Annotated in this window: 52 protein-coding genes (2 of these 52 running past the window's edge); 25 read left to right on the top strand and 27 right to left on the bottom strand. The window is 59.8% G+C overall.

The features are described 5' to 3' along the window. The 6 genes from alaS to KO492_RS02490 form a co-directional block, all read right to left on the bottom strand. A protein-coding gene (alaS, locus tag KO492_RS02515; RefSeq protein WP_216043518.1) for an alanine--tRNA ligase crosses the window boundary here: on the bottom strand, window positions 1–2190 show its 5' portion. Its footprint begins 462 nt before the window's first position; the window shows 2190 of its 2652 coding nt (coding positions 1–2190); it begins with the start codon at window positions 2188–2190; its stop codon lies off the left edge, out of view. A gap of 154 nt (window positions 2191–2344) precedes the next feature. Then, window positions 2345–3436 (bottom strand): recombinase RecA, encoded by a 1092-nt coding sequence (recA, locus tag KO492_RS02510; protein ID WP_289847561.1) that lies wholly within the window; start codon window positions 3434–3436, stop codon window positions 2345–2347. Window positions 3437–3657: 221 nt separating this feature from the next. Next, the gene (locus KO492_RS02505; RefSeq protein ID WP_216043517.1) at window positions 3658–5952 is read right to left on the bottom strand and encodes a hybrid sensor histidine kinase/response regulator; all 2295 of its coding nucleotides are present in this window, start codon (window positions 5950–5952) and stop codon (window positions 3658–3660) included. A 266-nt stretch (window positions 5953–6218) separates the two neighbouring features. Next, on the bottom strand, window positions 6219–7400 hold the full coding sequence (locus tag KO492_RS02500) for an RsmB/NOP family class I SAM-dependent RNA methyltransferase (protein WP_216043516.1): 1182 nt from the start codon (window positions 7398–7400) through the stop codon (window positions 6219–6221). A gap of 81 nt (window positions 7401–7481) precedes the next feature. Next, window positions 7482–8933, bottom strand: coding sequence for an IMP dehydrogenase (guaB, locus tag KO492_RS02495; protein ID WP_216043515.1), 1452 nt, complete (start codon window positions 8931–8933; stop codon window positions 7482–7484). A 184-nt stretch (window positions 8934–9117) separates the two neighbouring features. Further along, on the bottom strand, window positions 9118–10110 hold the full coding sequence (locus KO492_RS02490) for a tellurium resistance protein (RefSeq protein ID WP_252735183.1): 993 nt from the start codon (window positions 10108–10110) through the stop codon (window positions 9118–9120). A gap of 188 nt (window positions 10111–10298) precedes the next feature. Here KO492_RS02490 and KO492_RS02485 point away from each other — a divergent pair, with 188 nt between their 5' ends. Then, window positions 10299–11048 carry an NYN domain-containing protein gene (locus tag KO492_RS02485; protein WP_216043514.1) on the top strand — a complete coding sequence of 250 codons (750 nt, stop codon included), beginning with the start codon at window positions 10299–10301 and terminating at the stop codon, window positions 11046–11048. Window positions 11049–11116: 68 nt separating this feature from the next. On the opposite strand, the gene KO492_RS02480 is transcribed toward KO492_RS02485, so the two are convergent. From KO492_RS02480 to KO492_RS02460, 5 genes are all read right to left on the bottom strand, one after another. Beyond that, window positions 11117–12208, bottom strand: a complete 1092-nt coding sequence (locus KO492_RS02480; protein WP_216043513.1) for an ABC transporter ATP-binding protein — start codon at window positions 12206–12208, stop codon at window positions 11117–11119. Between the two features lie 21 nt (window positions 12209–12229). Beyond that, window positions 12230–13885 carry an alpha-glucosidase gene (locus tag KO492_RS02475; protein WP_216043512.1) on the bottom strand — a complete coding sequence of 552 codons (1656 nt, stop codon included), beginning with the start codon at window positions 13883–13885 and terminating at the stop codon, window positions 12230–12232. Window positions 13886–13900: 15 nt separating this feature from the next. Then, the gene (locus KO492_RS02470) at window positions 13901–15163 is read right to left on the bottom strand and encodes a carbohydrate ABC transporter permease (protein WP_216043511.1); all 1263 of its coding nucleotides are present in this window, start codon (window positions 15161–15163) and stop codon (window positions 13901–13903) included. A 12-nt stretch (window positions 15164–15175) separates the two neighbouring features. Then, window positions 15176–16177 (bottom strand): carbohydrate ABC transporter permease, encoded by a 1002-nt coding sequence (locus tag KO492_RS02465; protein WP_066606065.1) that lies wholly within the window; start codon window positions 16175–16177, stop codon window positions 15176–15178. A 154-nt stretch (window positions 16178–16331) separates the two neighbouring features. Then, the gene (locus tag KO492_RS02460; RefSeq protein ID WP_216043510.1) at window positions 16332–17600 is read right to left on the bottom strand and encodes an ABC transporter substrate-binding protein; all 1269 of its coding nucleotides are present in this window, start codon (window positions 17598–17600) and stop codon (window positions 16332–16334) included. Window positions 17601–17955: 355 nt separating this feature from the next. On the opposite strand from KO492_RS02460, the gene KO492_RS02455 reads away from it, so the two are divergent. From KO492_RS02455 to KO492_RS02390, 14 genes are all read left to right on the top strand, one after another. Continuing rightward, entirely contained in the window at window positions 17956–18987 is a 1032-nt protein-coding gene (locus KO492_RS02455) for a substrate-binding domain-containing protein (protein ID WP_216043509.1), read from the top strand. A 188-nt stretch (window positions 18988–19175) separates the two neighbouring features. Continuing rightward, on the top strand, window positions 19176–20525 hold the full coding sequence (locus KO492_RS02450; RefSeq protein ID WP_216043508.1) for a GH1 family beta-glucosidase: 1350 nt from the start codon (window positions 19176–19178) through the stop codon (window positions 20523–20525). A 4-nt stretch (window positions 20526–20529) separates the two neighbouring features. Further along, a complete protein-coding gene (locus KO492_RS02445; RefSeq protein WP_216043707.1) occupies window positions 20530–21504 on the top strand; it encodes a glucokinase in 975 nt (324 codons plus the stop codon). A 184-nt stretch (window positions 21505–21688) separates the two neighbouring features. Continuing rightward, entirely contained in the window at window positions 21689–21970 is a 282-nt protein-coding gene (locus KO492_RS02440; RefSeq protein WP_216043507.1) for an STAS domain-containing protein, read from the top strand. Then, on the top strand, window positions 21967–22332 hold the full coding sequence (locus tag KO492_RS02435) for a response regulator (protein WP_216043506.1): 366 nt from the start codon (window positions 21967–21969) through the stop codon (window positions 22330–22332). The genes KO492_RS02440 and KO492_RS02435 overlap by 4 nt, the downstream gene beginning before the upstream one ends. Before the next feature lie 10 nt (window positions 22333–22342). Next, on the top strand, window positions 22343–24661 hold the full coding sequence (locus KO492_RS02430) for a chemotaxis protein CheA (RefSeq protein WP_216043505.1): 2319 nt from the start codon (window positions 22343–22345) through the stop codon (window positions 24659–24661). A 4-nt stretch (window positions 24662–24665) separates the two neighbouring features. Continuing rightward, window positions 24666–25133: a chemotaxis protein CheW gene (locus KO492_RS02425; RefSeq protein ID WP_216043504.1), complete on the top strand. Its 468-nt coding sequence runs from the start codon at window positions 24666–24668 to the stop codon at window positions 25131–25133. Next, the gene (locus KO492_RS02420) at window positions 25130–26047 is read left to right on the top strand and encodes a CheR family methyltransferase (RefSeq protein ID WP_252735182.1); all 918 of its coding nucleotides are present in this window, start codon (window positions 25130–25132) and stop codon (window positions 26045–26047) included. The genes KO492_RS02425 and KO492_RS02420 overlap by 4 nt, the downstream gene beginning before the upstream one ends. Then, a complete protein-coding gene (locus KO492_RS02415; protein ID WP_066606049.1) occupies window positions 26047–26433 on the top strand; it encodes a response regulator in 387 nt (128 codons plus the stop codon). The genes KO492_RS02420 and KO492_RS02415 overlap by 1 nt, the downstream gene beginning before the upstream one ends. Further along, a complete protein-coding gene (locus KO492_RS02410) occupies window positions 26433–26834 on the top strand; it encodes a hypothetical protein (RefSeq protein WP_216043503.1) in 402 nt (133 codons plus the stop codon). The genes KO492_RS02415 and KO492_RS02410 overlap by 1 nt, the downstream gene beginning before the upstream one ends. Window positions 26835–27218: 384 nt before the next feature. Further along, a complete protein-coding gene (locus KO492_RS02405; RefSeq protein WP_216043502.1) occupies window positions 27219–28523 on the top strand; it encodes a M23 family metallopeptidase in 1305 nt (434 codons plus the stop codon). Further along, window positions 28513–29055 (top strand): bactofilin family protein, encoded by a 543-nt coding sequence (locus KO492_RS02400; protein WP_216043501.1) that lies wholly within the window; start codon window positions 28513–28515, stop codon window positions 29053–29055. The genes KO492_RS02405 and KO492_RS02400 overlap by 11 nt, the downstream gene beginning before the upstream one ends. A gap of 118 nt (window positions 29056–29173) precedes the next feature. Next, window positions 29174–29674, top strand: coding sequence for a hypothetical protein (locus tag KO492_RS02395; protein ID WP_216043500.1), 501 nt, complete (start codon window positions 29174–29176; stop codon window positions 29672–29674). Between the two features lie 60 nt (window positions 29675–29734). Continuing rightward, window positions 29735–30634, top strand: coding sequence for a DMT family transporter (locus KO492_RS02390; protein WP_216043499.1), 900 nt, complete (start codon window positions 29735–29737; stop codon window positions 30632–30634). Window positions 30635–30646: 12 nt separating this feature from the next. Here KO492_RS02390 and KO492_RS02385 read toward each other — a convergent pair whose 3' ends face one another. Together KO492_RS02385 and KO492_RS02380 are read right to left on the bottom strand one after the other, a co-directional pair. Continuing rightward, window positions 30647–31414: a DUF2189 domain-containing protein gene (locus KO492_RS02385; protein WP_216043498.1), complete on the bottom strand. Its 768-nt coding sequence runs from the start codon at window positions 31412–31414 to the stop codon at window positions 30647–30649. A gap of 118 nt (window positions 31415–31532) precedes the next feature. Further along, the gene (locus KO492_RS02380; protein WP_216043497.1) at window positions 31533–33083 is read right to left on the bottom strand and encodes a divergent polysaccharide deacetylase family protein; all 1551 of its coding nucleotides are present in this window, start codon (window positions 33081–33083) and stop codon (window positions 31533–31535) included. A gap of 275 nt (window positions 33084–33358) precedes the next feature. Between KO492_RS02380 and KO492_RS02375 the strand changes: the two genes are divergently transcribed. Next, the gene (locus tag KO492_RS02375) at window positions 33359–33946 is read left to right on the top strand and encodes an anthranilate synthase component II (protein WP_216043496.1); all 588 of its coding nucleotides are present in this window, start codon (window positions 33359–33361) and stop codon (window positions 33944–33946) included. Continuing rightward, on the top strand, window positions 33943–34959 hold the full coding sequence (gene trpD, locus KO492_RS02370; protein WP_216043495.1) for an anthranilate phosphoribosyltransferase: 1017 nt from the start codon (window positions 33943–33945) through the stop codon (window positions 34957–34959). The genes KO492_RS02375 and trpD overlap by 4 nt, the downstream gene beginning before the upstream one ends. Before the next feature lie 173 nt (window positions 34960–35132). Here the strand turns inward: trpD and KO492_RS02365 are convergent, their stop codons facing one another. The 6 genes from KO492_RS02365 to KO492_RS02340 form a co-directional block, all read right to left on the bottom strand. Beyond that, complete coding sequence (locus KO492_RS02365) at window positions 35133–36527, bottom strand: TRAP transporter large permease (RefSeq protein ID WP_066606026.1); 1395 nt, start codon at window positions 36525–36527, stop codon at window positions 35133–35135. Between the two features lie 5 nt (window positions 36528–36532). After that, window positions 36533–37222: a TRAP transporter small permease gene (locus KO492_RS02360; protein WP_216043494.1), complete on the bottom strand. Its 690-nt coding sequence runs from the start codon at window positions 37220–37222 to the stop codon at window positions 36533–36535. Between the two features lie 114 nt (window positions 37223–37336). Next, window positions 37337–38338 (bottom strand): DctP family TRAP transporter solute-binding subunit, encoded by a 1002-nt coding sequence (locus tag KO492_RS02355; RefSeq protein WP_216043493.1) that lies wholly within the window; start codon window positions 38336–38338, stop codon window positions 37337–37339. Between the two features lie 268 nt (window positions 38339–38606). Next, a complete protein-coding gene (locus tag KO492_RS02350; RefSeq protein ID WP_216043492.1) occupies window positions 38607–38951 on the bottom strand; it encodes a hypothetical protein in 345 nt (114 codons plus the stop codon). Between the two features lie 35 nt (window positions 38952–38986). Continuing rightward, window positions 38987–40216, bottom strand: coding sequence for a sigma-54-dependent transcriptional regulator (locus tag KO492_RS02345; RefSeq protein ID WP_216043491.1), 1230 nt, complete (start codon window positions 40214–40216; stop codon window positions 38987–38989). Beyond that, window positions 40203–41987: an ATP-binding protein gene (locus KO492_RS02340; RefSeq protein WP_216043490.1), complete on the bottom strand. Its 1785-nt coding sequence runs from the start codon at window positions 41985–41987 to the stop codon at window positions 40203–40205. The genes KO492_RS02345 and KO492_RS02340 overlap by 14 nt, the downstream gene beginning before the upstream one ends. Window positions 41988–42047: 60 nt before the next feature. Between KO492_RS02340 and KO492_RS02335 the strand changes: the two genes are divergently transcribed. The 6 genes from KO492_RS02335 to lexA all read left to right on the top strand — a co-directional run bounded on the left by KO492_RS02335 (window position 42048) and on the right by lexA (window position 47803). After that, window positions 42048–43238, top strand: a complete 1191-nt coding sequence (locus KO492_RS02335) for a cytochrome P450 (protein ID WP_216043489.1) — start codon at window positions 42048–42050, stop codon at window positions 43236–43238. A gap of 68 nt (window positions 43239–43306) precedes the next feature. Next, the gene (locus tag KO492_RS02330; RefSeq protein ID WP_216043488.1) at window positions 43307–44029 is read left to right on the top strand and encodes a haloacid dehalogenase type II; all 723 of its coding nucleotides are present in this window, start codon (window positions 43307–43309) and stop codon (window positions 44027–44029) included. Window positions 44030–44119: 90 nt separating this feature from the next. Next, entirely contained in the window at window positions 44120–44920 is an 801-nt protein-coding gene (gene trpC, locus KO492_RS02325; protein ID WP_216043487.1) for an indole-3-glycerol phosphate synthase TrpC, read from the top strand. A gap of 9 nt (window positions 44921–44929) precedes the next feature. Then, complete coding sequence (moaC, locus tag KO492_RS02320) at window positions 44930–45430, top strand: cyclic pyranopterin monophosphate synthase MoaC (protein WP_216043486.1); 501 nt, start codon at window positions 44930–44932, stop codon at window positions 45428–45430. Next, window positions 45431–46603, top strand: a complete 1173-nt coding sequence (locus KO492_RS02315) for a molybdopterin molybdotransferase MoeA (protein WP_216043485.1) — start codon at window positions 45431–45433, stop codon at window positions 46601–46603. Between the two features lie 477 nt (window positions 46604–47080). After that, a complete protein-coding gene (gene lexA / locus KO492_RS02310) occupies window positions 47081–47803 on the top strand; it encodes a transcriptional repressor LexA (RefSeq protein ID WP_216043484.1) in 723 nt (240 codons plus the stop codon). Window positions 47804–47874: 71 nt separating this feature from the next. On the opposite strand, the gene KO492_RS02305 is transcribed toward lexA, so the two are convergent. Next, entirely contained in the window at window positions 47875–50037 is a 2163-nt protein-coding gene (locus KO492_RS02305; RefSeq protein WP_216043483.1) for a ComEC/Rec2 family competence protein, read from the bottom strand. Between the two features lie 81 nt (window positions 50038–50118). Between KO492_RS02305 and gltX the strand changes: the two genes are divergently transcribed. Both gltX and gltA read left to right on the top strand, forming a co-directional pair. Beyond that, window positions 50119–51573, top strand: coding sequence for a glutamate--tRNA ligase (gene gltX, locus KO492_RS02300; RefSeq protein ID WP_216043482.1), 1455 nt, complete (start codon window positions 50119–50121; stop codon window positions 51571–51573). A gap of 292 nt (window positions 51574–51865) precedes the next feature. After that, window positions 51866–53164 (top strand): citrate synthase, encoded by a 1299-nt coding sequence (gltA, locus tag KO492_RS02295; protein ID WP_216043481.1) that lies wholly within the window; start codon window positions 51866–51868, stop codon window positions 53162–53164. 108 nt (window positions 53165–53272) lie between these two features. On the opposite strand, the gene KO492_RS02290 is transcribed toward gltA, so the two are convergent. The 7 genes from KO492_RS02290 to KO492_RS02260 all read right to left on the bottom strand — a co-directional run. Next, a complete protein-coding gene (locus KO492_RS02290) occupies window positions 53273–54049 on the bottom strand; it encodes an enoyl-CoA hydratase-related protein (protein ID WP_216043480.1) in 777 nt (258 codons plus the stop codon). Window positions 54050–54163: 114 nt separating this feature from the next. Continuing rightward, window positions 54164–54613 carry a cytochrome c-type biogenesis protein gene (locus tag KO492_RS02285; RefSeq protein ID WP_216043479.1) on the bottom strand — a complete coding sequence of 150 codons (450 nt, stop codon included), beginning with the start codon at window positions 54611–54613 and terminating at the stop codon, window positions 54164–54166. After that, complete coding sequence (locus tag KO492_RS02280) at window positions 54610–56592, bottom strand: heme lyase CcmF/NrfE family subunit (protein ID WP_216043478.1); 1983 nt, start codon at window positions 56590–56592, stop codon at window positions 54610–54612. The genes KO492_RS02285 and KO492_RS02280 overlap by 4 nt, the downstream gene beginning before the upstream one ends. A gap of 180 nt (window positions 56593–56772) precedes the next feature. Next, complete coding sequence (locus KO492_RS02275) at window positions 56773–57195, bottom strand: hypothetical protein (RefSeq protein WP_216043477.1); 423 nt, start codon at window positions 57193–57195, stop codon at window positions 56773–56775. After that, a complete protein-coding gene (locus tag KO492_RS02270) occupies window positions 57192–57329 on the bottom strand; it encodes a hypothetical protein (RefSeq protein ID WP_216043476.1) in 138 nt (45 codons plus the stop codon). The genes KO492_RS02275 and KO492_RS02270 overlap by 4 nt, the downstream gene beginning before the upstream one ends. After that, complete coding sequence (locus tag KO492_RS02265) at window positions 57326–57514, bottom strand: hypothetical protein (RefSeq protein WP_216043475.1); 189 nt, start codon at window positions 57512–57514, stop codon at window positions 57326–57328. The genes KO492_RS02270 and KO492_RS02265 overlap by 4 nt, the downstream gene beginning before the upstream one ends. Then, a protein-coding gene (locus KO492_RS02260; protein ID WP_216043474.1) for a holin family protein crosses the window boundary here: on the bottom strand, window positions 57504–57671 show its end. 432 nt of this gene lie beyond the right edge of the window; the window shows 168 of its 600 coding nt (coding positions 433–600); its start codon lies off the right edge, out of view — the gene reads right to left on this strand; the stop codon is at window positions 57504–57506. Before KO492_RS02260 ends, KO492_RS02265 begins: the two co-directional genes overlap by 11 nt.

The following is a 57671-nucleotide window of genomic DNA, read 5'->3' as shown; positions in this document are numbered from 1 at the left end:
GAGCAGAGCCGCGACCTCATGGCTGCGGTTGGCTTCCGCTTCGAGATGGTCCAGAGCCGCCTGCCCTGTCAGAGCCTCGATCCGGCGCACACCGGCGCTTGAGGCGCTGTCGCCCAGAATGACGCAAAGCCCGATATCGCCCGTGCGTTTCACATGGGTGCCGCCGCAAAGTTCGAGGGAATAGGTCTTCCCGTCCGCGCCCTTGCCAGTATCAGCCACGCCCATAGACACAACGCGCACCTCGTCGCCGTATTTCTCGCCAAAGAGCGCCTGTGCCCCGATCGCCCGTGCGTCATCCGGCGTCATAATGCGGGTTTCCACGGCGGAGTTCTGGCGGATAAACGTATTCACATCGCGCTCGACCTTGGCAATTTCGTCCGCTGTCAGACCCTTCGCATGCGAGAAGTCGAATCGCAGACGATCCGGCGCATTGAGAGAGCCGCGTTGGGCAACGTGATCACCCAAGGTTTGCCGCAGTGCTTCGTGCAAAAGGTGTGTGGCGGAGTGATTGGCCCGAATGGCGGAACGCCGCGTTTGATCGACTTCCAGCGCAGCCGGTTCGCCCACCTTGATCTCGCCGCTCTCGATGGTGGCAAAATGGATGAAGACGCCCGCAACTTTCTTTGTATCCGTCACCTTGGCGATGGATTTTTCGACGCGGATTACGCCTGTATCGCCGACCTGACCGCCGGATTCGGCATAGAACGGCGTTTGGTTGACCACGATCTGCACCGTGTCGCCCTCCTGAACCGCATCCACACGCGCCCCGTCTTTGACCAGAGCCACGATTTCTCCCTCGGCCTTTTCGGTATCGTAACCAAGGAACTCGCTGGTGCCTTTTTCTTCGGCAATGTCATACCAGACGGTTGCATCCGCCGTCTCACCGGAGCCGGCCCATGCCGCGCGCGCCTTGGCTTTTTGTTCGGCCATCGCCGTGTCAAACCCGTCGGTATCCACCTCGACGCCTTTTTCGCGCAAGGCATCCTGTGTCAGATCGAGCGGGAAACCGTAGGTGTCATAGAGTTTGAATGCCGCCTCGCCGGGGAGTTTCTCTCCGTCCGGCAGATCGGTCAGCTCGTCTTCCAGAAGTTTCAGCCCGCGGTCCAGCGTCTGGATGAAGCGGGTCTCTTCGAGTTTCAGCGTCTCTTCGATCATGGCCTGCCCAGTGCGCAGTTCCGGATAGGCATCCCCCATCTGGCGCACAAGTTCGGGCACAAGGCTGTGCATGATCGGGTCTTTGGCCCCCAGAAGGTGCGCGTGACGCATGGCGCGGCGCATAATGCGGCGCAGCACATACCCGCGACCTTCATTGGACGGCATGACACCGTCCGCGATCAAAAACGATGTGGAGCGCAGGTGATCCGCGATCACGCGGTGGTGCACGTTCTTGTCACCATAGGGATCAACAGAGGTCGCATGCGCCGAAGCCTCGATCAGCGATTTCATCAGATCGGTGTCATAGTTGTCGTGGCTGCCCTGCAAAAGCGCCGCGATCCGTTCCAGACCCATGCCGGTGTCGATGGACTGCATATCGAGATCGACCATCGAACCGTCGGCAAAGCGCTCGTTCTGCATGAACACGAGGTTCCAGATTTCGATGAAACGATCACCATCTTCCTCGGGCGAACCGGGAGGGCCGCCCCAGATATGGTCGCCGTGATCGTAGAAAATCTCGGTGCACGGACCGCAAGGCCCCGTGTCGCCCATCTGCCAGAAATTGTCGGAGGTGGCGATACGGATGATCCGCTCTTCCGGCACGCCGACCTTTTTCCAGATCTCGAACGCTTCGTCATCAGTGTGATAGACGGTGGTGTAGAGCTTGTCTTTCGGGATGTCGAAGTCGCGGGTGATCAATTCCCACGCAAACGGGATTGCTTCGTGTTTGAAATAATCTCCAAAAGAGAAATTCCCAAGCATCTCAAAGAACGTATGGTGACGCGCGGTGTAGCCCACATTGTCGAGATCGTTATGTTTGCCGCCCGCACGCACACATTTCTGCGCCGTGGTGGCGCGGGTGTAATCGCGTTTTTCGACGCCGGTGAAACAGTTTTTGAACTGCACCATACCGGAATTGGTGAACATCAGGGTCGGGTCATTGCGCGGCACAAGCGGCGAACTTGGCACGACCGTGTGACCGTTGCGTTCGAAATAGTTCAGAAAGGTGGAGCGGATGTCGTTCACGCTGGGCATGTTGGGCGCTTCCTTGCGGGATTTCTTGGCGTTCAGGGAGGTTTACCGCCCCTGCGCGGGCCTGTCCATAACCGAAAAAGGGCCAGCCCCTCAAATGGAACCGGCCCTTCTCTGATCTGGCGGTAAAATACCGGCAGGCAAGCTGTTCGTCGCCTTATTCGTCGTCGAGCAGATCGTCTTTTTCAAATTCGTCCCCGAGATCGAAATCCAGCCCGTGCGCGGCACGGATTTTATCCTCGATCTCCAGCGCGATCTGGGGGTTTTCCTTGAGGAAGCGTTTGGAGTTCTCACGCCCCTGCCCCATGCGTTCGTCTCCATAGGAGAACCACGCGCCGGATTTGTCCACAACGCCCGCTTTCACACCAAGGTCCAAAAGCTCGCCGGTTTTGGAGATGCCTTCGCCATACATGATGTCGAATTCCACCTGTTTGAACGGCGGGGCCACTTTGTTTTTCACAACTTTCACGCGGGTTTCGGAGCCAACCACCTCGTCACGATCCTTGATCGCGCCGATGCGGCGGATGTCGAGACGCACAGAGGAGTAGAATTTGAGCGCATTGCCGCCGGTCGTGGTTTCAGGAGACCCGAACATGACGCCGATTTTCATGCGAATCTGGTTGATGAAGATCACCGTGCATTTCGAGCGGGAAATCGAACCGGTAAGTTTACGCATCGCCTGCGACATCAGACGCGCCTGAACGCCGACCGAACTGTCGCCCATATCGCCTTCCAACTCGGATTTCGGCGTCAGCGCCGCCACCGAGTCGACCACGACAAGGCTCACCGCCCCCGAGCGCACCAGCGTATCGACGATTTCAAGCGCCTGCTCGCCCGTGTCCGGCTGGGAGATCAGCAATTCGTCAAGATCGACACCGAGCTTGCGGGCATAGATCGGGTCGAGCGCGTGTTCGGCGTCCACAAAGGCACAAACGCCGCCTTTTTTCTGTTCTTCGGCCACGCAATGCAGCGTCAAAGTGGTTTTCCCCGAAGATTCCGGTCCGTAGATCTCGATGATCCGGCCTTTCGGAATCCCGCCGATCCCCAGCGCAATGTCGAGACCGAGAGAGCCGGTCGATGTGGATTCGATCTCCTGCACCGGATTGTCGGCGCCAAGTTTCATGATCGAGCCCTTGCCGAATTGCCGTTCGATCTGCGCCAGTGCGCTATCGAGGGCCTTTTGCTTGTCGCCGTTCTGCTTGTCGTTTTTTGCCATCTGTTTCGCCGTATCTTTGGTCGCCGTTGCCATCTGTTCTGTCCCTTATTTCACACCCGCCGGAACGCGTCCATCACGCAGTTGGACGGTCTCTCAGACGCTGCCTGTGTTCGCCTCTTGTTCTCACCTTCCTTTATGAGCACAAAAAGAGAACATTTCAATGTAAATTTAACAAAACCACTTTGACACGATCCTGGTTAACGCTGTGTTGACGCAATCCGTCTTTTTTCAACCGTCAAAAAACAGGTGCAAATTCAGTCAAATTGCGCCTGCACCTTCGCGGTCAATTCGGACAGTGAAAACGGCTTGGCCAGAAAGCTCGAATTGGGAATTCGGGCCTGCTGCGCCGTAAAATGGTCCTCGGCATAGCCTGACACGAAGACCACCTTGACCCCCGGACGATCCTTGAGCGCCTCGGACACCCAGCTTGGCCCGTCCATACCGGGCATGATCACGTCGGAGACAAAAACATCAATGTGCAGGGTCTTGTCTTCCAAGGTCTCAAGGGCTTCTTCCGCATTCTCCGCTTCAATCACCGTATAGCCGCGCAGGCGTAAGGCCCGCGATGCAAAGGCACGCACGGGCGCTTCGTCCTCGACCAAAAGGATCGCACCGGAGCCGCGCTCGGCGGACACCTCACCCTCGGCATCTGGCGCATGAGCAGCCTCGACGACAGCCTCGGCACGCGCCGTATGAGCGGGGAGATAGATCGTAAAGGCCGTCCCAGACCCCACAACACTGTCCACAAAAATAAAGCCACCAGTCTGCTTGATGATCCCGTAGGCCGTCGAAAGACCCAAACCGGTGCCCTCGCCTGTGCGCTTGGTGGTGTAAAACGGCTCGAACACTTTCGGAAGCCGCTCGGGCGGAATACCAACGCCCTGATCTGTCACGGAAATTATGACATATTCCCCCGGCGGCACAGTGACCCGATCACGCGCAAGCCCCTCGCGCAGCACTTCGTTGCGGGTTTCGACCTTGATCTCGCCACCCGCAGGCATGGCGTCGCGGGCGTTCACGACCAGCTTCATGATCACCTGTTCCAACTGCCGCTTGTCCACACGGATCGGCAGAAGGCCCACATCATGCGCGAGGGTTAGCGTCACCTTCTCGCCCACAAGCCGGTTCAACAGATGCGCCAGATCGGACAGGGTATCACGCAGATCGATGACCTCCGGCTTGAGCGTCTGCTTGCGTGAAAAGGCGAGCAACTGCCCCACCAAAGAGGCCGCGCGATTGGCGTTCTGATGGATTTGCACCAGATCTCCATATTCCGGATCGACCTCATCATGGCGCAACAACAACAGGTCGCAATGCCCTGATATTGCAGTCAAAAGATTGTTGAAATCATGCGCGATCCCGCCCGCCAACTGACCAATCGCCTGCATTTTCTGGCTTTGCACGAATTGCGCTTCAAGAGACTTCAACTCCGTCGCATCCGAAAGAACCGCGATCAGTTCCACTTGACCGTCATTGCCCTCAACCCTGTTCAAGGTGATCTGCAAAAACGTGTCATTTTGCGGGCGTGAAGCGCGAACAAACTCGGGCTTGCGCGCCCGTCCCATCGCCACGTCCGACACCCAGTCCTGAACCGGTCGCCCAAGCCCTTCGACCAGATCGCCAAGGTTGAACGCGTCATGAGTCGGAATCGCCAGAAGCTCCCTTGAATGACGGTTCGATTGCAGGATGCTGCCGTCGACAGCGACCTTCAACAAGGCCACGGGCAACGCATCAAAAGCATCCCATTCGCCCACGCTCGGCGTCACTTCCGGCAGAAAATACAATTCCTTGCGTCCGGTTGCGCCGCTTTCATACTGCGCGACACGGGCATAGATGCGCCCGTCAACCGCCGAGAGGGCATGGACATCTCCGGGCCGGATCGGCAGGTCCGAAATGATGCGATCAAGCGTTTTCGCCTGATGCCCGATCAAACGCCGGAGCGGCTCGTTCATAAAGAGAATCGTGTTATTTTTGCTCATAGAAAGCATCGGCAGCGAAATTGCATCGCCATCAAGTCCGGTGTTTTGAGCCGCTACATTTTCGAGACGCCAGAGAAACCCCGCCCCGTCAATCGAATGCACCGACAACCGCATGTGGCCGTGGCGCAGCACCACATCTTCACGCGCAGACCCCTTGGCCCAGGCTCGCGATTGCAAACGGCTCAGGGTGGCGGCGGGAGAGGCGAACAGGTCTTCGAGCGCAGCCACGAGAGAATTCCCGCGATGCTTTCCAAACCGCGCCACAGCCGCACGGTTTGCATAGCCGATCACCCCGTCCATATCCGTGGAAAAGGCCGCTGCGGCATCATGTTCGAGACAGGCAGCCAGCGTATCACTGATACGGCGGCGCCGGAGGCTGTGGCGATAGTTCAACACGCGCACTAGAACCGCCGCCCAAAGCAGAACCGAACCGGCCATGAAGGCAAGTATGCCAAGTTGCGAAAAAGGGATCACCAAAGCACTGACACAAAGCAGCACCCCGCCTGTGGCAATCGCCAGACAATAGGGCGCAAGCCGTCCGGCCAGCTTCGACAATGGACCTACGCTCATCGTGGTCTGCACACGTTTCCCCCCCGTGCTATATACCTTGACGCGCCGCCACATCACCCTGCGACACGTCTTGTCGGTCCTCCGGCCCTGCAACCGGAAGGCGTTCACGCGCGGATTTCGAACAACCCGCGGCTATGACGTGAGCATTGATCGGAATTGGTTAACGATCACTTAATGCTCAACCAAATCGAGGATAAAACGGGAAAATATTTCCGGTAAACCTGTATCTCAAATACATTTTTTAGGGCGAAACGCCTGGGGCGAAATCACGCAGTGCGCCGCAAAACCGCATAGAAAAATCCGTCGCCGCCCTCCAAGGGGCTGATGAGGCGTTGGGCCTCTAAGGTATAACCGGAGTGGCGATCGAGAAAGGCTTCGATTTGCGCTGTGTTTTCCGCCTGAAACAGCGAACAGGTCGCATAGGCCAGAACACCACCGGAGCGCACGAGCGGCGCAACCTCGTCGAGGATTTGGGATTGCAGCCCCGCCAACTGTTCCAAGCGCACAGGGGTCAGCGCCCATTTGCCTTGTGGGCTGCGCGCAAAGGCACCAGAGCCGGAACATGGCACATCACAGAGCACAAGATCATAATTTGAAGCCAGTTCGGCCTTGCGTGCGGTCGTGACTTTGATCCCCGCCCGTGAGGCACGCGGCGCGATATCCTGCATCCGTGCGGGATCCACATCATGGGCGGTCAGGTTCAGATCAACGCGCCCCCCCATCGCCAGTGCCTTGCCGCCACCACCGGCACAATAGTCCAGAACACACATCCCGTCCTCAAGCGGCAAGGCATCGATGATCGCCTGCGACCCCGCGTCCTGTAGCTCGACAAGGCCAGTCAAATAAGCTTGTGACCGCGCCACGGCGCGCGCGCCCTTGGTCACCTTCAGAGCGGTTTCGGAGAGAGGGTGCGGCACCGCTTCGATCCCGTCATTCTCCAGATGTTCCATCGCATGACCCAGCGTCGATTTGCGGGCATTGACCCTCAGAAACACATCGGAGCGCCTGCGCATCCGTTCCAGAACCGCAACGGTGGTCTCGCCCAGCGTGGCTTCATAGAGCGGCAAGAGCCAGTCCGGACAATCCAGTTGAACCGCCTGCGGGGCCGTCTCAAGATCAGGAATTTCTGCACGTTCCTCTTCGGTCAGAGGGCGCGGCGCGAAACGGGCCTCGCAAAACACCGTATCCAGTTCGGTTTCCGCCGCACGCAACGCCCCGATCATCACCTGACGCCCTGACGGACGCCCCAGCCCTGCCCCGCCGAGCCAGCCGTAGGATCGCAAACAGCGCAACGCATCAAAGACGAGATCACGGATGGCCGCGCGATCCTTGGACCCCGCAAAGCGATGGCCGCGCGCCCAAGTGGTGAGCACACGTTCGGCATTCTCGCCGATCAAAACATCGTCGAGAATCTCTATGGCAGCGGAAATGCGGGCAACTGGTGTCATGGGATCAGCAAAATCAGGCTCTGGTGCAAAAAGCAACGGGGGCCGAAGCCCCCGCTGTAAAATTCATGGTCACATACCGGCTCAACCGATGCGGTAGTTCGGGGACTCACGGGTGATCTGCACGTCATGGACGTGGCTCTCTTTAAGGCCCGAACCGGTGATCTTGGTGAAGTTGCAGTTCGTGCGCATCTCCGCCACGGTGGCGCAGCCGGTGTAGCCCATAGCCGCGCGAAGACCGCCGACCATCTGGTGCAACACGGTTCCCACGGGGCCTTTGTAAGGCACCTGACCTTCGATGCCTTCGGGCACAAGCTTGTCGGAGGCGGCGTCTTTCTGGAAATACCGGTCCGCAGAGCCGCGCGCCATCGCGCCGAGCGAGCCCATGCCGCGATAGGATTTGAACGAGCGGCCCTGATAGAGGATCACCTCGCCTGGGCTTTCATCCGTGCCCGCGATCATCGAGCCGACCATCGCGCAAGAGGCTCCTGCGGCGATGGCCTTGGCAAAATCGCCGGAGAATTTGATCCCGCCGTCTGCAATCACAGGCACGTCGCCTGCGGCTTTGGCGCAATCCATGATCGCGGTGAGCTGCGGCACGCCGACGCCCGCGACCATGCGGGTGGTGCAGATGGAGCCCGGACCAATCCCGACCTTGACTGCATCCGCGCCCGCGCCGATGAGCGATTTGGTCGCTTCACCTGTGGCCACGTTGCCCGCAATGATCTGGACCTTGTCGCCAAACTCTTTCTTGGCGCGGGCCACGGCATCAATCACGCCGCTGGAATGACCGTGCGCCGTGTCGATCACGATGATATCCACACCGGCATCCACCAGAGCGGCAGAGCGGTCAAAGCCCGCATCCCCAACAGACGTCGCCGCCGCCACCCGAAGGCGTCCCAGATCGTCCTTACAGGCCGACGGGTTCAGAACGGCCTGTTCAGTGTCTTTGAGGGTCAGAAGTCCGGTCAGATGGCCATTGGCATCCGTCACCAGAAGCTTTTCGATCCGGCGGGCTTTCATGAGAGAGATGGCTTCGTCGCGATCTGCGGGTTCTTGCAGGATGGCGAGGTTTTTCGTGGTCATCACCTGAGACACAGGCGTGTCGTCGGAGGTGGAGAAACGCATATCGCGGTTGGTGACAATCCCCACAACGCGGCGCTTTTCGTCGATCACGGGAAAGCCGGTGAAATTATACTGGGCGCAAAGCGCCTTGGCATCCGCGATGGTCTGGTCTGCGGTGAGGGTTACAGGATTGTAAACGATCCCGCTCTCGAACCGTTTGACGCGGCGCACTTCGATGGATTGTTTCTCGATATCGAGGTTCTTGTGGATCACGCCCACGCCCCCCGCCTGTGCCATGGCAATGGCCATACGGGCCTCTGTCACAGTGTCCATCGCAGAAGACATCAAAGGGATGTTCAACTGAATGGCTTTGGTCACGAATGTTTTCGTGTCCGCCGTTGACGGCAGCACAGAAGATGCAGCCGGAACAAGCAATACGTCATCGAAGGTAAGCGCCTCGCGAATCTCCATCAGGTCTCTCCATGGGGGATACGGTTTGGCACGTCCCTATTACATGGATGTTGCCCTAAGGAAAGGGCGTTTTGCGGATTTCATGCAACTGTCACGTCAAAGCGGTTGATAAAAGGCTTTAAATCAAGGGCCGCGCTCGTGTGTGAGGCGGCCCTTTTCGAGTATTTATAGCAGCAAAGGAGACTCAGGCCGTGGCCGCATTGGTGGCTTTGGACAGTTTGCCGCGGCTCCAGATTTGCATGATTTTCACGGCGATATAGGTGATCGCCAGTGTCGCCGCGACCAGTTCCAGCCCGCCGATGAGGCGAAACGGTGTCGGTGCCAGTGTCGCGGCGGCGAACATCAGGTTCGCGAAAGCCGCAAGCGGAAATGTGAACGCGCCCCAGAGCGCGGAGAAATCTGCCTTGGTCAGGTAGCGGATCGCCACGAGGTAGACGACCAGCGCCGCAACCCCGATCCATGCAAAGCCGATGGCAATCGTCGCATAGCCCAGAAGCGTGGCAACGATACCGAAGAGTGCCACGGGCGCCAGATGGATCGCCAGAAGCGGGCGCAGCGGCGGCGGCACATCCGCGCGCACGAATTGCACGGCAGAGATGCTCCAGATCGCAATGGCCACCGGCAGGGTCAGCGCGAAAATCAGTTGGGACAGCCCCGAGTAGCCCAAGGGCACAGCCGCCAGAGGCGCGATGATGAAGCCGACAAAGGAGAGATGCCAAACGGGGGTGACGCGGCGCTGTTCCGCCGGACCGTGAACCATGCCCCAAATGATGGCAAAGGCCACAAAACCATGCCCCAGAAGCGCCAGAAACAGCACGGCAGTGGCAAAGCCTGTGCTGTAGGGCACCATTGTGGCCGCAAAGAGAAAGCCCGAGGCCGTCATGGCCGACAGTCCTGCCCTGCCGGGAAGGATTTTGGCATCGTCAAAAATGACCCCGAAACGGCGGGTCACCTTGACGAAATACGCCACCAGTGCAAAGAGATAGAGCAAGGACACAGCGCCCAAAATCATCTCCCCGATCCAGTCAGGCGCGGGCAGGACTCTGGCCGCGTTGCGCCAGCCAAGCCCCATGCCAAGAAGCCCGAGAATCGGTGGAAAGATCGCAGGCGGCGTGGCGCGCCAAAGCCCCTGCGGCGGGGCGTTGAAGGGTTTCGGCATGATGCGGGGTTCGGACATGGTCAGACCTTCAAAGATATATTTCAAAGTCTGAATACCACCCTACCCTGCGCCGTGAAAGCCTTTCCTCGCGGGCGCAATGTCGCGGCCTCTGGTGTGACACGCTCCACGGTCTGTCTGGTGTGACTCCGGCGGGTGATCTATATCGGAGGCAACAGACCTGACAGATATTATGAGAGGCCGCTGATATGGCACATCCCACCAAACCACCCCTTCTGGCCGTCCTGATCGACGCGGACAATATTTCCGCCAAATATGCCGAAGCGATGTTCGAAGAAATCGCAACATTAGGAGAGGCCAGTATCCGCCGGATTTACGGAGACTTTTCCGGCTCCGCACCGCAAGGATGGAACAAGGACAAACTCGCCGCGATGGCGATTGTGCCGCATCAACAGTTTTCCAACACCACGGGCAAGAACTCGTCTGACATTGCTCTGGTGATTGATGCCATGGATATTTTGCACTCCGGCCGGTTTGACGGATTCGTGCTGATTTCTTCGGACAGCGATTTCACCCGCCTCGCCAGCCGCATTCGCGAGCAAGGGCTTGATGTCTTTGGCATGGGGATGCGCAAGACACCTGCGGCGTTTGTGAAAGCCTGCAAACGGTTTATCTATGTGGAAAACCTGCTGCCCGAGCAAACCAAACCCGCCGCGAAACCGGCGCAGAACGCGCCTGCGAAGTCCGGACCGGCGCCGGAACAGGAAGCCCCGCTCGAAGATCCGACCAAACTGGTGATCCGCGCAATGGATGCGATCAACGCCGATGACGAATGGGTCACATTGGGGCAGATCGGGCAATATATCACCGCCGCACAGCCCGATTTCGACACGCGCAGCTATGGCAAGCGCAAGCTAAGCGATCTGATTGCCTCGCTGAAACTCTTCGAGATCAAACGCGGCGATGGCAACCAGCTTATGGTGCGCCGCCTCGACTGAGCCTTGAGCAAAAGGAAAAGGCCCCCGCGAGGGAGCCTTTTTCGCTGTCTCAGTCTTTTTTTGCTATTTTAGTCTTTAGGCCGCATGGAAATGCCATCGGCAAACAGATGCACCTTTTCCGGCGGCGCGGAGAGTTTGACGGTATTGCCTTTCAACCCCGCGTGAATCCCCGGAAGTTTGGCGATCAGGGGCTCGTTGCCGCGTTCGGCCACGAAATAGAGCAAGGTCACCTCACCCAGAGCCTCGACCACATCCACCACCCCATCGACAATCGCCTCGCCCTCGGCCAGATGCATGTCTTCGGGACGCACCCCGACATTGACCTTACGCCCCATGTCCTCAGGCTTGGTCGGAATGGAAGAGGTGGCAATGCCCTCGCCCTCAACCTGAACCTTGGTCTGCGCGCCGGTTTCGATGATCTCGCCAGCCAAGAGGTTCATCGACGGCGAGCCGATAAACTGCGCCACGAATTCATTGTCGGGACGCTCGTAGAGATCAAGCGGACTGCCGACCTGTGCGATGCCCTTGTTGGCCAGAACCACGATCCGGTCCGCAAGCGTCATGGCCTCGACCTGATCATGGGTCACATAGATCATCGTGCTGTCAGGCATCGACTCCTTGAGCTGGGCGATCTCCAGACGGGTGGCAACGCGCAGGGCAGCATCAAGGTTGGAGAGCGGCTCGTCGAAGAGATAGACCTTCGGATTGCGCACGATGGCACGCCCGATGGCGACCCGCTGACGCTGACCACCCGACAGCGCCTTGGGCAGACGGTCGAGATAATCTTCGAGTTGCAGGATATGGGCGGCCCGCATCACCGCCTCCTTGATCTCGGCTTTCGACCTTTTGGCGAGTTTGAGAGAGAAGGCCATGTTGTCGTAAACCGTCATATGCGGATAAAGCGCATAGGTCTGGAACACCATGGCTATGCCGCGCTGTGCGGGGGGCACATCATTGACCCGCTCCCCGTCGATTTCCAACGTGCCGCCGGAAATCCTTTCCAGCCCCGCAATCATCCGCAAAAGCGTGGATTTGCCGCAACCCGAAGGGCCGACAAACACGATCAACTCGCCGGTTTTGATGTCGAGGTTGATGTCCTTGAGGACTTCGACCTTACCGCCATACACCTTGCCGACATTTTCCAGTTTCAGATCTGCCATTCTCTCTCTTCCCTCGCCCCTTTAGACCTTTTCGCGCAGCATGATCGCTGGCTGCCACGGGCCCAGATGCAGTTTACCATCCTCCATCGGGGAGGCGGAGTTCAATTCGCTGCCGACCTGATGCCAGTCACCTTTCGGCGCCTCCAGCGTGGCCGGCTGATCCGACAGGTTGAAGGCGCAGAACAGCTCTTCTTCGTCATTCTTGCGCGTAAAGACCAGACAGGGGCCGTTCACATGCATGTCCTCCATCGTGCCCGTCTTGAGCGCCTTATGCGCGTGGCGGAAAGCAATCGCACGGCGGTAATGGTGCAGGATCGAGCCGGGATCATATTCGGACTGGGCCACGGCCAGCGGGTAGTGATCCGGACTCACCGGCAGCCATGTCTGACCGGCGGTCGAGAAGCCGCCGTGATGTTGCGAACGCTCCCAGACCATCGGCGTGCGACAGCCGTCGCGGCCTTTGAATTCGGGCCAGAACTGGATGCCGTAAGGATCTTGCAAATCCTCGAAACTCACCTCGGCTTCCGGCAGACCAAGCTCTTCGCCCTGATAGATACAGGCGGAGCCGCGCAGGCACATCAACAGCGTGGTAAAGGCGCGTGCCCCCATCGCATCAAGATGCCAGCGCGACATATGCCGCATCACGTCATGGTTGGAATAGGCCCAACAGGCCCAGCCATCCGCCGCAACCTCGGCCACCTTATCCATCACCTCTTTGATATAGGCCGGCGTCGGCGTGTCGCCCGAAAGCAGATCGAAAGCATAACACATATGCATCAGATCATCGCCCGCGGTATATTCGCCAAGGATTTCCAGATCGCGCTGGTCATCCCCGACCTCGCCCACAGCGGCGGCATTGAACGGCTCCATCACCGCGCGCAGCTTGCGCAGGAATTCGAGGTTCTCCGGACGGGATTTGTCGTAAATGTGGTTTTGCCAAGTGTAGGGATTCACCGCAGGGGCGGTCTTGGCCTGACGCTCTTCTGGTGCCAGAGGCGGGTTGTCACGCAGTTCCGCGTCATGGGTGTAGAAGTTGATCGTATCAAGGCGGAACCCGTCCACCCCGCGATGCAGCCAGAACTCTGCCACTTCGAGCAGCGCCTGTTGCACTTCGGGTTCGTGGAAGTTCAGATCCGGCTGTTCGGTCAGGAAGTTGTGCAGGTAATACTGCATCCGCCCCGCATCCCATTGCCATGCCGAACCGCCAAAGATCGACAGCCAGTTGTTCGGCGGCGTGCCATCGGGTTTCGCATCGGCCCAGACATACCAGTTGGCCTTCGGGTTTGTCCGGTCCTTGCGGCTTTCGACAAACCACGGATGCTGGTCGGACGTGTGGCTCAGAACGAGGTCGATCATCACCTTGACGCCAAGCCCGTGGGCCGTGTCGATCACCGCATCGAAATCCGCCAGAGAGCCGAACATCGGGTCCACATCGCAATAATCCGCGACGTCATAGCCGAAATCCTTCATCGGAGAGGTGAAAAACGGCGAAATCCAGATCGCATCCACGCCGAGCGAGGCGATGTAAGGCAGGCGCTGGACGATGCCCAGAAGGTCGCCGATCCCGTCGCCATTGCTGTCCTGATAGGAGCGCGGGTAGATCTGATAGATGACGGCACCGCGCCACCAGTCTTTTTCACGGGTGAACGGCGCGGGGGAGGAAGGAGTTGCGTTCATGGTTTTGCTCTTTTGTTATTTCACGGACCCGGCCAACAGGCCGCGCACGAGGTATTTCTGCATAAAGAAGAAGACGGTCAGCGGCACGGCGATGGAAACAAAGGCCGCCGTTGCAAGGATTTCCCAATTGCCGCCGCGCGTGCCCAGAAGCTCGACAATCTGGCGCGTCATCACGGTGGTCTCGCCGGAACTGTCGATCAGGAACACCAGCGCCACCAACAGATCGTTCCACGTCCAGAGGAACTGGAAAATCGCGAAAGAGGCCAGCGCGGGGAAGGACAGCGGCAGGATGATCTTGGTGAAAATCTGGAAATCCGTCGCCCCATCGACACGGGCGTTTTCGATGATGTCTTTCGGCAGGCCGACCATGTAGTTTCTGAGCAGGTAGATTGCCAGCGGCAGGCCAAAGCCCGTATGCGCGGCCCAGACGCCGAGATAGCCTTTCGAGTTGATCGTATCCCCCGGCTCAAAGCCGAACAATTGTCCGAGCCAGCCCACTTCGGCAAAGCGGCGGGCGTTGTCTTCCATCGGAGTGCCGACAAGGGCGATGAACCATTCGACCACCGTCCCGTGGAAGCTCAAAAGCGGAATAAGCGCCAGTTGCAGCGGCACAACGAGCAGCCCGACGATCACCGCGATCAGGAAAGCACGGCCTCTGAAATCCATCCACGCCAGCGCATAGGCGGCAAAGGCTGCGATCAGGATCGGGATCACCGTGGCCGGAATGGTGACGGTGAAGGTGTTGATAAAGGCCTTGCCCATCTTGTCCGTGGCCTTGCCGGAAAACAGCACCGTGCGGTAATTGTCGAGCGTGAAAGACGGCGGCGTTTTGGCGGTCAGAAAGACGCGTTCTCCGCGAGAGCCGGTAAATTCCGTGTCATTGACAAGCCGGTAATCCCCGTTGGCCTCGACCGTTAGCATCCCGTCCTCGCCCAGATCGGCAGTGTCACCGGGAGTATAGACGCCAATATTGCGCGACGAGGTGCCCCAGACGGAAATCTCCCCCTGCGCATCGCCCTCTTCGGCAAAGAGGTTGCCCTCGATCACATAATTCCCGTCGATCTGCTTCTGGGTGTCCGAACTCGCCGTGCGGATCATCGTGTTCTGCTCTTGCGGAAAGAGCGCCTTCCACCAGCCGGAACTGGCAATCTGGTCGCCCGTGCGGAAGGACGACACAAACAGCCCGACGGTCGGGAACAGCCAGAGGAACACCAGCACCGCGACCGACAGATGGGTCGCCCAGATGAGAGCCGGTTTCTTGCCAACGATATTGTCCATGGTCCGGCTCCCTTACTTCATCTCTTTGCGTGCGTTGTAGACGTTCCACGCAAGGATCGGCGTCACCAACAGCATGATCACCATCGCGGCCGCCGACCCGACACCCCAGTCGCGGGCACGGAACAGTTGGTCATACATGTAGTTGGCAAGCACCTGCGTCTCCCACTGGCCATTGGTCATGGCAAAGACGATGTCAAAGACCTTGAGCACGGTGATGGTGATCGTGGTCCAGACCACGACGATGGTGCCCATGATCTGCGGCACTTTGATTTTGAAGAATATCTGGAACGGGTTGGCCCCGTCCACAATGGCCGCTTCGATGGTTTCTTCCGGCACCCCCCGCAGGGCTGCGGACAGGATCACCATGGCAAAGCCGGTTTGAATCCAGATCAACACGACCATAAGGAAAAAGTTGTTCCAGAACGGAATGGTCAGCCAGTTCATCGGCTGATCTCCCCCCAAAGCCAGATAGATCGCATTGAGAATGCCGATCTGCTCCGTGCCCAAGGGCCGCGCGTCATAGACCAGTTTCCAGATCACCGCCGCACCGACAAAAGAAATCGCCATGGGCATGAAAATCAGGGACTTGGCAATCGCGCCCCACCGGATGCGGTCGGTGAGCTGCGCCACGATCAACCCCATCGCGGTCGAGGCGGCAGGCACCACCAGCAGCCAGAAGGCATTGTTGCGCATGGCCTCCCAGAACTTCGGATCATCCGCCATTTTACGGTAATTCTCCAAGCCTACATAGGCCCCGCCCAGATCGCGGTCGGTGAGCGACAGGCGCAAGGTCTCGAAGACCGGATAGGCCAGATAGAGCCCCAAGGCGGCAAGCCCCGGAAACAGGAACAGCCAAGGCCGCACAAGGTTCGCACGGTTGATATTCCGCCCCGCATGCGGGCCACGCGCCGGAAAGATCAGCTTGTCGAGAATAATGTTGGAAAAATAGAAATAGCTGATGCAGGCCCCGACGCCGATCGCAATGGTCAGAAGTCCCTGAACTGCAGGATGCATATGTTTTCCCCTTCTCGCGCCGCCGAACGGCCTGTGGTCTTTCGTGCATCCCGCGCGCCCTATGCGCTTTGGTCAGGGCGAAATGGCAGATGCAAAGATGCGAAAACTCTCCGGACCCGAAGGCCCGAAGAGCGATTGCGTAACGAGACTGCGTTTACTTCAGCGAGTCCCAGGAGTCCTGAATGGTCGCGGCGACATCTTCGGCAGATTCTCCGCCGGTGTAGTCCACCATACCGGTCCAGAAGGACCCTGCGCCCACACCACCCGGCATCAGGTCGGATGCGTCAAAGCGGAAAGTGGTCGCATTCAGCAGGATGTCGTTCATCGCGGCTGTGGCCGGATCACCGAATTTCGAGGTATCGACCCCTTTATGCGGTGTCAGGAAGCCTTTTTGCGACATCCATGCCTCATGGGCCACAGGAGTTTCGAGGAACTTGATGAACTCATGCGCCGCCGGTGTGTCGTTGGTGATCGCCCAAAGCGTCCCTGCGCCCAGAACCGGACTGCCGAGGTCTTTGCTCTCATAGGACGGGAAGTAGAAGAAATCAGCATCTTCACCCACTTCCGTGCCTTCGGGGAAGAAGGACGGGATGAAGGAGGCCATGCGGTGCAAGTAGCACTGCGGCGGCGAGGTGAAGAGACCTTTCGGGCTGTCGCGGAAATCGGTGGAGGCCACGGAGCCTGCCCCACCGGAGACGAACGCATCGTTGCGTGCGAACCAGCCGAATTCCTCGATGGCTTCCACCACACGCGGATCGTCGAATTTCACCTCGTTGGTGACCCAACCGTCATAGACTTCTGGCGGTTGCGTGCGCAGCATCAGGTCTTCGACCCAGTCTGTCGCCGGCCAGCCGGTCGCCGCACCGGATCCCAGACCGATGCACCACGGCACCTCGCCATCAGCAACGATCTGTTCGGTGAGCGATTTCAACTCTTCCATGGTTTCGGGCACTTCATAGCCCGCATCCTCGAAGTTTTCCGGCACATACCAGACCAGAGATTTCAGATCGACCTTATAGAAAAAGCCGTAAAGCGCATCTTCCCCGTCAGGGCCGGTATAGGTGCCGAGATCCACCCAGGACTGGCCTGCGGCATAGTTTTCGCGCACCCAATCGGCGACATCTTCGCCCAGCGGCGTCAGAAAACCGCGACCAGCCATTTCAGCGGCCAGACCGGGTTGCGGGAAGACCGCGATATTGGGGGCAGAGCCCGCTTCGGCGTCGATCACGATCTGCTGTTCAAAGCTGTCGGACCCGACATAGGCGACATCAAGGCCGCTTTGCTCCTCGAAAACGGCCAGCACCTCTTCAACCATTTCCTGGTCGGCGCCGATCCACGGCCCGGCGATGGTCAGATCCTGCGCCTGCGCGCCAGCCGCGCACAAAGCAACAGTTGCTGCGCCGGTCATAAGTGTCTTTTTCATGTAAACCTCCCAGTTTTCATACCCTGACATGGGCAAAGGAATCCTAACGCGATAAGTCCGGAAATCAAACAGTTCCGACAACCTCAAAGCGCTTTGGCACACGCACAAGCCTCTCTCATGAGGCCACCAGAGTCAATGATCAGGATCAAACCCGAGCTTGCAGGCCGCAATAAAACATCCTGAGCCTCAATCCCCCGTGTTCACAGAGGCACCTTGCCGCCAAACCGGCATTTCAAAACGCGGCGAACTGTTCCACCTGCGCAAAGAGGCTTTACCTCGCCCCTTGCCCGCGGCTACCCTGTGTGAAAATTACATGCAACCTTCTGTCCAGTGTGCATAAATAAAAGGGTCAGACATGAATCTCAAAGAGCTTTCCACCCTGCTCGGCCTGTCCCAGACCACCGTCTCGCGGGCCTTGAACGGCTATCCGGAGGTCTCGGAACTGACCCGCGAAAAAGTGCTGAAAGCCGCCAAGAAGCACAACTACACCCCTAACAGCCGCGCGCGCGGTCTGGCCACAGGGCAGAACCATGCCGTCGGCCATGTCATCCCGCTGTCCACCGAACACGAGGTGGTAAATCCGGTGTTTACCGATTTCGTCGCAGGGGCCTCGGAAATCTATGCGCGTGAAAATTACGATATGATTCTATCGATTGTCCCCGATAGCAACGAATCCGAAGCCTATCGCAAGATTGCCGCTAAAGGGTCGGTCGACGGGGTGATTGTGCACGGCCCGAAGGCCAATGACCCGCGAATCGCGCTTTTGCAGGACATCGGCATGCCCTTCGTTGTGCATGGTCGCAGCGGCAGCGCGACCGAAGATGATTATTGCTGGGTCGATATGAACAACACCCGCGCCTTTGAACGCGCCACGCAATTTCTGATTGACCTCGGACACCGGCGCATCGGGCTTTTGAACGGGTTGGAAAGCATGGATTTCGCCGCGAAACGCCGGATCGGCTATCGCGCAGCGCTGGAGGCCGTCGGCATCAAGGAAGACCAAGCGCTCTGCTATTCCTCTGAAATGACGGAAGAATACGGGTTCAAGGCGACCACTGAGATGCTTGCCCTACGCGATCCGCCCACCGCCCTTCTGGCCTCGTCGATCATCGTCGGATTTGGCGTGCGCCGCGCGCTGGATACGGCGGGGCTCAAGATCGGCAAGGATGTGTCGCTGATCGTGCATGATGACGACCTCTCCTATCTGCGCAACGGGTCGACCGAGCCGATCTATACGGCCACCCGCTCCTCCGTGCGCATGGCGGGACGGATTTGCGCGGAGATGCTGATGGAGCAAATCTCCAACCCGCGTCGCCCCTTGCGCCATACGCTGCTGGATGCGGAACTGATCATCGGCCACACGACCGGCCCCGCGCCGAAGCGCTGACATCACACTCCGCCCTCACCCGAAGAAACATCCGCGTTCTTTATTTTTCCTGAACCGCACAGCCAAAGCGCTTTGATCTTGCCCGATCCCCGTCTTCGACGTTAAGAGAGAAGTCATCACCCCGCCGGATCCCCGCAGCCACGCGTCCTCCGGCCCGAATCGTTAGCGCTACCGCACACGGAGGCCCCATGACATACCGCCCGCTCCCCCGTCTGACCCGAAAAGACTTCCCCGACGGTTTCCGCTTTGGCGCCGCCACGGCCGCCTATCAGGTCGAAGGCCATAAGTTCGGCAATGCCGGTGTAACCCATTGGGACACCTTCGCCGCGACCCCCGGCAATGTGCTGCGCGCCGAAGACGGAGCGCTGGCTTGCGATCAATACCATCGCTATGGCGAGGATATGGACCTGCTCAAGGATGGCGGTTTTGACGCCTACCGGTTCTCGACAAGCTGGGCGCGGGTCATTCCCGAAGGTCGGGGCGCGGTGAACCGCGAGGGGCTGGATTATTACGACCGGCTGACCGATGCCATCCTCGAACGCGGTCTCGAACCGCATCTGACGCTCTACCACTGGGAAATGCCCGCCGCGCTGGCCGATCTGGGCGGCTGGACCAACCCTGATGTACATCTGTGGTTTGGTGATTTCGCTGAGGTCGTGGATGACCGGATCGGCGACCGCATGGCCTCGATCGCCACGATCAACGAACCGTGGTGTGTCTCCTATCTCTCGCATTTTCTGGGCCATCACGCACCGGGCCGCCGCGACATCCGCGCCGCCGCCCGCTCCATGCACTATGTGCTGAAGGCCCATGGCGAGGCCATCACCCGTCTGCGTGCCAGAGGGCGTGACAATCTAGGCATTGTCATCAATTTCGAACACACCCAACCGGCCAGTGACGATCCCAAAGACATTCAGGCAGCCGCCACCCAAGACGCGACCCACAACCGCTGGTTTGTGGAGGCGGTCAGCAAGGGCCGGTATCCTCAAGAGGCGCTCGACGGGCTTGAGCCGCATCTGCCGAACGGCTGGCAGGACGATCTCGCCAAAGACATCTCGCAACCGCTCGACTGGCTCGGCGTCAACTACTATTTCCGCCAGCTTGTCGCCCATGACGCAGAAAGCCCGTGGCCGCACACAAAACCCGCGCAGGGCCATCTTGCCACCACACAGATGGGGTGGGAGATCTGCCCCGAAGGCCTGCGCGCCCTGCTTGTGAATCTCAAAGAGAAATATGTGGGCGACCTGCCGGTTGTGGTGACCGAAAACGGCATGGCATGGGACGACCATGTGCGAAACGGCGTCGTGAACGATCCGGAACGCTGCGCCTATATCACCGACCATCTGGCCGCAATGCACAAGGCCATCGAGCAGGGTGTGAACCTGCAGGGCTTTTTCTACTGGTCGCTTCTGGACAACTATGAGTGGGCTTTCGGCTACGAACGGCGCTTCGGCATGGTGCATGTGGATTTTGAAACATTGAAACGCACCCCCAAAGCCTCGTATCACATGCTCAAAGACCTGATTGCACGGACCTGACATGATGCCCAACCATCCTGCCGACACACTCACCCTTGTGGCCGACATCGGGGGCACCAATACGCGCGTGGCTCTGGCCGATGGCATCACGCTTCTGCCCGATACGATCCGGCGCTATTCCAACCGCAAGTTTCCCGGTCTGGAAACGGTGCTCCGGCAATATATCGAGGAAGAGGGCAACGTCGATTGCAAGGGCGCCTGTGTGGCCGTGGCCGGCCCCGTGCGGGACGACGTGGGCACCATGACCAATCTCGACTGGACCATCGACAGCGACACCTTGCGCCGCGCCTGTCAGGCCGAGCATGTCGCCATCCTCAACGATCTTCAGGCGCAGGGGCATGCCTTGGGTCTTGTTGACGAAAGCAACATCCGTCCGGTGATTGATGCGCCAGAGCCCGCTCCGCAAGCCGTGCGCCTCGTGGTCGGCATTGGCACGGGGTTCAATGCCGCACCCGTGTTTGAGACCGGTGCAGGCCGCCTCGTCGCACCTTCCGAATGTGGTCACGCCAACCTGCCGATCCGCGACGCGCACGAATTGGCCCTGTGCCAGTTCGTCGAGACCGCCCACGGCTTCCCCGCCGTCGAAGATGTGCTGTCCGGCCGTGGGCTGGAGCGCGTTTACCTGTTTTTGGGCACGGAAGCCGGCGAGGCTTTCGAAAAATCCGCCGCCGAAATCATGGCCTCCGTCGAGGCCGGAGACGACCCGCGCGCCACGCAGGCTGCACAGCTTTTTGTCAGGATACTCGGACGGGTTGTCGGCAACCTGTCTCTGGTGCAACTGCCCTTCGGCGGGGTCTATCTGGTGGGCGGCGTGGCCCGTCACATCGCGCCCTATCTTGAGCGTTTCGGGTTTGCCGAGGCCTTCCGCGACAAGGGCCGGTTTGCCGGATTTATGAAGAACTTTTCGGTCTCCATCATCGAAGACGATTTTGCCGCGCTTACGGGATGCGCCTCTCACATGCATCATCTATATCCGTAACCACCTGAAACACTGATGTATTTCACGACCCTCGCCCCTCCGGCGGGGGTTTTCTTTTGTCCGGAATAAATTTTCAGGCGCGTAACCTCGTTTTAACCCCCCTTTCCTTACACAGGTCCGAGAGAACGCAGATGTAAGGGAAAATCGAGATGCCTCACCCCTGTCGAAACCCCGGAGCACTGACATGACAACACATGTGCAACTCCATGACCGGCTCGACTACCAGTCCGTGATGCCCCTCATGGAAGAACTCAAAGCGATTACAGACGATGATCTGGTGATTGATGCAGGAAACTTGCGCCATCTCGGGACACTTCCCCTGCAAGTGATCCTTGCCGCAGTGAAGCAACGCGCCGCGCAGGGCAAGACAACCCGTTTGGCGAATGCCTCCGACGGCTGTGTGGATATGCTCAGCCTCTTTGGCTTCACCCCGGAAACCCTCACTCAACCGGAGGTCTGGACATGAGTTTGGAAGTTCTTGCGGTCGACGACAGCCGCACCATGCGCGACATGCTCAACCTTGCATTGTCGTCTGCGGGCTTTACCGCCCACCTCGCCGAAGACGGCATTCATGGCCTTGAGGTTCTCAAAGACCTGAATCCCGACGTCATTATCACCGACATCAACATGCCACGCATGGATGGGTTCGGCTTTATCCACGCGGTCCGCGCCGAGCCGAAATGGAGCCGTATTCCAATTCTCGTGCTCACAACAGAAAGCGCCGCCGAACTCAAGGCAAAGGCACGTTCCGCAGGTGCAACCGGCTGGATCGTGAAGCCGTTCGATCCCGCAAAACTCGTCAAAGCCCTGCAAATGGTGGCTGGTTAAGAGGTTCCCCATGTCCGACCCTATGACAGAAATTCGCGCCTCCTTCTTCATTGAATGTGAAGAGCTCCTGGAAAGCCTTCAGGACGGTCTTCAACTCATGGATGATGGCGATACCGACTCTGAAACGATCAACATCGTCTTCCGCGCTGTTCACTCGATCAAGGGGGGCGCGGGCGCCTTTGGTCTCGATGATCTGGTTCATTTCGCCCACCGGTTCGAAACCGCCATGGACGAAGTCCGCGCAGGCCGTTTCACTCCGGATGCCGAGGCCATTCGCCTGTTCTTTACCTGCGCCGATATTCTGGCCGATCTGGTGCGTGCCGCGCGGGATGGCGATCAGGTGGATGACGGCATCACCGGTCCGGTTCTGGAAAACCTCGACAAGCTCGTCGGCCTCGAAGAGGAAGAGGAGGAAGACCTCGACTTCACCCCGGCCACGCTGTCGCTCGACTTCGGTGACGGAGGTGCCTTGCCAGACCTGCCAGAGCTTCCTGATGTGAGCGCCCTTCCCGCCGCGGATGCCTCCGATGACGCATTGCCCGCACTGGATATGCCCGTTCCCTCTCCCGACACAGCTATCCCCCCGATAGTGGGTTCCGAAGGCAAAGGATTTTCTGTCAAATTCAAACCGGAAGATGCGCTCTATGCCTCCGGCAATGAACCTTTGTATCTCTTCCGCGCCCTGCGTGACCTTGGCGATATTTCTGTCATTTGCCACTGTGAAGACCTTCCACAACTCGACAGTCTCAACCCCGACACCGGACATCTTTCATGGGACATGACCATCCACACGGAAGAGCCGGAACAGGCCGTTCGCGAAGTATTTGAATTTGTAGACGGGCTTTGTCTGCTGGAAATCAATGCCCTGACGGGTGATCAGGACGCCGCACCCTCCTTTGAAGCGGCCGAACGTTCCTCCTCAGAGCAACCTCCGATCTCTGCCACTCCGGAAATGACTCCTCCGCCGCAGGCCGAAAGTGCCCCGAACATGCCGGAAAACGCAGCAACAGCGAGTGTTGATGTCGCAGATACCACGGCAAATAAAGACACCACAAAGACGTTGGGAGAAGCAAAAGACGAACAATCCACACAAGCGAAGGCCGCGGCAACCCCGACACAACCCCGCGCAACTGTTCGTGTGGATCTGGAGCGCATTGACCGGCTGGTAAACCTTGTTGGAGAGCTTGTGATCAATCAGGCCATGCTCAGCCAGTCCGTCGCAGAGGCTGGTCTCCCCCCCAATTCCCCGGTCTCCACCGGTCTGGAAGAGTTTCTGCAACTGACCCGTGACATTCAGGAATCGGTTATGATGATCCGCGCCCAGCCGATCAAATCCCTGTTCCAACGCATGGGACGCATCGTTCGGGAAGCTTCCGCCTCTGTTGGCAAGGACGTTCGTCTGCGCACCGATGGCGAAAATACAGAAGTCGACAAAACCGTCATCGAACGTCTGGCAGACCCGTTGACCCATATGATCCGCAATGCTGTGGACCATGGGCTTGAAAGCACGGAAAAACGTCTGGAAGCAGGCAAAAGCCGCGAAGGCCACGTGACACTGACAGCCCAACATCGCTCCGGTCGAATTGTCATCGAAGTCACGGACGATGGCGGTGGGATCAACCGTGAACGCGTCAAAGAAAAGGCCATCCAGAAAGGTCTTATTCCTGAGGACGCGCAACTCAGCGATAGCGATATCGACAACTTGCTCTTCCTGCCCGGTTTTTCAACCGCCGCCGAAATTTCCAACCTGTCGGGGCGTGGCGTCGGCATGGACGTCGTGAAAAGCTCGATCCAGGCGCTCGGCGGAAGGATCAGCATCACATCCCAGGAAGGGAAAGGCACGACTTTCTCCATTTCCTTGCCTCTGACCCTTGCCGTTCTGGATGGCATGGTTGTCCGGGTGGCGGATGAAACACTTGTGGTGCCATTAAACGCCATTCTGGAGACGCTCACACTCACAAACGAGGACCTCACTGCCCTCGGACCTGAAACACATGTCGTCCAAATTCGCGGCGGTTTCGTCCCCCTGCTCGATCTCGGCGCAGAACTCGGTTACCGCACCCCGCAAGACAGCTATGTTGATGGGACTGTTCTCCTCATTGGTCAGGAGGATGGAAACAGAGCCGCACTCGCAGTCGATTCCATCGAAGACCAGCGTCAAGTCGTCATCAAAGGACTTGAAGGCAGCTACGGCCGCGTTCCGGGAATTGCTGCGGCCACCATTCTGGGTGATGGGCAAATCGCTCTTATTCTCGACCCGACCGATCTGGTTGGACAGGCCTCCGGCCGCACCCGCGTCCGTCAGCCACAGCAATTACTCGTAGGATAAAATCATGACTGACATCGAAAAACAGAACGACTCCACTTCGATTGAGCTCCTGTCCTTCCGAGTAGGCGGGCAAGACTATTCAGTAGACATTATGTCCGTTCGCGAAATACGAGGATCGGCAAAGGCAACTTCCCTGCCGCACGCCCCTTCATTCGTGAAAGGTGTCATCAACCTGCGCGGCACCGTTCTTCCCATCATTGATCTGTCGGCCCGTCTCGGCCTTCAAACCGGAGAAGATACTGAACGCAATGTCATTATCGTTGTAGATCTTGGCGAACGCACCGCCGGCCTTATGGTTGACGCTGTGTCTGACATCCTCGCCATTCCATCTGAGGAAATGCAGCCCCCGCCAGACCTTACCGCCGATGAAGCCCGGACATTTGTCTCAGCCCTAACAATTGTAGATGGCCGTATGATCCGAATTCTGGACCTTGAAGCTGTTATGCCTCCCCAAGGCGAGGAGGTCGCTTGAAGGAGCTATCTACCATAACCGAGCGCCCTGAAATCGCGAATGCAATTTCAAACCATGCCTTTTCACGCATCGCAGAAATAGCAGAGCGTGAAGCGGGTATTGTCTTGGCCCCCTCTAAGGTTTCCATGGTGACGTCCCGCCTGACACGCCGACTTCGTGCGTTAAAGCTTTCCAGCTTTGAGGAATATCTCAATATTCTGGAAACGTCTCAAGATCGTGCGGAACTGGACAGCTTTGTTTCGGCATTAACAACAAACGTGTCGCATTTCTTCCGCGAAAACCATCATTTCGAATATCTCGCAACCACGATGCTCCCCAAGTTCAAACAGAAGCTGTCCAAAGGTGGAAAGGTCAGAATTTGGTCTGCGGGCTGTTCTAACGGACAGGAGCCCTATTCGATTGCCATGACCATTCTAAAAGGCGCGCCCGAACTAACAAAAGAAGATTTGAAAATCCTGGCGACAGATATCGATCCCGAAGTGCTGAGCCGAGCCCAAAGCGGTCAATATTTCGGATCACTCACCACAGGGCTTACAAATGAAACGATCACAAGATTTTTCACGAGAAGCCCGCTGAATGGAGAAGACACTCTGACGATCAAGCCGGAAGTAAAAAAGCTGGTTGCCTTCCGCCAGCTAAATCTTCACGCGCCTTGGCCCATGCATGGAAAGTTTGACGCAATCTTCTGCAGAAATGTTGTCATTTACTTTGATGAACAGACCCAAACTCGACTTTTCAAACGCTTTGCGAACATCCTCGAAACAGGGGGCTGGCTCATGCTCGGACATTCCGAGAGGCTCAATGAAGATGTCGCTCCGCTTTTTGAAAATTCCGGCGTGACCACATACCAAACCCTTCACCCCACCTCGCCCTCCGCACCGATCGGTGCATATGAAAGTAAAGGACTAGTCTAATGGCACTTCGAGATCAAATCCGTGTCATGGTCGTTGATGATATGTCCACAAGCCGTGGCCTTATAACGAACGCTCTGGATTCATACGGAATCAGGAATGTCGCAAGTGCGGCAGATGGACCATCAGCCCTTCAGAAACTTGCAACCTCCCCTGTTCATCTGGTCATTTCCGACTACAACATGCCGGGAATGGACGGGCTGCAACTGCTACATGCACTGCGCTCCAATGGTCCAACCCGTGGCGTCGGTTTTCTTCTCATCACCGGGCGCGCGGATCGCGAAATCATCGACATGGGGAAACGGCTTGGAATGAATAATTTCCTCAAAAAGCCTTTTAATCCTGAAGGGCTGAAAGCCGCAATTGAAGCGATCGTGGGCAAACTCTGATGACACCCCAATCCGAAGGCATCCAGCCTGATAGCGACGCAAAAGGGCAAGCCGTGATTTCACTGGATACGTTGAACAAACGTATCCAGGACGAAATGATCGCGCTCGTCATGCTCGCCGCCGAAGTTCAAATCGCGCTCGGCCCCGCTCTCACCGAGGCCAAATCACTGTCACCTGCGGTCCAAAGAAGTCTTCAGGCGCTTGACCGGCTACACCAGACTCTCGACGATCTCCAGCGTGTGCTCGGACATCTGGCTACACAATCCGGAAGCTCAACGGTCCCGATAAAGCCGCTAGACGAAGTCATTCGGCTGCGGCATCTCGCGCATAAACTCTTCGACAACATAGATGCCCCATTCGCCTTGTCGGAAGATGACTCCGGAGATGTTGCCTGGTTCTGAAAAATCTAAAAATCGCACATAAAAGGCCAAACACAGGCCCTCGCCGTATTCACCCGTGAAAGGCCGCCGGCCTCAAAGATAGGATATATCCATGACATTCACCTCAGCTGTGATCGCTAACATAAGCAGAAAACCGCCCATTCAAAGAGGAAATTCGCTTGTATTATGCGCAGATGCCGAAGTTGAGGGCAAAAGCGTTGCCCCGCTGCACAGGCTCGGCTAACAGAGGAGCAACCGCTTGCAGGGGCAGGCCAAGGCACTGCATCAGACGGGTGCGGCCTGCACAAGGTTAATAAGTAAATCCGCGCCGCCCCACAGGGCCAACCGGATCATGAGACTGCCAAGCGGACGAGGGATGACATTGAGGACGGTTTTCGCCAAGCCATGACAAATAAGCTCAACCATATGCTTGAGCGCAGCTTCCCGGAACGCCGGGTGTTTCTGCGGTCAGATAATGACACCCGCTACATGCGGATCAGCCCGCTCACCCAGCTCATCGCCTTCACCGGATCTACGGTGTTCGCCGCATGGCTGATCATCGCCACCGCAATCATCCTGATGGACAGTATCGGTTCCGGAAATCTCCGCGATCAGGCGAACCGCGATCTGGTGTTGTTCGAGAACCGCGTGGCGGAACTTGCTCATGAGCGCGACATGCGCGCCGAAGAAGCCGCTGCGGCCCAAGCGCGCTTCACGACAGCGCTGGAACAGATTTCCGTTATGCAGTCACAGCTTCTGGCCTCCGAAGAACGGGTGCGCGAACTGGAAAAAGGCGTCGAAGTCGTTCAGGCCAATCTGCGCAAGGCGCTCAAGGCCCGCGACACCGCAGAGGCCGATAAAACAGAACTCCTTGCCCAGTTGAACGGCGAAACCGGTGGCAAGAACGGCATGAGCGCGCTTGAAGCCGAAGCAACAGTGGACGTGCTGGCCGACGCTCTGTCTGACACCGCCAGCGAACGCGACGAAATGGTGGTTTCCGCAAGTCAGGCCATGAAAATGGCCGAAGCGCTCGAAACCGATCTGAAGTTGATGGAAGAGAAAAACGACAGGATTTTCACCCAGTTGGAAGATGCGGTGACGATCTCTGTGGCCCCGCTGGACAAGATGTTCAAATCTGCGGGCATGGACCCCGACCAACTGATCGAAACCGTGAAAAAAGGCTATTCCGGTCAGGGCGGCCCCCTCACACCGATCACATTCTCGACCAAGGGCGGGATTGTTGATCCGGATTCGATGCGCGCCAATGCGATCATCAACAAGATGGACCAGTTGAACCTCTACCGGATCGCCGCGCAAAAAGCGCCCTTCTCGCTCCCGCTCAAAGACGCCTTCCGCATGACCTCCCCTTTCGGGCCGCGCTGGGGCCGGATGCATAAGGGGCAAGACTTCGCCTCCGCCTATGGCACACCGATTTACGCGACTGCCGACGGGGTGGTCACATTTGCCGGTTGGCAGTCGGGCTACGGGCGTCTGGTCAAGATCCAGCACGAGTTCGGCATTGAGACACGCTACGCACACCAGTCGCAAATATTGGTGAAAGTCGGGCAAAGGGTCTCGCGTGGCGAGCAAATAGGTGCTATGGGAAATTCCGGCCATTCCACCGGCACGCATCTTCATTATGAAATTCGTGTTCAAGGCAAGGCCGTTGATCCGATGACTTACATTAAGGCAGCCCGTGATGTTTTCTAAAAGCAGAATCAACGAACCTGGCCCGAAACAGGGTGAGGACGTCAAGAAACCAGAGGCGTCGGCCGCCAAGCCCGCCATGCCGAAATCTCCGGCACCCGATTTCGCCGCCTCCGCGTCGAAACCGAAACCGCCGGCCTCCGTGCTGTCTTCGGACCTGACCGTGACCGGTAATCTCAAGACCTCCGGCGACATCCAGATCGAAGGCACCGTCGAAGGCGACATTCGCGCGCATCTCCTGACCGTGGGTGAAACCGCGATGATCAAAGGCGAAGTGATCGCGGATGATGTGGTGGTCAATGGCCGCATCGTGGGCCGCGTGCGTGGCTTGAAAGTGCGTCTGACCTCGACCGCCCGCGTCGAAGGCGACATCATCCACAAAACCATCGCCATCGAATCCGGTGCCCATTTCGAAGGCTCCGTGCAACGCGCCGACGATCCGCTGGCCACGGGCGCGAAAACACCGCTGCCGACCGGATCGGCGCAGTCCTCTGCCGCTGTGTCCAAAGCGACCGCCGCCGCCAAAGGCGAATAAACCGGCGCGACAGCCCGAAGTTCAGAGGCGGCCTTTCGGTCGCCTTTTTCTTTGCGTGATTTGGCTTGCCGCTTTGGCAAAGCTCCGCCATCCTATTCCCGAACATTCCGGAGACCCCATGCCCGCCGAAGCCCTACGCCAGCTTGAAAAAGTCAAAAACCTCTACCTGTCGGATTTTCGCATGGGACGGATGAACGAACGCCGCCTGACGGTGATTTTCGACGAGGGCATCGAGGGCGAGCCCGACCAGCTCAAGAGTGGCAACTCCGTGATCGACGACCTTCTGGGCAAGGCTCGGGTGATCGAAGTGCGCCCCGGCTCCCGCCGCTTCACCCTGCGCTTTGAAGATTACGTCTCCTTCAAGATCACCGACGAGACCTTCTCCAAATCCGAAAAAGCCCCCGCGCTTGATGAAAAGACCCCCGCCAGCCTGTTTCGCGAAAACCCCTCTGCGGTGTTTCTGCGCCATGTGAAAGAGTGGACGATTTACGAAGATTACCACGCCGACAAAATGCATCACTATTGCGTCGCGGCCCTCAACCATGTGCTTGAAGTCGTGACCACGGTGCCGCCTCTGGTGGAGATGCAAGTGCTGGGCGAAGCGGATTTTCCGGCCTAGAGGCATCTTGCCTCCCCTGCCCCATTTCGCCATGGTCGCGCCACACGTTCCGGAGGTCTCATGACATTATCCCCTGATCTCGCCGCGCTGAAAGCGGGCAATCTCAAAGGCGCGCTCCTGATGGTGCTCGCCATGTTCTGCTTTTCGCTGGAAGATATGGCCGTCAAACAGGCCGCCAACCATATACCTGTGGGGCAGATCCTGACGCTCTTCGGATTTACGGGCACGATGATCTTCGCGGGCCTCACATGGCAGCGCCGCGAACGGGTCTTTCATCCGGTGATGGCCGAACGCGTCATGGTGATCCGCGCAGGGTTCGAAGTGTTGGGCCGCGTGTTTTTCACCCTGTCTCTGGCGCTCACCGCCCTGTCCACCACCTCAGCGATTTTGCAAGCCACACCGCTCATGGTCGCCGCCGCAGCTGTGGTGATCTTTCGCGAACCGGTCAGCCTGAGCCGCTGGGCGCTCATTGCATTGGGTTTTCTCGGCGTGCTTCTGGTGATCCGCCCCGGCCTCGACGGGTTTTCCCCGCTCTCCATTCTCGCGGTTCTGGGCATGATCGGCTTTGCGGGGCGCGATCTGGCCACCCGTGCCGCCTCTCCCGTGCTGTCCTACGCCCAGCTTGGCGTGACGGGCTTTGCCGCGCTACTGCTGTCCGGTCTGCTCCTGTCGGTCTATGACGGCTACTGGATCATGCCGCAACTGACGGACCTCGGCTATATCATCATGGCAAGCCTCGTCGGTGTCGCCGCCTATACCGCGCTCACCATGGCGATGCGCATGGGCGAGCTGTCGGTCGTCACGCCGTTTCGCTACACGCGGCTTGTCTTTGCCATGGTGCTCGGCGCGCTGGTCTTTGGCGAGCGGCCCGATGCGCTGGAACTGCTAGGCGGAGCGGTGATTGTGGGCGCGGGTGTCTTGTTGATGCTGACGGCCAGAGGCGCACGCAAACGCACCTAGCCCCACGGCCCCTCAAGGAAGCGCGCGCCGATACAGGTGCCATGTCGCATGTCCCAGCACCGGCAACGCCACGAATAGTCCGAGGAACATCGGCACCATTGCCACCAGCGTCACAACGGCGATCAAACCCGCCCAGACCAGCATCACCACCGGATTTTGCCGCACCACTTGCAGGGACAAAAGCATGGCCGTGACAAAATCCACCTCCTTGTCCAGAAGATGCGGCAGCGATGTCACCGTCAGGGAAAACAGCACAAAGGCCAGAACGCCACCCACACCAAGCTCCACCGCCATCATGGTCAGACCGTTGGGCGTCAGGAATACATCATAAGAGCTTGAAACATTGGTCATCACCGACAGCCCCATAAAAAGCGCAAAGATCATATGGGCGAGGAAGGACCAGAACAGCACATAGATGACGATGATTGCCCCCATCCAAGGGATTTGCCGGTCCTTCTCCGCAATCACCACGCCGAGGATCTTATACCAGTCCATCGCCCCGCCACGATCCAGACGCCGCGACACCTCGTAAAGCCCCACGGCTGCGAAGGGAGCGAACAGCGGGAAGGCCAGCGAAAAGGCAAAGGTCCAGAGCACGGTCCCCGCACCGAACAGCACAAAGCCGATCCCGATGAGCACATAGACCGCCGCAAAGAAACATCCGAAGGCCGGTGCCCGCCGGTAGTCCCGCCAGCCCGCCTGTAATGCCGCACGTAAATCCGCAAGTCCCAAACGCGCCACATCCGGCACCGGCGCCGCCGCTGCTGTCATCTCTGTCATATTTTCCTCCCTGCCGGTCTTGTGCCGGTATCCGGGAAAGATTGGATGACAAAATGTCGCACCCTGTCAAGCGTCCTGCGCCCTCACTCGTGAGTTGAGGCAGCGCAGTCTTGGCGGATCAAAGCTGCGAGCGGCTCAAGAGGTAGGACAGTGGCACCATGGTCACGGTTGCCGCGCGGTTGCCCAGAGACCATTCCGCCAGCGCCTGAATAGTATCGGGTTTCGAGCGGCCCAGAAGCACCACGGTTTTGCCAGTGCCCGCCTGAAATGCGGCTTGATCGAGGAAGCGTTTCATCGCGGCGACATCCTGTGAACGGCCATCGAAATCGCGGAACACCAGCGCAGCGGGAGCTTTGGCGCGTTTGGCTTCCTGCTCCAGAGAGTTGAGCCCGTGCGGGAAGGTCACAAGGCCGCGCCCGCTTTCCTGCGCGGTGGCCACGACCTGCGCCGCAACCTGACGCGAGGTTTGGAAGCTGGCCGAGGGCACATCGAGGAAACCGATGGAGACAGGCACAAGATTGGCCGCCTCCGACAGGATCACGGCGGCATCCTGTGGCGTCGCCCCGTCGGGCAACGAGATCATCGAGAGGACTTCCATCCCCTTGTCGCGATAGGCCAGAGCGCGCTCGCCTGCCTGCGATGCCATCGCGTCCACGGCGAATGTCACAGGGAACGGCAGGTGCGACAGGGCGGCATCTTCCGGTCCCAGTTGAGCAATATCCACGAGGATCACGCTCATCACCGGACCGGAGGGCGTCTCATTAAAGTCCGCCGAATAGGCCAGAAGCGCGGGTAGATCCTCTGCAACCACCATGGGGGCGGCCTCCGCTGTGTCCGTTGCGGGAGCATCCGTGATAGACGGCAGGCGCGAGGACACGCGGCTGTCATTGCGATCGGTGAAGGAGCCGACCTTCTGCCCCGGTAGCGCCTCTGTGGCCGCATCTTCGGGGGACATGATTTTCACTTCGGGCGTGGTGTTCAACGCTTCATCGGTGTCGGTGGCGGAATCTGTGGCGGTGTCATCCGTGCCCTCTTCCATACCTTCTTCCATGCCGGTCCCCTCGGGGGTCAAAGGCGTCGCTGCGGGCAGATCAATGCCATCAGGCGCGGCGGGCTGGCTGTCGGCGGCTCCGGCTTGTGGTGCGAAACCTTGCGGCGGGGTCAGTACGGGACTGGTCTCCGGCGTCTTGACACTGTCCATGACCTCATCCCCGCCCTGCGGCGTTTGCGGTCCGTTGGGCAGGACAATCTCCGGCGAAGCGGACGGTTCGGTTGTGGCCTCGGGGGCCTGCGCCTCGGTTTGCGGCGTAGCCTCGCTCGGCGTGGTCTCAGCAGGCACGGTCTCAGCATCCGTAGTTTCTGTAGGCGCGGTCTCGCTCTCCGTTTCCGGCTCGGTAATGTCTTCTGACACCGCAGGCTCTGCTGACAGGGTTTCGTCCTCGCTGGCCATAGGTTCAGCGGGATCAACCTCGGCAGGCGTCTCCGCATCCGCCACATCCGCCGCGTCTACCGACGCGCTCTCGTCCGGAGGCGTAACCCCGTCAGATGCCGCAGGCGCAGGCTGGGATGCCGTCAATTTGACAGGTGCGGCAACTTCATTGGCCACGACCAGAATCCCGAATCCGACAATCGTTCCCCAGATCAATCCGGTGAATATTCCCCGCCCCATTCCGTGCTCCTTAGCCTGTCATCGGGGCTTTGCCCCGGCATTCGTCTGTTTGTCCTGCTCCGGACGCGTTCCGATCCTATCCGAACGTCATTCCGGCCTCAACTTTGCGCCGTCCCGTCAAGGCGGCCCTTGACCCTGTCCGGCCCTTGTGAACATGTATAGCGCGGCTTTGAGGCGGGATCATCCCCCTTTGAGCCCTTTGCTGTCAGACGGGCCGATTGCCCGCGACGACAGCCTTATTTCTCGGCGTATTCGCGCGCAAAAGGACCGCTACCATGCTGCTTCTGATCGATAACTACGACAGTTTCACCTATAATCTCGTCCACTATATCGGCGAATTGGGGTGGCAAGCCAATGTGGTCCGCAATGATGCCCTGAATGTGCAAGAAGCCATGGCGCTGCGCCCTTCGGGCATTGTGCTGTCACCGGGGCCCTGCACACCCTCCGAGGCAGGCATTTGCGTGCCGCTTGTTCATGCCGCGGCTGACGCGGGCATTCCGCTTTTTGGCGTCTGTCTGGGCCACCAGTCCATTGGCGAGGCTTTCGGCGGCAATGTCGTGCGGTGTCACGAGATCGTTCACGGCAAGATGGGCGAGATCTATCACGAAGGCAAAGGCGTCTTCGCCGGTCTGCCCTCACCGTTGCAAGGCACGCGCTATCACTCGCTCGTCGTGGATCGCGCCACCCTGCCCGATTGTCTCGAAGTGACCGCAGAGCTCAAGGACGGCACCATCATGGGACTACGCCACAAGACCCTGCCCATCGAAGGGGTGCAATTCCATCCGGAAAGCATCCGTTCCGAGCATGGGCACGATATGTTCAAAACATTTCTGAACCAGTTAAAAGAGGAAGAAGCGGCATGAGTGACGCGATGAAACCCTTGATTTTTGCCGCCTCCGAAGGGCCTTTGAGCCGTGCGCAAGCCGATCAGGCCTTCGAAATCCTGTTCAACGGAGACGCGACACCCGCGCAAGTGGGCGGCTTTCTGATGGCGCTGCGTGCACGTGGCGAAGCTGTGTCGGAATATGCCGCCGCTGCCAAGGTCATGCGCGACAAATGCGTGCCCGTCTCCGCCCCTGACAATGCAATGGACATCGTGGGCACAGGGGGCGACGGTCTGGGCACGCTCAACATCTCCACCGCCACGGCCTTTGTCGTTGCGGGCGCAGGCATCCCCGTGGCCAAACATGGCAACCGCAACCTCAGCTCGAAATCCGGCTCCGCCGACGCCATGTCGGTCAACGGCATTGATGTGATGGTCGGCAAGGATGTGGTCGAAAAAGCAATCAACGAAATCGGCATCGGTTTCATGATGGCCCCCATGCACCACCCGGCAATGAAATATGTCGGGCCTGTGCGGGTCGAACTGGGCTGCAAGACCATCTTCAACATCCTTGGCCCGCTGACCAACCCCGCAGGCGTCAAACGCCAGCTCACCGGTGCCTTTGCGCCCGACCTGATCTGGCCCATGGCCGAAGTGCTGCAAATGCTCGGCTCGGAAAAGGCATGGCTGGTCTACGGCCATGAAGGCATCGACGAAGTGTCGATCACCGGCGCGACCTCCGTGGCCGCCCTTGAACATGGTGACATCCGTTCAATGGAAATCCACCCCGAAGACGCTGGCCTGCCCGTCCACCCGCTCAAGGACATTCTGGGCGGCACGCCGGAGGAAAACGGCAAGGCCATGCTGAACCTGCTCAAAGGCGAGACAGGGGCTTACCGCGACGCCGTGCTGATGAACGCTGCCGCAGCTTTTGTGGTGGCCGACAAGGCTTCGAGCCTCAAGGACGGTGTCGAGATCGCAGTCGAGAGCATCGCCTCCGGCAAGGCACTTGCCAAGCTCGAAGCTCTGGCGGCGCTGACATCCGGAAACTGAGACCTTCCGGCCCTCTGACGGTCAGCTTTCCGACAGCCGGCTTTCTGATGGCTTAAATACTCGAACGGCGTGCCCTTGAAAAAAGGCGCGCCGTTTTCTTTTGAGTATTTCCGGCACAAAGGAAAAAGGGGCCCGAAGGCCCCTCTTGTGTGTTGGCTCCGGTGCGGTCCGGATCAGTTTGTGATGATCTCCGGCCCCATGAGCGATGTCGGCAGGAAGGTCGAAATCGCGGGCACATAGGTGACGAGGATCAGGAAAACAAACAGGATCGCGAGGAACGGCAGTGCGGCGCGGACGACAGACATCATCGGCATTCCGGCAACGCCGGAGGTCACGAAGAGGTTCAGGCCCACAGGCGGCGTGATCATGCCGATTTCCATGTTCACCACCATGATGATGCCGAGGTGGATCGGGTCCACGCCAAGCTCGATGGCAATCGGGAAGACCAGAGGAGCGACGATCACGATCAGCCCCGAGGGTTCCATGAACTGCCCGCCGATCAGCAGGATCACGTTGACCATGATGAGGAACATGATCTTGCCGAAGCCCGCCGACAGCATGGCGTTGGCGATCTGCTGCGGGATTTGCTCATCGGTGAGCACATGTTTCAGGATCAGCGCGTTGGCGATGATAAACATGAGCATGATGGTCAGCTTGCCCGCATCGAACAGCGTATGGCGCGTGTCCTTGTGGAAAAAGGCGGTCACGAGCGCTTGGGGCTTGTTCAGAAGCGACACGGGTCCGGTGCCGTCGCGATCCGCCAGCGGTCCCATGTCACGATAGACAAAGGAGGCCACGAGGAAGGCGTAGACAGAGGCCACAGCAGCCGCTTCGGTGGGGGTGAAGATCGCGCCGGTCACGCCAGGTACACCGTAAATCCCGACCATGATGATGACGATGAGCATCAGGCCCCAAAAGGCATCCTTGAAGGCCGATCCGATTTCGCCCCAGCCGGCCCATTCACCTTTCGGCAGTTTCTTGATCCGCGCCATGACATAGATCGCGATCATCAGCATGGTGCCCGCGAGGATCCCCGGGATCACGCCGGCAAGGAACATACGGCCCACAGAGACATCCGTGGCGGAGGCATAGACCACCATCACGATGGAGGGCGGGATCAGGATGCCCAAGGTGCCCGCGTTGGCGATGACACCGGCAGCGAAGTCCTTGGTGTAGCCCATCTGGGTCATGGCGGCGATGACGATAGAGCCGATGGCCACAACGGTCGCAGGCGAGGAGCCCGACAGCGCGGCGAAGATCATACAGGCAAACACACCCGCAATCGCCAGACCACCGTGGAAATGCCCCACACAGGCAATGGCAAAGCGCACGATGCGTTTGGCCACACCGCCCGTCGACATGAACGAGGAGGCAAGGATGAAGAAGGGAATGGCCAGAAGCGTGTAGTGTCCTGCCATCGCCTGATAGAGCGATTGGGCCACCGAGGCGAGCGATGTGTCGGAGAACATCAACAGGAAGATGATGGAGGACAGGCCCAGAGAGACTGCAATCGGCACACCGATCAGCAGAAGGCCGATGACCATGGCGAAAAGAAAGACGACATCCATTGGGGTTATTCCTCGTATTCGCCGTGCGCGACGCGCTCGACTTCGTCTTCGGCCTCATGAGAGACGATCAGGGAGTTCTGCTTGCCCGTCACGATACGGACGGTGGCCTGAACGACACGCAGAAGGATCAGTGCGGTGGAAAAGGGCAGAATGGCATAGGGGATCACCCGCGGCAGCTTGTCGTAGCTGTCGCCATAGTTGATCAACCCTTCGAGCCAGCGGAACATCTCCAGCATCGGCACCTGATCGGTGACGTAGAACGCACGGTCGCGCGTGTTCTCGGTGAACCCCGTCGGGAACCAGCGGCCTTCGGTCGGCTGCAACGCGGCAAACGGCGCCCAATAGTCCCAAGCGCCTTTCAACAGAAGTGCGGCATAGATCAGGCAGACCACGGCGGAAATGACCGCAAGCACACGCTGTCCGCGCGCCGGCAGAATATTGATCACCGCATCCACACCGAGGTGCGAGGTCTTTTTGAACCCGTAGGAAATCCCCAGAAGAACCATCCACGCGAAGAGGATCAGCACCACTTCGAGGCCCCAGATCAGGGATTGGTTGAACAGGTAGCGCAGCACCACATTGGCGAATGTGATGAGCGTCATCAGACCGAGGATCAGCGCGATGATGTTCTCTTCGAGCCCGTCGAAGAAGGCCGACAAGGCCGATTTCGGTAGATTGTCTTGATATTGTGTCATGGTGAGTGACCCCTCTTGCCCCTCTTCCCGGCCCGTTTTCGAACCGGATCACCCGGTCTTCGGGTGTAAACAGGGCCCCATCAGAGACGGGGCCCTGTCATCGTGTCAGCCAGCTTAGTGCTTGGCGTTGATTTCTTGTGCCAGAGCGATGTTGTCGGCACCTACATCGGCCTCGAACTGGGCCCAGACCGGTTTCATCATATCCACCCAGGCCTGACGTTGCTCTTCGGTCAGTTCGCGGATCACACCACCGGCATCCAGAACAGCCTGACGGTTGTCAGCATCCACCTGACCGATGGCCGCGTTGCGCTCGACGGTGACTTCTTCCAGAATCGTGGCGAGCTGGTCACGGATGTCGGCATCAAGCCCTTCCCACCAGTCCACGGAGGTCACAACCATATAGTCGAGAAGGCCGTGGTTGGTTTCGGTGACGCCGTCCTGCACTTCAAAGAACTTCTGACCATAGATGTTGGACCATGTGTTCTGTTGACCGTCCACAACGCCGGTTTGCAGCGCGCCGTAAACTTCGGAGAAGGCCATCGGCTGCGGCGAGGCGTTCAGAGCTTCCATCTGGGCAACCAGCACGTCGGAGGGCTGCACGCGGAATTTCAGACCGGCTGCGTCTTCGGGATTGATCAGCGGCTTGTTGGCGGAGATCTGTTTCAGACCATTGTGCCAGAACTCAAGCCCCAGAAGACCACGGCGCGCCATAACGTGCTTCATTGCTTCACCGGCTTCAGAGTTCTGGAACTCTTCCACGGCATCCATGTTCTTGAACATGAAGGGCAGATCGAAGATGCGGTAGATCTTGGTGAAGGTCTCGAATTTCGACAGCGACGGAGCCGCCATCTGAACGTCGCCTTGCAGCATCGCTTCGAGAACCTGATCATCGTTATAGAGCGTGGAGTTCGGATAGACCTCGACACAGACCTTGCCGTCCATTTCTTCGTTCACGCGGTCGGCGAACAACTGGGCGGCGATGCCTTTGGGGTGCTTGTCCGTGTTGGTGACGTGGCTGAACTTGATGACCATTTCGCCATCGTCACAGGCAGCAAAACCTGCGGTTGCGGTCACGCTCAGAGCAAGAGCCGTTGCGGCGGTTGCGAGAAATTTCATGGGTGTCCTCCCTATCATGAAACCAAAAATTCAGGCGCAGGCGGGGCAGCAATGTCCCCTTTGCACTCGAGCCAGAGAAAACAAACCGCCCGCTTTTGCTTCAAGGGGAGGTGACGAAAAGGTTAAAATTTTTTGAAATCTCTTTTTGGTCAGTCACTTACAGAAAGATCGAAACGCATATCCGCCATGCGCCAGGCGCAAGTGTGCGGTTTCTCGCACGTAAGAAAATTGCGTGTGTGCGGATTGTCGCACATGTCGACTCAAATCTCTAGCCCTCGCACCAAATCACTCGCAAGCCGTTGATCACCTCTGCCGGTACGGCGTCAGAGCTCAGGTACTCGGATTGGGCCAGCCAGGTTGAAAACCGCGGAGTTGTGCAATCGAGGTTCAGAATTCCGTGAAACTCGCCAAGCTTGCCCTGCCCCTCCACATAAAGACGATACGGTTGTCCCGCATAGGCATCCTGCACAGCGAGCTCTTGCGCGGTCCAATATTGTGCGTACACACCCTCCATCGGCTGGGTGTATGCGAAACTCTTTGCCTCTTGGGCCTCGGACATCAAAGGTGTGGCGCAAGTGAATGCCACCCCAATACATGCGCGAAAAATCTTCATCGTTCTATCTTTCCTCTTGATACAAATAGCGTCTCTCACCGATACATCTCCGCCTTGACCCCGTGGCGTGCCAGCTTGTCGTAAAACGTCTTGCGCGGCAGCTTGAGTCCCTTGGCCGCTTCGGTGGCATTGCCGTGATGCCGTTGCAGCGCCGCGATGAGCAAGGAGCGCTCCACCTGCGCCAGTTGTTCGGCCAGCCCCAACTCCTCCTGCGCCTCCCCGTCGGTCAGGCCCATTGCAAAGCGCATCGCCGCGTTCATCAGCGAGCGCGCATTGCCCGGCCAGTCCTGCGCCATGAGGTTGGAAATCACGTCCGAGGTGATCTCCGGCACAGGCAGGTCACTTTGCTCACAGGCAATCGAGACATAGTGGCGGAACAGAACCGGTATGTCCTCGCGCCGCTCGCGCAATGGCGGAATACGGATCACGGCGGCCTCCAGCCTGTAAAACAGATCGGGCGAAAACCGCCCCTCGGCCACTTCCTTGCTCAGATCTGCATAGGTGCCCGCGATCAGGCGGGGCCGGTCGTGCGGCTCCAGCTCTTCGAGAAGCGCGAATTGCGCCGGACTGGACAGGCCCGCGATCTCGTCAAGAAAGACCGAGCCGCCCTTGGCCGTGGCAAAGGCCTGCGCAAGGCTGTCTTCCGTCATCGCGGAGGCCGGATATTTGAGAAACGGCGCCATCGACCCCGCCGACAACAGATGCACCACCTCGGCCATTTTCGCGGTCCCGACCCCTGGCTCGCCCGTGACCAGCACATCGGCGGCAGAGCGCGCCACGGCGCGGGCCTCTTCGCGCATCCGTTTCGCCAGAGCGGAAACGCCCCGCAACAGACGCGCCGCCGCATCGCCCTGTTCCACCTGTCGCTTGAGGCGACGGTTTTCCAGAACCAGAGCGCGGGTTTTAAGCGCCTTCTCAACAACGGCAATCAAGTCACTGGGCGCACAAGGTTTTTCCAGAAAGTCGAACGCCCCCTCGGAAATCCCGCGCACCGCCATAGGCACATCGCCCTCGCCGGTCAGAAGGATCACGGGCAGTTCGGCATCCACCGATTGCGCATAATGCAAAAGCGCGAACCCGTCCTTGCCGGGCATCCGGATGTCGGAAATCACCACCCCCGCAAAATCGCGGGTGATGTGATCCTTGGCCTCGATATAGCTGCCCGCCAGAGTGGGCCTGAGATCTGCAAGCTCCAGCGTCTGGCCCAGCGCCTCGCGCACCGAGGAATCGTCATCGACCAGAAGCACACGATCAATTGGCGGCATTGGCCCCCTCCTTATTTGCTGCGGGTTGCAACTCAATGGTGAACTGCGCGCCACCTTCGGCACGGTTCTCGCCACGGATACGCCCGCCGAAACTTTGCACCAGCCCATAGGAAATCGACAGGCCAAGCCCCATGCCTTCGGAGGCTCCGACTTCTTTCGTGGTGTAGAACGGATCGAAGATCTTTTCCGGCTCGGAAATCCCCGGCCCCGTGTCGGAAATCGTGAACCGTGTCGGCATGTCCGGCGCGGACGCGAGCAAAAGAGTGATCTCGATCCGCTTTTCCGGCGCGTCCTTCACCGCATCCACGGCATTGGACAGAAGGTTCATCACCACCTGTTGCAACCGCACCTCGCCGCCGCGCACCCAGACCTGACCCGCAGGCGACCACACAAGCGTCACCCCCGCATTGGTCATCTTCGCCTGTGTCATCTCCAAGGCGGCTTCGACCACGGCGGTCAGTTCCACATCGGTGATGGTTTCCGGCTCCTGACGGGCAAAGGCACGCAGGTTCTTGATGATCCGCCCCATGCGCCGTGCCAGTTCGGAAATCCGCCCCAGATTGTCTGCGGCTTTTTCCGGCTGTCCCCGCTCCAGAAACGCCTGCGCATTCTCGGCAAAGGACCGGATAGCCATCAAAGGCTGGTTCAGTTCGTGGGAAATCCCCGCCGACATCTCGCCCAGCGCGGAGAGCTTTCCGGCCTGCACCAGATCGGCCTGCGCGCGTTTGAGGCGGGCCTCGGCCTCCTGCCGCTCACGCACCTCATGCTGCAAGTCGCGGTTGGCCAGTTCCAGCGCCTCGGTGCGCGCAGCCACGCGGGCTTCGAGACGGGCATTGGCCTCGGCCAGCGTGCGACGACGCTCTGTAGCAAAGAACACGAAGGCGGCAAACACCAGCCCCAGCGCCGACGCCATCCCCGCCTGAAGCGCGGCCGCCGACAGCACAGGGCGCAAATCGCGCAGCAACTCGCCCTCAAGCCCGATCACCGGCAGGGTCTGGATCACATGCAGCGCGGGCGACGGGATATAGGGGCCTGCCTCATGGCGCCATATCTCATGGCCCATCACCCTATGACGCGCCGTGACCGGCATTTGTCCCGAGGAGCCGCCGCGCAGCACCAGTTCGGACCGGTTCGAGATGAACACCACCCCGTAGGAATCGGTGAAATAGATGGCAGAGGCCTCCGTCGGCCAGCCCCATTCCAGAAGGCCGATGTCGACATTGACCACCACCGCGGCCTGCGCCGGACCGTTGGGTTCGAACACGGGCGCGGCAAAGACATAGCGCCTGCGCCCTTCGAGATCGACAAAATGCGCAACCCCCAGCGCCCCGTCCATCGCCCGCGACAAAGCCAGTTGCGCCCCCGTGGGCAACCCCGCCTCTCCGGCAGAGGCAAGCACCCGCCCGTCTCCGGCCACCAGCAGGAGCGAATGCGCCCCCGTCTTGTCCGCCATGCTTTGCAAAAGATCGGATGTCGCCGCTGTCGCCTGAACGTCAGGCTCTGCCTCCAGCGCCACCGCCAGCACCGTGGGATGGTCCGACAGGAACACGGCCAATTCGCGGTAGCGTTGCAAGCCGGTGGTCAAACGATCAGACGCCAGTTCGAGATCGGACGCCCCGCGTTCCGCTGCCTGATCCAGTTCCGTCCGCAGACTCAGCACAAAGACCAGCAACCCGAGCACGACAACGCCCAAAAGACCGCCCAGCGCCCAGAACAGGCGCTGACGCAGGGCAGCGGAGTCACTTTCGGTGAAAGGCGGCGTATCTGTCATCCGTTGCAGATTAGAAAACCCCGCTTGCAAAGGAAAGCACTTCGCGGTCAAACACGTGTCATGAAGAGATTTTCCTGTGCCCCGAACGATCCGGATTTCGTCCAGAACCCCTATCCCTTTTACGACCGGCTGCGTGCAGGCGGGAAAATGGTCTGGTGGGACGAGCTGAACCTGCCTGTGGTGGCGGGCTATGACGGGGTGTCGATGGCCTTGCGTGACAACCGGTTTGGCCGTGAGGCGCCTGCGGGGTTCGAACCCGACATCCCCTCGCATCTGCGACCTTTCTACGACATCGAAGACCACTCCATGCTGGAGCTTGAAGGCGACCGGCACAGGCGTCTGCGCTCTCTGGTGCTGCGCGCCTTCACCTCGCGGCGGATCAAGGCGCTGGCGCCCGACCTTGAAGAGATCAGCGATGATCTGATCGACCGCTTTGCACAAGACGGCGCGCCTTTCGACCTGATGCCCGCCTTTTGCAAAATGGTGCCCGTGCGGATCATCTGCCGCCTTCTGGGCGTGCCCGAAGAGATGTCCGAGCAGCTTCTGGCGTGGTCCAATGCGATGGTGGCGGTCTACACCCCCACCCGCACCCGCGCGACCGAAGAGGCCGCTGCCAATGCGGCCACGGAGTTCTCCGGTTTCATGCGCGACTATGTCGAGGCGCGGCGCTCACAGCCTGCCGACGATCTCATCACCTCGCTCATTGCCGCCGAAGAGGATGGCGAAAAGCTTGGCACAGACGAATTGATCACCACCTGCATCCTGCTTTTGAACGCAGGGCATGAGGCCACGGTCCACAGTCTTGGCATTGCGGTCAAAACCCTGCTGGAGCACGAGACCCCGCGCGAGGCCCTCTCGGACGGGAAGATCGACGGCACCATCGAGGAACTCCTGCGCTATGATCCGCCGCTGCATCTGTTCCAGCGCTGGGTCTACGAGGACACGCGGTTTCTGGATCAGGACCTGAAGCGCGGCGACCGGATCGGGCTTTTGCTGGCCGCTGCCAATCGCGATGCGCAGGCGTGGGATCATCCCGACCGGTTCGACCCGAACCGCAAGGTGAAACAGAACACCTCCTTCGGCGCGGGCGTGCATTTTTGCGTCGGCGCCCCTCTGGCACGGCTGGAAATGCGCGTCGCGCTGCCCAAGCTCTTCGACCGCTGCCCCGAGCTGGCGCTAGCTGAGCCGCCGGTCTATGCCGACACATGGCACTTCCACGGGCTGTCTCAACTTGTGGTGAAGACGCGTTGACCTGAAAAACCCGATGGGCTTCTATCGCGGGACCGACCCCATCCAAACCCATGTGAAAGTTCACCCTCATGACCCCAAGCCACCCTGCCCGTCCGTCACGCTCCGGCATTCTGGTGTTTGACGTCAATGAAACATTGCTGGACCTCACAAGCCTCTCCCCGCTCTTCGAGCGCGTCTTCGGAGATGCGCAGGTCTTGCGCGAATGGTTCCCCGAACTGATCCTCTATTCCCAGACCCTCACCCTGACCGGTCTCTATCGCCCCTTCGGAGAGATCGCCGCCGCCGTGTTTGAAATGGTCGCGGCAAACCATCAGGCAAAGGTGACACCCGACGACATCGCGGAATTAAAGACCCGCCTGACCTCCATGCCCGCCTATCCCGATGTGGCCCCCGCCCTGACGCGGTTGCAGGATGCGGGGTTCCGGCTGGTCACCCTGACCAATTCGGCCCCGAACGCGGCGCTCTCCTCTGATCCCTCGCCTCTGGAAAAGGCTGGCATTGCCTCGTTCTTTGATGCGCATTTCACCGTGCATTGGGGCAAGCGGTTCAAACCGCACCCCGACGTCTATGACAGCACGGCAGAAACTCTGGGCGCAAAACCCGAGGAGCTTTGCATGATTGCCTGTCATATCTGGGACACGATCGGCGCACAGGCGCGCGGCTGGCGTGGCGGGTTTGTCGCCCGTCCCCATAATACGCCGCTCACGCTGGCCGAGGTGCCGCAACCGGATTTCATCGGGCGGGATATGGGCGAGCTGGCCGATCAACTGATCGCGAGCCTCACCGCCTGACGCAGAGACACACGCGCGGCGCGCGACGAAATCCCGCGCCCGCCCTCAAACCGTCTTCCAAACCCCGCGCCGCCCCTGTATCAGAGGGCTATGGTTACAGTTCTCGATAAAATCAAAGCCTATAAGCTCGAAGAAGTGGCAACGGCCAAGCAAACCGTGCCCCTGTCCGAACTTGAGGCCCAAGCCTCTGCCCAAAGCCCCACGCGCGGCTTTGCCAAGGCGCTGCAATCGGCCGCGACAACCGGCTACGGTCTCATCGCGGAGGTCAAGAAAGCCTCCCCCTCGAAAGGGCTCATCCGCCCCGACTTCGATCCGCCCGCCATTGCACGCGCCTATGAAGCGGGTGGCGCGACCTGCTTGTCCGTGCTGACCGACACGCCGTCGTTCCAAGGCGCACCGGAATTCCTGAAAGCCGCCCGCGCCGCTGTCTCCCTGCCGGCGCTGCGCAAGGATTTCATGTATGACACCTATCAGGTGACCGAAGCCCGCGCATGGGGCGCGGATGCGATCCTGATCATCATGGCCTCTGTCGGAGATGCGCAGGCCGCCGAACTGGAAGATGCGGCCTTCAACTACGGCATGGATGTGCTGGTCGAGGTCCACAATGCCGAGGAGCTGGAACGCGCCCTTGCGCTCAAATCCCCGCTGCTGGGCGTCAACAACCGCAATCTCAAAACCTTCGAGACCACGCTCGACACCACACGCGAACTGTCGAAAATGGTGCCCGAGGGCAAGCATCTGGTCTGCGAAAGCGGGCTGTTTACCCCGAAAGACCTTGCCGATATGGCCGCTTACGGGGCGCGGAGTTTCCTCATTGGCGAAAGCCTGATGCGGCAGGACGATGTCGAGGCGGCCACCCGCACCCTTCTGGCCAATCCGGTTCCGGCATAAGAGGACAATATGGCAAAGCTCACGCATTTCGACGGGGACGGCAACGCCCATATGGTCGATGTCTCCGGCAAACCTGTGACCGACCGTCTGGCAACGGCGGAATCCGCCGTCAGGATGCGCCCTGAAACGCTGGAGCTTGTCACGGAGGGCACAGCGAAAAAGGGCGATGTTCTCGGCGTGGCGCGTCTGGCGGGGATCATGGGGTCGAAACGCACCTCCGATCTGATCCCGCTGTGCCATCCGCTACCGATTTCCAAGGTGACGCTCGCTCTCGAACCGGACGCCACCCTTCCCGGCATCCGCATCCGTGCCACGGTGAAAACCTCCGGCCAGACCGGCGTGGAGATGGAAGCGCTCACCGCCGCCTCTGTGGCCGCGCTTACGGTCTATGACATGCTCAAGGCCGCCGAGAAGGGCATGGAGATCGTGCAGACCCGTCTTCTGCGCAAGGAAGGCGGCAAATCCGGAACTTACGAGATTTCCGGCGAGATTTCTGGCGAGGCCGACTAAATGATTTCTGTTTCTGACGCGCTCGACAACCTGTTCTCCCTCTGTGCCCCTCTGGACACAGAGCGCCTGCCGCTGCGCGAAGCCGCCGGACGGGTGTTGGCCGAAGATGCCGTGGCCAAGCGCGACCAGCCGCCTTTCGCCTCCTCCGCGATGGATGGCTATGGCGTGCGGGTCGAGCATCCGCAGCCCGGCGACCGTTTCACGGTCATTGGCGAAAGCGCTGCCGGTCACAGCTATGACGGGACGCTGGGCGATGGCGAGGCCGTGCGTATCTTCACCGGTGCGCCCGTGCCCGAAGGTGTCACCCGCGTCATCATTCAGGAAGATGTGCGCCGCGAGGGCGATGGGATCACGGTGACAGAGACGCTCTCCGAGAACCGCAACATCCGGCCCTTGGGCGGGGATTTCAAATCCGGCGACCGGATCACCGCCCCGCGCCGCCTGAGCGCTCAGGATGTCGCACTTCTGGCAGCGATGAATATTCCCGAAGTGACCGTCCACAAACGCCCCACCGTGGCGATCATCTCCACCGGCGACGAACTGGTCATGCCGGGCGAGACGCCGGGGCCGAGCCAGATCATCGCCTCCAACGCTTTCGGCCTCTCGGCCATGGTCGAAGCCGCCGGTGGCATTGCGCGCATGTTGCCCATTGCGCCGGATGACGAAACCCTGCTGCGCGCGACCTTCGAGATGGCCGCGGACGCCGATCTTATCGTCTCCATCGGCGGCGCTTCGGTCGGAGATCACGATCTGGTCGGCAAGGTCGTCGAGAGCCTCGGCCTTGACCGCGCCTTCTACAAAGTCGCCATGCGCCCCGGCAAGCCGCTCATGGCCGGACGCCTCGGCGCGGCGCTCATGCTGGGTCTGCCAGGCAATCCGGTCTCCGCCATGATCACCGCGCGCCTGTTCATGATCCCCGCGATGGATGTGCTGCAAGGTCTGCCCCCAAGCCCTGCCCCGCGTCACAAGGCCGTGCTGATGGCGCCGGTCTCCGCAAACGGCCCGCGCGAACATTACATGCGTGCCATACAGAAGTCCGACGGGGTGCAGCCCTTTTCCCGACAGGACAGTTCGCTGCTGTCGATCCTGTCACAGGCCAATGTGCTTCTGGTCCGCCCGCCCCATGATCCGGCACGCGAGGCGGGAGAGACGGTCGAGGTGATCCGGCTCTGACGGGCCGGACACGGCCCTTGGGTCACACGGCGCGCCCCGCAAAACCGCAACGCCGCTTTTCCCGAAACGCTTTAACCTGATTTTAACCTTACCCTCCCAATTTTGCCGCAATGCCATGCGACCCTGAGCAAACGCCAAGCGGGCGTGGCAGGTCTGGAAGGGATTGGGCAATTGACACATTTAGAGAACAGCGGTAGAACATTCTCGGAACATAGTGGAAAACCCATCTGGGGTTTGACCCATTCAGGCGGCCCCGTGCGGTTTCAACACCACGCCACACAGGGCCTTTTGAACGGCGGCGAGTCAGGGACCGGACTCAGAAAAATGCATATATCGGGCGCTATTCCCCCCGTTCCTGTGCATTGGGTCCCGTCTGCGGAACGTCGTCTTGATGCGGGTCATGCGCCAGTCGGGACAGGACAAGACCGAACAGGTCATCCCCGCAAACAAAATCGGGGACAGAAGAGGACCGAGCCGATGCTGACGAAAAAACAACTCCAGCTTCTGGATTTCATCAACACGCGCATGCAGCGCGACGGGGTGCCGCCCTCCTTTGACGAAATGAAAGAGGCGCTGGACCTGCGCTCCAAATCCGGCATTCACCGGCTGATCACGGCGCTGGAAGAACGCGGTTTCATCCGCCGCCTCGCCCATCGTGCGCGGGCCATTGAAATCATCAAGCTGCCCGAAAGTCTGGGCGGCGCGCCCTCGGCTCCGACATCGGCGCAGGCCTCTGGTTTCAGACCGCGTGTGATCGACGGTGACCGTCCCGATGCGCCCCCGCCCGCAGGGGCTCTGGATGTGGAGGCCATCTCCGCCATCACCCTGCCGATCATGGGCAAGATCGCCGCGGGTGTGCCGATTGAGGCGGTTGCGGACGGGGCCACGAATGTGGCTGTCCCCGGCTCCATGCTCTCCGGTCGCGGCAACCACTACGCGCTTGAAGTCAAAGGAGAATCCATGATCGAGGCTGGTATCAACCACGGCGATATCGTGGTCATTCGCGAAACCAGTCAGGCCAAGGATGGCGACATTGTTGTGGCGATGGTCGAGGGCTATGAGACCACCCTCAAACGCTACAAACGCCAAGGCGACATGATCGCGCTGGAGGCGGCCAACCCCGCCTTTGAAACCCGCGTTCTGCCTGCGGATATGGTCGAGGTTCAGGGCAAGCTGGTCGGGTTGATCCGCAGCTACTAAAGCCCACGATTGAACCGCGATAAACCTTGATTTTCATGACACGCCGCGCTGCACCCCAGCGCGGCGTGTCTTTATCTTTCCCTCTGCGCAAGCCGCACCTCTCCGGCCTCAGCCGCTCCGAAGCGCATCCCCAAAGCGACAGGCGGCCTCTTGGCCCGCGCCTCACGCACCGTTACAGCCTTGCCCTCCCGCAGTTCCGGCGTGTTCCAGTATCGCGCTCCGGCGACCCCATAGGCCGTGTCGAGCCACAACGCACCGCGCTCCTCCCGAAATGCCAGCGCCCCGCTCTGACGCAGCACAGCCAGATCAATCACAAGACAGGGTTCCGGCCTCGCGCCCTCCCAAACCTTGTTGACGATCACCAGATCGGCGTGCCGACAGGCCGTTTGCGCGGCCTCCTGCCAGCCCCGCCCCGTAACATGCTTGATCCGCACACCTGCCACATCCAACGGCGGCATGGGACGGGCGGCAGCACGCGCCTGATCCGGCCTGTCACCGTCATTCTCCAGCCAGACCCGCGCGGCAAACCCTGCGCCCTTGGGCTTGGACAGCGCACGCCCCTCGGCGCTAAAACGCCCGACCAAGCCCCCGTCATCAGAGACCAGAAGTGCCGGACGCTCATGCAAGGCCCAGAGCAGAAAGCCCGCTGCAACCGGCAGGACACCCAGAACCTGCCAGCGCCCGCGCCAGAGGATAACAAACACTCCCCCCAAGGCGATCAACGGCAACGTGGCCGGCGGCGGCGCGGCAATACGGCTGACCGCGCCCTCCCATGAGGACACGGTGCCGGCCACAAAGAGTATCCAGCGAATCCCCTGCCCCATCACCGCAAGCGCCAGCCCCTGTAGCCCAAAAGGCGTGAGCAACAACGCCAGCACTGCCGAGGGCATGACCACCGCGCCCATCACCGGCACGGCGGTGACATTGGCGATCAACCCGTAATCGGAAATCCGGTTGAAATGCGCTGCCGCCACGGGGGCCGTCGCAATCCCCGCCACCGCAGAGGACAGCACCACCGTTGCCAATCCACGCAACCAGCGCGGCCAGCGCGTCATGAGCGACATGCGCCGCACAATCGAGAAGACCGCGACAAGGGCTGTGGTCGCCGCGAAAGACATCTGGAAACCGGGTTCGGGGAGCACTTCGGGCTGGATCAGCAGGAGAATCAAGGCTGCTAAGGCCACGGCACGCAGCGAGATGGCTTGCCGATCCAGCAACACCGCCACGAGCATGACGGAGACCATGACAAAGGCCCGCTCGGTCGCCACGTTAAAGCCCGACAAGGCGAGGTAGAAACCACCCGCGGCCAAGGCTCCGGCGGCGGCGATTTTCTTGATCGGCCATGTGAGCGCCGCGCCGGGGATCATCGCCAGCATCAGTCGCAGCGCATAGAACACCGCCCCCGTCAGAAGCCCCATATGCAGGCCGGAAATCGCCAGAAGATGCGAAAGGTTGGCCCCGCGTAGCGCCTCGGCGGTGCCAAGGGAAATGCCCGAACGATCCCCTGTCAGAATGGCGGCGGAAAAGGCTCCGATCTGGCCGGAAAGGCGTGATTGCAAGGCTGTCGAGAGGCTTTGCCGCAACTGGTGCACCCAGAGCAAGGGCGTGGGGTCGCTCTCCGCCACGCGCAGCACAGGCACCCGCGTGTAGCCCACCGCCCCCAGCCGGTCGAACCACGCCATGCGCTGGAAATCAAAGCCCCCCGGCTCCGTGGGCCCCGGTGGCGGGGAGAGATGTGCGGTCATGGCCAGACGCATACCGGGAGCGGGGCTGACGAAATCCTGCCGCCCGTGCAGGGACACACGCACCCGCGCAGGCACCCGCTCCGGCGAGACATCACGCAGCACCACCTCGTCCAGCGTTAGCCGCAGGGCATCGGAGGCGGAGCGGTCGATCTTGATGACCCGCCCCTCGACAGGGCCATAGTAGCGAAACCCCAACACAGGTTCGGCCACCAGATGCGTGCGCAGACCAGCGTTCACAAATCCGCAGATCACAGCCACCACCGCGATCAACAGTGGGGCCGCGCGGGGCGGCATCCGGCGCAAAGCCAGAAGCGCCAGCGCCCCCGCCCCTGCAAGCGCCCAAAGCAGAACACGGGACGGTTCAAGCGATTGCGCAAAGAAAAGACCGATGCCCACGGCAAAACAGACCGGCAGCCAGAGGAACAACCGCCCGTGCTGTCGGTCGACGATGTCGAGGGGGATCTGTAGCAATGACGTGAGGGCGCGCACCCTTGTTTCCCCTTCCACCTTCGCTTATGCCGAGTGACGAAAATCATCCGCCAACATGGTTACCAAAAGGTTAATTCTCCCATGTCCCCAGCCCAGTCCGAAACCGCCTCCCATACGCCTGTCGTCACTCGCATCGCCCCTTCGCCCACAGGGGACATGCACATCGGCACCGCCCGCACCGCCCTGTTCTCATGGCTTTATGCGCGCGGACGTGGCGGCAAGTTCCTGCTGCGGATCGAGGACACGGATCGCGCACGCTCGACGCCCGAGGCGACGCAAGGCATTCTCGACGGCATGGCATGGCTCGGACTGGACTATGACGGCGAGGCGGTGAGCCAGTTCGAACGCGCCGAGCGTCACGCCGAAGTCGCCCGCGAGATGCTGGCGATGGGCAAGGCCTACAAATGTTTCGCCACCCAAGAGGAAATCGCCGCCTTCCGCGAAGAGGCCCGCGCGAAAAAGGAAAGCACCCTGTTCCGCTCGCCGTGGCGTGATGTGCCCGAATCCGACCACCCCGATGCGCCCTATGTGATCCGCGTGAAAGCCCCGCGCGAAGGTGTCACCGTGGTCAAGGACAAGGTGCAAGGCGATGTGACCTTCAAGAACGACCAGCTTGATGACATGATCCTGTTACGCTCGGACGGTACACCGACCTATATGCTGGCTGTTGTTGTCGATGACCACGATATGGGCGTGACCCATGTGATCCGCGGGGATGACCACCTCGCCAATGCCGCACGGCAAATGACGATCTACGAAGCAATGGGCTGGCCGCTGCCGGTCTATGCACATATCCCGCTGATTTTCGGGCCGGACGGCAAGAAAATGTCGAAACGTCACGGCGCGGTCGGAGTGAAGGAATATCAGGCCATGGGCTATCCGGCGTCAGGCATGCGCAACTACCTCGCACGGCTGGGCTGGTCACACGGGGATGACGAGTTTTTCACCGACGAACAGGCGATGGAATGGTTCGATCTCGATGGAATCAACAAGGCGCCTGCCCGCTTTGACACCAAGAAGCTGGAGAATATCTGCGGGCAGCATATCGCGATCCTGCCGGATGCTGAAATCTTGAGCGAAATTGACGGCTACCTGGCAGCCTCTGGCGCACAGGCCCTCTCGGCAGAACAAAAACAGCGACTTTCCGAGGCGCTGCCCTGCCTGAAAGGTTCTGCGAAGATTTACCCGCAACTCATTGAAAAGGCGCGATTTGCGTTTGTATCTCGTCCGGTCGACATGGATGAGAAAGCGCAAAAACAGGTCAATTCAGTATCCAACGGTATACTGGAAGAATTGACGCCGCACCTGCAAAATGCTAGCTGGAACCGCAACGCATTGGAGGAGGCGATTGGCCGCGTGATGGAGACAATGGAGCTTGGGTTCGGGAAAATTGCCGGACCTTTGAGATCCGCTCTCGCAGGCCGGGCTGTCACCCCAAGTGTTCTTGACATGATGTTGGTCCTAGGACGCGAGGAAACTCTGGCGCGGATCAACGATTTCCGGGAGTTTGTATCGGAAAACATGACATCGGAATAAGCGACCGGATCCTTCGGAATTGGGATCGGGTCACGCGGGTGACCGGATCAAAACGGTCACGGCAAGAGTTGAACCGGAGCGCCTGCTCCGGAACGGGCCGAGAGGCTCAGGGGATTGCGACGTTTGAAACACGGCACGCCCCCTGTCCGGACCGGCCACAGACGGACCCGCGTGAGGGTCCAAGCCCATAGGATGTCCGGGAAGACGCCCGGGCGCCCGCCAGACCACCAGCGGCCTCTCGGCCCATCTGATAAGGACGACGAGAGGACCGCTGCCAACCGAAGGAATGACGATGGCAGACACTCAGAAAACCGCGACCCTGACGCTCGACGGGCAATCTTACGATCTTCCTGTTTACTCTCCCACTGCTGGCCCGGATGTCGTTGATATCCGCAAACTCTATGCACAGGCCGGCGTGTTCACCTATGATCCGGGTTTTACTTCCACCGCGTCTTGTGAAAGTGCGATCACCTTCATCGACGGTGGCGAAGGCGTGCTCTTGCACCGTGGCTACACCATCGGCGATCTGGCCGAGAAATCCCACTTCCTTGAAGTGTGCTACCTTCTGCTCTACGGGGAACTGCCGACCGCGGCACAGATGGAAAAATTCGAGAACACCGTGACCCATCACACGATGGTGCACGAGCAGATGCTCAAATTCTTCTCCGGTTTCCGCCGCGACGCCCACCCGATGGCCATCATGGTCGGTGTGGTCGGGGCCATGTCCGCCTTCTACCATGACTCCATCGACATCGCAGATCCGCACCAGCGCGAAGTGGCCACCATCCGCCTGATCGCCAAAATGCCGACCATCGCTGCGATGGCGTATAAATACACGATCGGTCAGCCCTTTGTGTATCCGCGCAACGATCTCGACTACGCGTCGAACTTCCTCAACATGTGTTTCTCGGTTCCGGCCCAGACCTATGAGGTCAACCCGATCCTGTCGCGCGCAATGGACCGTATCTTTACGCTTCATGCCGATCACGAGCAGAACGCCTCGACCTCGACCGTGCGTCTGGCCTCATCTTCGGGTGCCAACCCGTTTGCCTGTATTGCTGCCGGCATCGCCTGCCTCTGGGGTCCGGCGCATGGTGGTGCAAACCAGGCCTGCCTCGAAATGCTGCGCGAAATCGGCACTGTGGACCGCATCCCCGAGTTCATCGCCCGCGCCAAGGACAAGAACGATCCGTTCCGCCTCATGGGCTTCGGGCACCGCGTCTACAAGAACTTCGACCCGCGCGCGACGGTGATGAAACAGTCCGCCGACGAGGTTCTCGAACTTCTGGGCGTCGAAGACAACCCGACGCTTCAGGTCGCCAAAGAGCTTGAAAAAGCTGCTCTGGCCGATCCGTATTTCGCGGAGAAGAAACTCTTCCCGAACGTCGATTTCTATTCCGGCATCATTCTGGAGGCCATGGGCTTCCCGACCGAGATGTTCACCCCGATCTTCGCGCTCTCGCGCACCGTCGGCTGGATTTCCCAGTGGAAAGAACAGATCGAGGATCCGGCCATGAAAATCGGTCGTCCGCGTCAGCTCTACACCGGCGCCACCCAGCGCCCCTATGTGAATGTCGAAGATCGCGACTAAAGCTTTCCCGACATGCTGAAATAGCAAAACCCGCCTCTTTCGAGGCGGGTTTTCTTTTGAGTATTTGAGGCACAAAGGAAACAAAGCTCCTGTGCGCCTATGGACGGATTAACGCCCCTCGTAGCGGGGTTTGCGTTTTTCCAGAAAAGCCATGACACCCTCTTTGAAATCACGGGTCTGACCGCAACGGTTTTGCAGCTTGGCCTCCAGCGCCAGTTGTTCCTTGAGCGTGTTGTCATAGGAGGCGTGCAGGGCGTCTTTGAGGTAGCGATAGGAGGCGGTCGGACCTTTGGCGAGATAGGCGGCGCGGGCCTGCCAATGGGCCTCGAAATCCGCATCCTCAACGGCCTCGTAGATCATTCCCCAATTCATGGCCTGTGTGGCGGTGATCTCGTCGGCAAAAAGCGCGGCGCCCATAGCGCGGGCCAGCCCGGCAAGGCGCGGGAGCATATAGGTGCCGCCTGCGTCCGGGATGAGGCCGATGCGCGAGAAGGCTTGCAGGAAGACAGCGGATTGCGTGGCGATCACCACGTCGCAGGACAGCGCGAGGGAGGCCCCTGCCCCCGCCGCAGTGCCGTTCACAGCGGCGATGGTGGGCACGGGGCTGTCATGGATGGCATGGACCATAGGCTCATACTCATCGCGCAGCGTGCGTTCGAGATCAGCCGTGGCGGCATCCACGCCATCGCCCAGATCCTGACCGGAGCAAAAGGCCCGTCCCTCTCCCGTCAGCACGATCACGCGGGCGGATTTGGCCGCATCGCGCACCGCATGGGTGATCTCGGCGCGCATCTGGGTGTTGAGCGCATTGAGCACCTCGGGACGGTTGAGCGTCACCACGGCGATATTGTTGTCCTCGGTATAGCGGATGGTTTCATATTGCATGGTGCGTCTCTCTCCCGTTGCTTGTGCTCAAAATAGCGAAGCACCGGACAAAAGGAAGAGAAACGCCCCGTCACGACACTGTAGACTTACGATGCAGACTGTCCGAAACGCGCTTTAGTCCTGAAGCAGGTTTTCGAGGCGGCGCTTTTCCTCATCCGTCAGTTCCGCAACCTCGGGCTCCTTGCCGCGGCGGCGGATGAACCCGATGCCGATGCCCAGAGCGAGGATCAGCATGGCGGGGCCCGCGATCCAGAGGAGTTTGTTGGCCCCTGTCAGTGTCGGTTTCAACAGCACATATTCGCCGTAGCGGTCCACCACATAGTCCACGACCTCGTCATCGCTATCCCCCGCGACCAGCCGTTCGCGCACCAGAAGGCGCAGATCACGGGCCAGTTCCGCGTTGCTTTCGTCGATATTCTCGTTGCGGCAGACGAGGCAGCGTAGCCCTTGGGAAATGTCGCGGGCGCGGGCCTCCATGACGGGATCGGGCAGCACTTCGTCGGGCTGAACGGCAAAGACCGGCACGGCTGTCAAAAGCGCGATGACAAGGAGCAGGTGTTTCATTCGGCAGGCACTCCTTTGGCCGCGACCTTGCGCGGGGTTTGCGCCTTGCGCGCCCCTGCGGCAACGCGGTAGCGGCGGTCTGTGAGCGACAGGAAGCCGCCAAGCGCCATGATGATCGTCCCGCCCCAGATCCAGTTGGCCAGAGGCTTGATATAGGTGCGCACGGCCCAGCCGCCATTGGACTGGATGTCCCCGATCACCAGATAGATGTCACGCAGGAAACCGTTATCGATCCCCGCTTCGGTCGTGGGCATCTGGGCCACCGGATAGGAACGTTTTTCGGGATGCAATGTGGCGATGTGCTTGGCGTCCTTGAACACCTCCATCGTGGCCATTGTGGTGATGTAGTTCGGCCCCTGCTGACGCTCGACGGCCTCCAGAGCGATGGTATAGCCCGCCACGTCAAAGGATTCACCGATCTGCACCACACGGATGTCCTCAACCGTCCATGCGGTCAGACCGGAGATGCCCGCCATAGTGATGCCAAGCCCGCCATGGGCCAGCAGCCGCCCCCAGTCCGCGCGCGGCAGACGGGTCAGACGGGACAGGTTTACGCTCTTGCCGGTGCGCAGCAGGATGTCTTGCACGGCTCCGGCCACAAGCCATGTGCCAAGCGCAAGACCGATGGGACCAAGCAGGGTTTTCTGTGTCTGGATCGACCAGATGAGGCCAAGCACCGCAAGCGCCAGAATGAGCGACGGGAGGAGCTTTTTGACGCTCGCGCCCAGCTTGGCACGTTTCCACGGCAGGATCGCCCCGATCGGCAGCAGGATCGCCAGAGCCACGAAGAAAGGCGTGAACGCCGCATCAAAGAACGGCGCCCCGACGGAGAGTTTGCGCGCCCAGAGGGCTTCGGCCACCAGCGGCCAGATCGTACCGATAAAGACGACGAGCGATGAGACCGCGAGCAGGATGTTGTTGATGACCAGCGCACTTTCGCGAGAGACCAGAGCGAAGACGCCCTTGGCCTGCATGACACCGGCACGCAGGGTGAAAAGCGCCAGCGCCCCGCCCATGAACACAGCAAGGATCAGCAGGATAAAGACGCCGCGTTCGGGGTCATTGGCAAAGGCATGAACCGAGGTGATCACGCCCGAGCGCACGAGGAAGGTGCCGATGAGCGAAAAACCGAACGCCATGATCGCCAGCAGAATAGTCCAGCTTTTGAGCGTCTCGCGTTTCTCGACCACAATGGCGGAGTGCAACAGCGCGGCGGCAAAGAGCCACGGCATGAGCGAAGCATTTTCCACCGGATCCCAGAACCAGAACCCGCCCCAACCCAGCTCGTAATAGGCCCACCACGAGCCAAGGCCGATGCCGATGGTCAGAAAGACCCAAGCCGCAAGCGTCCAGGGCCGCACCCAGCGCCCCCAAGCGGCGTCCACACGGCCTTCGAGCAGGGCCGCCACAGCAAAGGAAAAGGTCATGGAGAGGCCGACATAGCCGAGATAGAGAAACGGCGGGTGAAAGGCGAGACCGGGGTCTTGCAAAAGCGGGTTCAGATCCTGCCCGTTCATCGGCGGCATGGCAAGGCGCACAAACGGATTGGACGTAAAGAGGATAAAGGCCAGAAATGCTACGCCGATGGAGCCCTGAATACCGATCACACGCGCGCGCAACGTGGCCGGAATATTGCCGCCGAACAGCGCCGCGGTGGCCCCGAACAGGGCAAGAATCAGAACCCAGAGCAGCATGGAGCCCTCGTGGTTGCCCCAAACGCCGGAGACCTTGTAGAGCATTGGTTTGAGCGTGTGGGAGTTTTCCACCACCACTTTGAGCGAGAAATCCGAGGTCACAAAGGCATAGGTCAGCACACCAAAGGAAAACGCGATCAGCACAAACTGGATCATCGCCGCAGGTTCCCCCACGGCCATAAGCGCCTGATTGCGGGTCTGCGCCCCCCAAAGCGGAAGAACAGTCTGTGCCAAGGCCACAGCAAAGGCCAGCACGAGGGCGAAATGTCCGAGTTCAACGAGCATGGTGGCTTCCTCTTTTGCCCCGTTCTATCCCAGCGCGACGCCTCCGCCAATGGGCTGTGCGCCAATGTCGCAAGCAAAATGCGACCTCACTCCCACCTGCTGTAAAATCACAGCCGGAAACGCCATGGAGAAAAGGGGCCAAACCGGCCCCTTCCCCGTCTCTTCCCACCCCCATGCGCTTCAAAGCGCCAAAAGGACCCCGAAAGAGACAAGCACCGCGCCGAACACCGGCCAGAGAAACGACAGGCCCGACAGGCCGAAACTGCCTTGAATCACCGAAAAGTGAATCACCGCTCCGCTGATCAGCAGCGAGAGGAACACAAACAGCACCGCAGTCTCCAACCCCCAGAGCGGATTCTGTGCGATCTGCATCGCCCACCAGCACCCGATGGTCAGCCCCGATCCCGCCCATGAGAGCGACATGCCCAAGGCCAGAGGCGTGGCGCGCAACTGCCATAGCCACAGAAACGTGGCCGAGATCGTCAGCGCCATGAGCGCAATCGCCCCGTAGGCCAGCAAAAGCGCCTGCTCCAGCCCCAATGTGCCCGCCGCCAGACAACCCGCGCCCAGAACGAGGCCATACAGTGTCATCACCTGTTTCATTGTTCCAACATCTCCTTGACGACCGCGTCCAATGCCTCCGCTGCAGCCCTGTTGCGCGCCACTGCCTTGCTCAATGCTTCGCCGAGCCAGAGGCTGTGCAATCTCTGCCAGATCCAGCACATATGATGCGTCATATCCGTCCCCCTCTCGGCAGCCGCTCGCGGATCATCGTGGTCATCTCCACAAGGATCTGCGTGTTCTTGTCCAGCACCGCGCGGGTCGCCTGATCCTTTTGCAAATCGCGGTAGAGCAGAAAGAACACCATGAGCGCCCAAGGCCCGTGTTCGGACAGCGCACGGATCAAAGCATCACTCATCATGCCCTGCCCTCCATGCCGTGAGCGCGGGGTTGGGCGCTTCGCTGCCCGGCACCGAAGGAGGCTCTGCTTGCGCCCTGTCTGCGGGAGCGATGCTTGCGGGTATCTGTGCGCCACTGGCCCCCGCATCCAGCGCCTTGAGGGCCGCGATATTGGCTTT

The sequence above is a fragment of the Celeribacter halophilus genome (assembly GCF_018860305.1).
GTDB classification, from domain to species: Bacteria; Pseudomonadota; Alphaproteobacteria; order Rhodobacterales; family Rhodobacteraceae; genus Celeribacter; species Celeribacter halophilus_A.
This window is presented reverse-complemented; position numbering and strand designations above follow the sequence as displayed.

Coding starts and splice junctions, on each gene's coding strand:
- recA (WP_289847561.1), bottom strand. CDS start 3,436: ATGGCAACGGCGACCAAAGATACGGCGAAACAGATGGCAAAAAACGAC.
- KO492_RS02505 (WP_216043517.1), bottom strand. CDS start 5,952: ATGAGCGTAGGTCCATTGTCGAAGCTGGCCGGACGGCTTGCGCCCTAT.
- KO492_RS02500 (WP_216043516.1), bottom strand. CDS start 7,400: ATGACACCAGTTGCCCGCATTTCCGCTGCCATAGAGATTCTCGACGAT.
- guaB (WP_216043515.1), bottom strand. CDS start 8,933: ATGGAGATTCGCGAGGCGCTTACCTTCGATGACGTATTGCTTGTTCCG.
- KO492_RS02490 (WP_252735183.1), bottom strand. CDS start 10,110: ATGTCCGAACCCCGCATCATGCCGAAACCCTTCAACGCCCCGCCGCAG.
- KO492_RS02485 (WP_216043514.1), top strand. CDS start 10,299: ATGGCACATCCCACCAAACCACCCCTTCTGGCCGTCCTGATCGACGCG.
- KO492_RS02480 (WP_216043513.1), bottom strand. CDS start 12,208: ATGGCAGATCTGAAACTGGAAAATGTCGGCAAGGTGTATGGCGGTAAG.
- KO492_RS02475 (WP_216043512.1), bottom strand. CDS start 13,885: ATGAACGCAACTCCTTCCTCCCCCGCGCCGTTCACCCGTGAAAAAGAC.
- KO492_RS02470 (WP_216043511.1), bottom strand. CDS start 15,163: ATGGACAATATCGTTGGCAAGAAACCGGCTCTCATCTGGGCGACCCAT.
- KO492_RS02465 (WP_066606065.1), bottom strand. CDS start 16,177: ATGCATCCTGCAGTTCAGGGACTTCTGACCATTGCGATCGGCGTCGGG.
- KO492_RS02460 (WP_216043510.1), bottom strand. CDS start 17,600: ATGAAAAAGACACTTATGACCGGCGCAGCAACTGTTGCTTTGTGCGCG.
- KO492_RS02455 (WP_216043509.1), top strand. CDS start 17,956: ATGAATCTCAAAGAGCTTTCCACCCTGCTCGGCCTGTCCCAGACCACC.
- KO492_RS02450 (WP_216043508.1), top strand. CDS start 19,176: ATGACATACCGCCCGCTCCCCCGTCTGACCCGAAAAGACTTCCCCGAC.
- KO492_RS02445 (WP_216043707.1), top strand. CDS start 20,530: ATGCCCAACCATCCTGCCGACACACTCACCCTTGTGGCCGACATCGGG.
- KO492_RS02440 (WP_216043507.1), top strand. CDS start 21,689: ATGACAACACATGTGCAACTCCATGACCGGCTCGACTACCAGTCCGTG.
- KO492_RS02435 (WP_216043506.1), top strand. CDS start 21,967: ATGAGTTTGGAAGTTCTTGCGGTCGACGACAGCCGCACCATGCGCGAC.
- KO492_RS02430 (WP_216043505.1), top strand. CDS start 22,343: ATGTCCGACCCTATGACAGAAATTCGCGCCTCCTTCTTCATTGAATGT.
- KO492_RS02425 (WP_216043504.1), top strand. CDS start 24,666: ATGACTGACATCGAAAAACAGAACGACTCCACTTCGATTGAGCTCCTG.
- KO492_RS02415 (WP_066606049.1), top strand. CDS start 26,047: ATGGCACTTCGAGATCAAATCCGTGTCATGGTCGTTGATGATATGTCC.
- KO492_RS02410 (WP_216043503.1), top strand. CDS start 26,433: ATGACACCCCAATCCGAAGGCATCCAGCCTGATAGCGACGCAAAAGGG.
- KO492_RS02405 (WP_216043502.1), top strand. CDS start 27,219: ATGACAAATAAGCTCAACCATATGCTTGAGCGCAGCTTCCCGGAACGC.
- KO492_RS02400 (WP_216043501.1), top strand. CDS start 28,513: ATGTTTTCTAAAAGCAGAATCAACGAACCTGGCCCGAAACAGGGTGAG.
- KO492_RS02395 (WP_216043500.1), top strand. CDS start 29,174: ATGCCCGCCGAAGCCCTACGCCAGCTTGAAAAAGTCAAAAACCTCTAC.
- KO492_RS02390 (WP_216043499.1), top strand. CDS start 29,735: ATGACATTATCCCCTGATCTCGCCGCGCTGAAAGCGGGCAATCTCAAA.
- KO492_RS02385 (WP_216043498.1), bottom strand. CDS start 31,414: ATGACAGAGATGACAGCAGCGGCGGCGCCGGTGCCGGATGTGGCGCGT.
- KO492_RS02380 (WP_216043497.1), bottom strand. CDS start 33,083: ATGGGGCGGGGAATATTCACCGGATTGATCTGGGGAACGATTGTCGGA.
- KO492_RS02375 (WP_216043496.1), top strand. CDS start 33,359: ATGCTGCTTCTGATCGATAACTACGACAGTTTCACCTATAATCTCGTC.
- trpD (WP_216043495.1), top strand. CDS start 33,943: ATGAGTGACGCGATGAAACCCTTGATTTTTGCCGCCTCCGAAGGGCCT.
- KO492_RS02365 (WP_066606026.1), bottom strand. CDS start 36,527: ATGGATGTCGTCTTTCTTTTCGCCATGGTCATCGGCCTTCTGCTGATC.
- KO492_RS02360 (WP_216043494.1), bottom strand. CDS start 37,222: ATGACACAATATCAAGACAATCTACCGAAATCGGCCTTGTCGGCCTTC.
- KO492_RS02355 (WP_216043493.1), bottom strand. CDS start 38,338: ATGAAATTTCTCGCAACCGCCGCAACGGCTCTTGCTCTGAGCGTGACC.
- KO492_RS02350 (WP_216043492.1), bottom strand. CDS start 38,951: ATGAAGATTTTTCGCGCATGTATTGGGGTGGCATTCACTTGCGCCACA.
- KO492_RS02345 (WP_216043491.1), bottom strand. CDS start 40,216: ATGCCGCCAATTGATCGTGTGCTTCTGGTCGATGACGATTCCTCGGTG.
- KO492_RS02340 (WP_216043490.1), bottom strand. CDS start 41,987: ATGACAGATACGCCGCCTTTCACCGAAAGTGACTCCGCTGCCCTGCGT.
- KO492_RS02335 (WP_216043489.1), top strand. CDS start 42,048: ATGAAGAGATTTTCCTGTGCCCCGAACGATCCGGATTTCGTCCAGAAC.
- KO492_RS02330 (WP_216043488.1), top strand. CDS start 43,307: ATGACCCCAAGCCACCCTGCCCGTCCGTCACGCTCCGGCATTCTGGTG.
- trpC (WP_216043487.1), top strand. CDS start 44,120: ATGGTTACAGTTCTCGATAAAATCAAAGCCTATAAGCTCGAAGAAGTG.
- moaC (WP_216043486.1), top strand. CDS start 44,930: ATGGCAAAGCTCACGCATTTCGACGGGGACGGCAACGCCCATATGGTC.
- KO492_RS02315 (WP_216043485.1), top strand. CDS start 45,431: ATGATTTCTGTTTCTGACGCGCTCGACAACCTGTTCTCCCTCTGTGCC.
- lexA (WP_216043484.1), top strand. CDS start 47,081: ATGCTGACGAAAAAACAACTCCAGCTTCTGGATTTCATCAACACGCGC.
- gltX (WP_216043482.1), top strand. CDS start 50,119: ATGTCCCCAGCCCAGTCCGAAACCGCCTCCCATACGCCTGTCGTCACT.
- gltA (WP_216043481.1), top strand. CDS start 51,866: ATGGCAGACACTCAGAAAACCGCGACCCTGACGCTCGACGGGCAATCT.
- KO492_RS02290 (WP_216043480.1), bottom strand. CDS start 54,049: ATGCAATATGAAACCATCCGCTATACCGAGGACAACAATATCGCCGTG.
- KO492_RS02285 (WP_216043479.1), bottom strand. CDS start 54,613: ATGAAACACCTGCTCCTTGTCATCGCGCTTTTGACAGCCGTGCCGGTC.
- KO492_RS02280 (WP_216043478.1), bottom strand. CDS start 56,592: ATGCTCGTTGAACTCGGACATTTCGCCCTCGTGCTGGCCTTTGCTGTG.
- KO492_RS02275 (WP_216043477.1), bottom strand. CDS start 57,195: ATGAAACAGGTGATGACACTGTATGGCCTCGTTCTGGGCGCGGGTTGT.
- KO492_RS02270 (WP_216043476.1), bottom strand. CDS start 57,329: ATGACGCATCATATGTGCTGGATCTGGCAGAGATTGCACAGCCTCTGG.
- KO492_RS02265 (WP_216043475.1), bottom strand. CDS start 57,514: ATGATGAGTGATGCTTTGATCCGTGCGCTGTCCGAACACGGGCCTTGG.